A 54,773-nucleotide genomic window follows, 5' to 3' on the forward strand; every position below is an offset into this window, starting at 1 on the left:
GTCGACAAGGCGATCGCCCGGTACGAGAAGGAAGTCCGCGGCAAGAAGATCGAGCCTGTCGTGCTCGAGACTGCGAATGCGGCGAAGGATGCGCTGGAGCGCGGCGTGCTGCTCTCGGTCGCCGGCATCGACCTGACGCCCATCCGCGAGCTGGGTCTGCTCACCGCGAAGCCCGTCATCTTCGTCTTCAACGTCGACGAGGCCGTGCTGACCGACGACGCGCGCAAGGCGGAGCTCGCCGCTCTCGTCGCCCCGGCGAAGGCCATCTTCCTCGACGCGAAGATCGAGTCGGAACTGATCGACCTCGACCCGGAGGATGCGGCGGAACTGCTGGCTTCGACCGGCCAGGACGAGTCCGGACTCGACCAGCTCGCCCGCATCGGGTTCGACACGCTCGGCCTGCAGACGTACCTCACGGCCGGTCCGAAGGAAGCTCGCGCCTGGACGATCCCCAAGGGGTCGAAGGCGCCTCAGGCGGCCGGTGTCATCCACACCGACTTCGAGAAGGGCTTCATCAAGGCCGAGATCGTCTCGTTCGAAGACCTGGTCGAGAACGGATCCGTCGTCGAGGCCCGCGCCAAGGGCAAGGCCCGCCTCGAAGGCAAGGACTACGTCATGCAGGATGGCGACGTGGTGGAGTTCCGCTTCAACAACTGAGTGAGGTCTGAGGACCCATGGTGATCGATGAGCCCCGGCTGACCGCGAGTCTCGGCGATGCCGGTATGTCGATCGCGTTCAGCGATCCGCAGTTCGATGCGGCGGGCACGCTCCGATACCTGCAGGTGAGATTGCACGGGAATCAGCTCGACGCTCGGCTGACCTTCTACGTCTACGACGTCGCGGAGATCGTGCGCTACTTCCAGGGGCTCGATGAGGAGTGGCGCGGGTGGCCAGGCGAGCGTCGGTTCGAGTCCGTCGAGAGCGAGCTGCAGCTGAGCGCGCGCCATGCCGGGCGCATCGAGCTGTCCGCCAGGTTGACGGGGGAGGCTGCCCGCGAAATCTCGAGCCACGTCGGCTGGACCGCCCAGGCGATCGTCGGTGTCGAGCCGGGGGAGGAGCTGTCGCGTTTCGTCCGCGACTTGGACGCCCTGACCACCCGGGTGACCGCATAGGCTCTCTTCGCTTCGATGTGAGGGCCGGAGGCCGCGATGGAATTTGAGACACCGGAGTCGCACCTGGCCGCGCTCGCCCGACGCCGCACGTTCCTCATCCGCACCTGCCTGACCATCGTCATCGTCGGGCTCGTGGTGAGCGGGGTCACCGCCTTCCCGCTCCGCGAGGAGTTGATGCTCGGACGCGACGTCCTGAACAACACAGGACTTAGCGCGGTCTTCCCAGATCTCGCATTCTGGGTGCAACGGGTCGCTGAGGGGCTCGACGTCACGGGCACCGACTACCCGTTCCTGGCCTACGGAACGGACTGGCTGGCGTTCGCCCACCTGGCGATCGCGGTCGCTTTCGTCGGGCCGCTCATCGATCCGGTCCGCAACGTCTGGGTGACCATCTGGGGACTCATCATGTGCGCGGGCATCGTTCCGCTGGCACTCATCGCCGGGGCGATCAGGGGTCTTCCGTTCGGCTGGCAGCTCATCGACATCTCCTTCGGCGTCGTCGCGGCCGTGCCGCTGACGATCGCGCTCGTGCTGACCCGCCGACTCGAGAGATCTCGTATCGGCGCTCGCGGAGAACCCGCGTCCGCGGCCCACCCGCACGGGTGACAGGATTGACGGATGACCGCAACACTCGTGGCCCAAGGGCTGGCCGGCGGGTATGGCCACCGCACCCTGTTCGATTCCCTCGACCTGACCGTCACCGCGGGTGACGTCGTCGGCCTCGTCGGGGCGAACGGGGCGGGGAAGTCGACCCTTCTGAAGCTGCTGGCCGGTGTCGACGAGCCCCAGGCCGGCACGATCCGGCTCTCACCGGCGGATGCCTTCGTCGGCTGGCTGCCGCAGGAGCACGAACGCATCGTCGGGGAGAGCGTCATCGACTACATCGGCCGTCGTACCGGTTGCGCGGCCGCGACCGAAGCCATGGATGCTGCCGCAGCGGCCCTGGGGGACCCGTCTCTCGCCGCTCCTGGCACCGATCCTGCCGACACCTACTCCGTCGCGCTGGACCGCTGGCTGGCGAGCGGTGCCGCCGACCTCGACGAGCGACTTCCGGTGGTGCTCGCCGACCTCGGACTCGACCTGGGCGACGACCTGGCCGCAGCGATGATGACCTCGCTGTCGGGCGGACAGGCCGCCCGCGTGGGGCTCGCCGCGCTGCTGCTCTCGCGCTTCGACATCGCGCTGCTGGATGAGCCGACCAACGACCTCGACCTCGACGGGATCGAGCGGCTGGAGGCCTTCGTGCGCGGACTCCGCGGCGGTGTCGTCGTGGTCAGCCACGACCGCGAGTTCCTCGCGCGCTGCGTGACCCGCGTGCTGGAACTCGATCTCGCGCAGAACAGCAACCGGGTGTTCGGCGGTGGCTACGACGCGTACCTGGAGGAGCGGGCCACGGTCCGGCGGCACCAGCGTGAGAAGTACGACGAGTTCGCCGACAAGAAGGCCGACCTCGTCGCTCGTGCCCGGACCCAGCGCGAGTGGTCGAGCCAGGGTGTGCGCAACGCGATGAAGAAGGCTCCGGACAACGACAAGATCAAACGCAAGGCGTCGGCCGAGTCGAGTGAGAAGCAGGCGCAGAAGGTGCGTCAGATGGAGAGCAGGATCGCCCGGCTCGAAGAGGTCGAAGAGCCGCGCAAGGAGTGGCAGCTCGAGTTCACCATCGGCTCGGCGCCGCGTTCCAGCTCCGTCGTGTCGACACTGAGCTCGGCCGTGTTCCGGCAGGGAAGCTTTCAGCTCGGGCCCGTGTCGCTCCAGGTGAACGCGGGGGAGCGGATCGGCATCACCGGCCCCAATGGCGCGGGGAAGTCGACGCTGCTGCGCGGGCTGCTCGGGCGGCAGCTTCCGGACGAGGGCACGGCGAGTCTCGGTGCGAGTGTACAGATCGGGGAGATCGACCAGGCCCGCGCCCAGCTCGTCGGCACGCAGCCGCTCGCGGTCGCCTTCGAGGGGCTCGTGCCGGAGATGGCGTCCGGCGAGGTCCGTACTCTCCTCGCGAAGTTCGGACTCAAGGTCGATCACGTGATGCGCGCTGTCGACGAACTGTCGCCGGGGGAGCGCACCCGCGCCGGACTGGCGTTGCTGCAGGCGCGGGGCGTCAACCTGCTCGTGCTCGACGAGCCGACGAACCACCTCGACCTGCCCGCGATCGAGCAGCTCGAACAGGCGCTCGAGTCCTACGAGGGAACCCTGCTGCTGGTCACCCATGACCGGCGGATGCTCGCGACCGTGCAGACCGACCGGCAGTGGCGGGTGGAGGCCGGGCAGGTCGTCGAGGCATGACGAGCGTCGTCATCGACAGCGTCCCGCACGATCGGCTGACCACGAACGACCTGGCAGGGCTGCGGGAGCTTTTCCACGCCGAGTACTCCGCGGAACTCGGGGTGTGGAATCCTGATCAGCCCTACGGTTACGCGCCGCACGACCTCCATGTCATCGCCCGACTCGATGATGCCGTGGTGGGACACGTCGGCTGGGCGCGGCGCACCATCAGCGTCGGTGCAGCCGAGGTCGTGATCGCCGGAGTCGGTGGGGTTCTGATCGCCCCGCAGGCACGAGGAGAGCGGGTCGGCGCCCAGCTCATGGAGTGCGCAGCCGCATCGATGACGGAGGCCGGGGGCATCGCGTTCGGGTACCTCGGATGCCGTGAAGAGGTCGTCGCCTTCTACGAATCCTGCGGATGGCACCGCGTCTCTGCAGCGGAGCACTCGATCGATCGCGCCGGTCAGCCCACCACGCAGCCTCCGGGGCCACCGATTCTGACACTCCCGCTCGGCTCCCCACCGCGCAGGTGGCCCGAGGGCACGATCGATCTTCGCGGGCGGGCCTGGTAGCGGCCGACTCTGCTGATCCGCTGCCGGAACGTCTTGCTGACCGCCGGGTCGGGATACGCTGGAACATGGCGGCTTCGGCCGCGGTTCGGTCGCTGGCGTCCACCGTGGACGTTCCGCCGGAGTTCCTGACCCTGACGGCACGAGGAGATTGACGCCGATGACCGACACCCAGATCTTCGAGCCCGACGGCCGCGCGATCCCCTTCGTCGACGAGGGCGACGGTCCCGTCAAGCTCGTCCTGATCCAGGAGCGCGATCTGGCGGCGGATGTTCTCGGCGTCGTCGCGCACTACCTCGCCGAGGAGGCGGGCTTCCACGTGCTGCGCATCGGTCATCGCGCCGAGGTCAAGCATGAAGAGGTCTCGCTGGAGGATCGGGTCGAAGACGTACTCGCCGTGATCGATCACGTCGGTCTGGGCGACACCTGGATCGGCGGCCATGGCTTCGGCGGTACCGTCGCACGGGCCTTCGCTCTGGCCCACGCCGATCGCGTGAACGGCCTGGCCCTGCTGGCTGTCGAAGAGAATGACATTCCGCTCGCGCCGGTGATGCCGATCCTCATCATCCAGGGCACGAAGGACATCGACGCTCCGTTCGCAAACGGAGAGCAGCTGCAGTCGACGGCGCCGGAGCGCGCGAGCGTGAAGAGCATCGACGGGGCCGATCACATGTTCCCGATGACGCACCCGATCGAGACCGCCGTGGTCATCGAGGAGTACCTCGACTGGGACTGAGCACCTCGCCCAGAGGCCCTCGCCGAGCGACTTGACCCGCTATCGACCCTGACGCTTCTTGTACGGCTTCGGCTGCCCCTTCACGGCGGGCGTGCGGCCCTTGCCCTTCGATGCTTTGGCCTTTCCTCCGGCCGGGGCGGGTGCATTGCGCACCGGCTCCGGAGCCGCGGCGACCTCTGCCTTCGCTTCGACGAGGAGGAGTTCGCCGACAGGGGTGAGCCGGGTCGGGCCTTCGCGATGGACGATCGGATGACCGACCTCGGCTTCGAGCTTGTCGATCGACGTGTAGAGGGAAGCCAGCGGGATGCCGAGCTTTTCCGCCGCACGCGGGAAATGCAGTTCCTCCGCGAGGACGACGAAGCGGCGGAGCAGAGAGATCTTCACGGTGGCCTTTCCAGAGTTCGCACGGGTGTGCGAGCTTCTTCCAGGTTACGCGGTGCAGGCAGACGGATGCCGCGACCCCATCGGCCGCGGCATCCGGAATCCTTCGGTCAGGCGACCTGAGGGGTGACGGCGAAGGACACGGAGCCTTCGTCGTCGACGCCGGCATCGAGGATCTTGTCGTCGAGTGCAGCGGCCGCCGACTCATCGAGGAACAGCCGGGTGCCGGCGACCTCCACGACCTGGTCCTGCGGCTCGGGGTCCGCGGCGACGAGCACGGCGAGGCGTGCACCGCCCTCGGGTCCCTGGGCCTCGGTGGAGTGGATGCGGAGCCCGGCATCCGGTGCGTCGGTCTGACGGCTGACAAGGGTCGTCACGATGGCGGAGGCGTTGTCGGTGAGGGTGAGCACGAGACTCTCCTTCCGGTTGGGGCATGCCACGGTCGCGGCATGTCCGGGCCACGATGCCGGACCTCGGAGATCGTCTCAACCCCCTTGCGCGGATTCGGAGGAGGCTCTTACCCTGCTCGCAGGTTCTTGCGCAGAAACACCTGCGCGGTGCCGTCGCCGTCGGGCACCCGCTCATGCTCCTCATAGCCGCACGACTCGTACAGGCGGATGTTCGCCTCGCTCAGGCTTCCGGTGAACAGCTCGGCGACGTCTGCGCCCGAGGCCTTCTCGGCGCTCTCGAGCAGCAGCCTCCCGATTCCCTCGCCCTGCATATCGGGGGCGATCGCGATCCTGCCGATCAGGAGCAGACCGTCCTTCTCGACGTAGCGGATGGCACCGACGAGGCGCCCGTCGATGCGCGCCGTCAGCCCGGACTCGGACCGCAGCTCCGCCTCCAGCTCGGAGAGCGTCTGCGTCAGCGGCGGCATGTCGACGCTCCCGTAGATCGCGGCCTCCGAGACGAAGGCGGCGCGCTGCACGGTCAGCACCTCGCCGGCATCCGCGTCGCCGATCGGGGAGATCACGATCGCCGGCCGGGTTCTGCTCGGATCTTCGTTCACGGAGTCTTCGTTCACGGAGTCTGCTTTCACGTTGTCTGCGTCATTCACCCGAGCCACATTCCGGGTCGCCTCCCCACGGTGTCAACCCCCTCGCCGCGCGTCGCCGCCCCGGCTAGCGTCACCGGTAGGAGGTCACACCATGGCTGAAAGCAAGACCACGAAGACCGGCGGCTCGACGAAGGGCGCGGCGAAGACGACCAGGCAGCAGAACGCGGAGAAGGGGTTCACCGCCTCGACGACGCTCGCGAACAACCTGCAGGCGGTGCTCGTCGACCTGCTCGATCTCGCGATCCAAGGAAAGCAGGCTCACTGGAACGTCGTCGGACGCAACTTCCGCGACACGCATCGCCAGCTCGACGAGATCATCGACGATGCACGGACCTTCAGCGACACGATCGCGGAGCGCATGCGTGCGCTGCACGCCGTCCCCGACGGGCGCAGCGCGACCATCGCGAAGACGACGTCGCTTCCCGAGTTCCCTGCGGGGGAAGTGTCGACGACGGAGACCATCGACCTGATCACCGAGCGCCTCGAGGCCGCGGTGGGAACGGTGCGCGACGTGCACGACGCCGTCGACGAAGAGGACCCGACCTCGGCCGACCTCCTGCACGCCATCATCGAGCGGCTCGAGCAGTTCGCGTGGATGGTCAGTGCGGAGAACCGGAGTCCGGCGGGTCGCTGAGCCCTCTCGCGTCCGCGGAATCGCCGTCACTCGTCGGCGGCTCCGCGGACGAGAGGACGGCCACGCATGACCCGGGGCAGCGCCACCCACAGGGATACCACCAGGACGACCGCTGCGACGAGAGCGATGATCCCCGCCGTACGGTCCACCGTGAAATCGACGATCAGGGTCGTCACGCCGATGGTCAGGGCACCGATGACGACCAGGTCGATACGGACGATCCGGGCGGCGATGCGGACGAGGTCGGGCTTGCGACGGCGGCCGAAAAGTGCACGATGCATCCCCACCGGCGCGAGTGCGAGGATGGTCGCCACCGCAGCGAGAGCGACGAGGACGACGTACAGATCTCGCTGGAGCTCGTCCATGTCGGTGAAACGCGGTTGGAAGGCGACGGCGAGGAGGAATCCGGTGAGGATCTGCGTACCGGTCTGCATGACGCGCAACTCCTGCAACAGCTCGTCCCAGTTGCGATCCGCGCGTTCATTCGCGGTCTCGTCGCGTCCGTCGGCACGGTCGTCGAGACCGTCCCCACGACCAGATGGTTCTGATGTCATGGTCTCAGTGTGGATTCCGCACTCCGGTGCTGTCCAGACGCGTGCACCCGCAGAACGAAAGAAGGCACGATGACGCTCCCGCCGATCCGCGACTGGTGGTCCGAACTCTCGGAAGACGGGCGCCGGGCGGTGCTCGACAGCAAGACCCCGCACCTGGAAGAGGAGGTGCGCGAGGAGATCCGCGTCATCACCGGCGCCGTGGTCGGGATGGTGGAATCGCTGAGCGACGACGACCTCGAGTACGCCCGCTCGCACGCCGAGCACGAGGAATGACCTCCTGCGTGCACGGCTCGGTTGCTTACGCGTCGTCGGTCTCGGTCGTAGCCGCATCCTCTTCACGCAGCCGTGGTTCGGTGCGTCGTTCCGGGCGCACGCCGGCCTTGTCGGCGTAGAACGCGCGGATCCGGTCCATGTCCGACGCGACATCGCCGGTCAGGTCGATCGTCGGCCCGAGTCCCGTGGTCATGGTCGTCCGATCGACGAACCCGAGCGTCACCGGCATGCCTGTTTCTCGGGCGATCCGGTAGAAGCCCGATTTCCAGTACTCGTTGCCGCCGCGGGTGCCATCCGGGGTGACCACCAGGCCGAAGACCGTGCCGTCGTGGACTTGGCTCACGACGTCTTTCACCACGCGTGCCGGATCGGCGCGGTCGACGGGGATGCCGCCGAGGCGACGCATGACCGGTCCTCTCCAGCCGTGGAAGAGGCTCTTCTTCCCCAGCCAGTGCACGTCGATATCGAGCTTCCAGGCGATGGCGAGCATCAGGACGAAATCCCAGTTCGACGTGTGGGGCGCGCCCACGAGCACGGTCGGGCGCGTCGGCGCGGCCTCGCTCACGAGCGTCCATCTGCTGAACGCCCAGAAGATGCGGGCGAGGAGTCGTGTGAGCATGGATCAACCGTAGGGGAGAACAGCTGTCCGCCCGCTGTCGACGCCTCCCGGGCAGGTTCGGCGCCACCGCCTCCGGGCGGGCGTACGATCGAGGGATGAAGAAAACGCAGCAGGACTCCGTGCAGCAGGAAGCGCCCGTCGGGCTGCAGCCGCTCCTGGACTCTCTGAATCTGCTCGAGGGCGATGCTGTCGGCTATTGCAGCAATGGCGTCTGCCAGTTCCCCGCCCCGAAGAGCGAGTAAGCGGCAGACGCCATCGCAGGCCCTCTACGGAGGGTCAATGACCGCCGTGGAAACCCTCGCCGGCATCGTCCGCGGGCTTGCGGACGAACGGGCTGAGCGCCACTGCCGCGAGCGAGATGATCGCCGCGATGAGGAACGCCATGCGGGCGCCGGGAGCGCCGGCGCCCGCGGTCGACAGCCCCTCCTGCTCGCCCGCGTGCAGGATCGACGAGTACGTCACCAGCAGCAGCGCGACACCGGCCGCGCCGCCGACCTGCTGCAGCGTGTTCAGCACCGCAGAACCGTGCGAGTACAGCGATCGCTGGAGCGACCCGAGCGAGGCGGAGAACAGCGGCGTGAAAGACATCGCCAGGCCGACCGACATCGCCGCCTGCACGATGATGAGAACCCACCACACGGTGTGCTCGCCCACCGTCGAGTAGAAGAAGAGCGACGCCGAGACCAGGATCGTGCCGGGGATGAGCAGCGGACGCGTGCCGCGCGCATCGTAGACACGGCCCATGACGGGCCCGAGCAGCCCCATGAGCAGCAAGCCCGGAAGCAGGATCAGGCCGGACTGCAGCGGGTTGAGACCGGCGACGTTCTGCAGATACTGCGGAAGCAGCGTCAGCGTGCCGAACATCGACAGCGCCAGGATCGACATGATGATCACCGACAGCGTGAAGTTGCTGGAGCGGAACACGCGCAGATCGAGCAGCGCGTCGTCGACGCGCTGCAACACGAGCTGACGCCAGACGAACAGGCCGAGCGACACCGCGCCGACCACCAGCGAGATGATGCCGGCGGTCTCGCCCGATCCGCCCTCGCCGCCGAACTGGCTGAGTCCGAACACGATGCCGCCGAAGCCGAGCGCCGCGAGCGGGATCGACAGCACGTCGAGCGGCACGGCGCGGGTCTCACCCAGGTTCGTCATCCACTTGACGCCCATGAACAGGGCGATGAGGGAGATCGGGAGGATGATTCCGAAGAGCGCGCGCCAGCTGGCGAGTTCGAGCACCGCACCCGCGAGGGTCGGGCCGATGGCGGGAGCGAGCGAGATCACGAGGCCGACACGGCCCATCATGCGACCGCGGGACTGCGGCGGCACGACGTTCATGATCGTCGTCATGAGCAGCGGCATCATGATGCCGGTACCGGCCGCCTGGATCACACGGCCGACGAGCAGCACGGCGAAGCCGGGGGCGACGAGCGCGACGAGCGTGCCGAGCGAGAACGCGATCATCGCGGCGATGAAGACCTGACGCGTCGTGAACCGCTGCAGGATGAACCCGGTGGTCGGGATGACCACGGCCATGGTGAGCATGAAGGCACGCGCGTTACTAGAAATCTTACCGATGTCTGCGGATTTCGCTAGCGGAGCGGGCGATACGCCCCGCGCCGCTCGGGGTGGATTTCCCAGGCGCGGCAGATCGATCCGCAACTAGCAATGTACGGGAGGAACGTGCGCGCAACCTTCAGACCTCGTATGGGCGATTATCGCTCCGGGAGGACCGTTCGAATGGTCAGGCCGCGATCCGTGCCCGCAAGCGCTGAGCGCGATTGTTCAGGCCGTCTCGGAGCGCTCGCCGATGCGTAAGACGAAGGTGGGCGGAGACTCAATCGCCAACTCGACACCACCGTTTGGTCACAGCGATTTGCCGCGTCCGAAGGCTTCTCGACGTTGCTTGCCTGAAGGGGCGCGAGGGATCGACATACTCACGCGGGCGCATGCAACCGTGGCATCGCGTTCGACGCGAGTTGGTCGAACGAGGATTCTGGCAGCGCGGCCGGATCCTCATGAACTCGTTCCGCGCGTTACAGGAGGGTGCGGATCTCCTAGGTAATGACTTCGTTGTCGTTCGACCTACGGTTCCGAGTCACCTAACCGGCAAGCCCGGATCATGATCCATGCTCGGGATGTGGGCGCGCGCCCGGGGTGCATTCACCGTCGGACACGCGCCCATCGGCAATCAGTGCACGCGGTTGCAACGAGGGTCGTGGCCGGCGCACAGCGCGTCGTGCATCAGAGCGAGCGCGGTCTCCCGAACCCGCTGGATGGTTGCCCGCGAGGGCGTCCACCGTGCGCCGTTCGCGTCGGGGTTGTCGAGTGCGGCCCGCTTCAGTTCCTTAGCGATGACCGCGTCGGCGGCGCTGTCGTCGCCGTTGAGACCGAATGCTCGATTGATGATGAGAAGGGGGCCGGTCTTCCCGTCGCTGCCGGCGGTCAACGCGGCGAGTGCGCGCGCCACGTCGAGGACGCAGTCGATGTCGTCATAGGGGTCGAGCGCGATGCTCGAGTGCGCGGTGTCTTCGTCGATGCTGGAGTGTCCGCCCAGCGCGCTGTGCAGGGCGCGCATCGACGCTTCCGCGAGGACGCCGCGTGCCTGCGCGATGGCGGAATCGAGGTTGCCGCCCGCCTCAGTCATCGCGGTGCGATACTCGCGGCGTCGCTGGGCCGGGATGGTCATGGCGCCCTGCATGTTCGTTTCGTCTGCGGCACGGAGGATGGAACGCTCGAGCGTCTGGATGAGTCGCACCCCCGCCTTGTTCGTGAACACCGCCTCCGTGAAGCCGGCGAGGACGTTGGAGCGGACTTCGTCGATGTCGACCGAGCCGCCCATGCGGCGGTACTCAGAGGCAGCCCGTCCGCGCAGAGCGGGGATGTACTGCCACAGCAGCTGCTCGAAGTGCGGGCGGCGGCGCTGATTGACCTCCCGACGCGCCTCTGCGATGAGGTGGGCTTCCTGCTCGGCGGTCAGCTGCTCCCGCGTCTCGTTGTCGGGCGTGATGAAGATGTCGTTGAAGTTCATGAGGGTCTTTCGGAAGTCACGCGAAATGATTTGCGTGGTTCGGATGTGGTTCGGTCAAGGTGTTCAGTTGTGGGGTTAGCGCTTGCCGCGGTTACCCTGCGGCAAGCTCCGAAGCGGCCCGGCGCGCCTGCGGGAACGTGCCTCAGCACGCCCGCTCAGGTGACCCGAATCGGTTGCTTCCGTAGTCCCCCTATGCGGTCCGCCTCGAAATGAGCGCACTGCCTGTCGGTTGCTGGTTGCAGGTCGGGTTCGCGAGCAGGCGAACACGCTGGTCAAGCCGAAAATCGCGCCAACTGGCGAGAGTGTTCGGGTCGGGTCGGAACGAAGGGGTGGTCGACGCAATATCGCTTGAGGGCTACATGACGCTGGGAGGCAGCTGCTGTGCCGCGTCAAAGGCCCGCCCGAACTCGACAGCGGAAACGACGAAGCCGTCATGCGGATCGTTGATCTGCATGACGGCTTCGCTATCTGAGGCTCGGGATCGAGGCGGTCGGCGAGCTCTTCATGCCGCTCGGGGTTCACCGCTGCGCGCGACGAGCGTCTACGCGGTTGCGCCGTAACCGTGGCCCCAGGACGGGCCGTAGACCTCTGCATCAGCGAGGATGGGCACACCCATGAAGTCCGTCTCCATCACTTCCTTCATCCGGAGTACCGTCTTCTCGGCCTCGGCGACCGGAGCCTGTCCCACGACCTCATCGTGTACCGGCAGCAACAGGTTGTTGCCGTAGCCGGAGTCGTAGAGGCGGATCAAGGAGTCCGCGAGAATGTCACGCGCAACGGACTGAACGGCGTAGTTGGTCGCGGTGAACGCGCGTGATCCATCTAGGGGCAGAAGTCGACCGTGAACGTTCACGACCTCGAAACGCTCGCGCCGACGCGCATCGGCGATGAGTCGCTTCCCGTATTGCTTGATGCCGGGGAACAGCTCGTCGTACTTGCGCATCGCCGGCTCCACCTGCGCCTCGGGGATACCGGTTTGGAGGGACACTGTAGAAGCGCTCCCGCCGTACACTTTCCCGAGACCGATCTGCTTGCTCAGATCCCGTTGTCGCGACGTGAAGTTCCGCCCGAAGACGAGGCTCGCCGTGAAGTTATGGAGGTCTTGTCCGCCTAGGATCGCGTCGAGCATCCTTTGGTCTCCGCACAGTGCGGCAAGCACTCGCATCTCGATCTGCTTGAAGTCGAGCGAGATGATGACCTGGCCAGGATCCGCGATGATGCACCTCCGCACTGACCAGCCCTTGGAGGGCAGCTGCTGGAGTGCTGGGCGGGAGAGCGACATGCGTCCCGTGCGCGCGGCAAGCGTCGTGATGGACGGATGGATACGACCCTCGACATCGGTCTGGAAGAGGAAGGGGCGAGTGTACGACTCCTTCCACCCCTGCGCTCGTCGCGCGTGAATGACCGCCTCTGCGAGCGAGTTCGGATTCCTTCTTCCTCTCCGCTCACCGTCTTCGGTGAGGTCGGCGAGAGGCAGAAGGACGGTCTTGTCGACCTTGAACACTCCGCTCTTGGTGCGCTCAGTCAAGTGCTCACCCATGGCGAGAAGTGCCGAAGCGACCTGCGAAGGGTTCTGGACGCTGGTCACGCCGTATCGAGCTGCTTGAAGGGTCCAGCGAGTTGCGTCGTTACCGAGAACGTCGTTCAGCGACTTTGTGTACTCGCGGTCGACGCGGACACCTCGCCGCGCCATCGTCGACGTGAGTGCCTGGAGCCGATGCTCCTTTGTGGCCAAGGCTGTCAGGTCGAGCTCATGGATCATCGGGGCGATCCTTCTGAACAGGCTGAGGATCAGGTGTGCGCGTACGCCCAGTAGTTCGGGATCGGCCACGTTCTCGGTGCTCGGCGCTTCCGGCGCGAGGTACTGTCGTACTGCTTCTGTGAGAGAGTGCCCGGAACCGCCGTCCTTGCGGGGTCGCGGGTCCAAGAGGTGTGTGAGCACCCGCGTGTCGAAGGTCGCTCCGGCGAGTTGCTCGATGGTGACTCCGAGGTGTCGGTCGAGCGCCTCCATGGTGTGGGCCGCGTCGTGCATCACGAGCCGGTGGCCACCGCCCAGAGAGTCCCTGATGACTTGGCGCCACAGGTCAACCCGCAGGACCCAGGCGCCTGTGTCGGCGGCCAACGCCACGTGGGTCAGTCTCGCGTTCGGCTGGTAGATGTCCACAGGCGGGATCGTGACGGCGATGATGTTCGTTGAGGCGAATGCCTCGCGCATCGCTGCGAGGTCAGCCGAGAACTCTGGGGAATCGATGATGATCTGCATGATGGACGTGCCTCAGACGGGGATGGGGTCGGGCGTGGGCGCCTCGGCGAGCCAGTCGTCGAGAGAAGGGACGTCGCGGACCGACGCGGTCACCGCGGTCACCGCGGTCTCTGGCGAGGGCAACGCGACGGAGTTCGCCTTGTCCTCCTCTGCTGCCTTCGCACGATCCGCGTCGTTGGCGGGACGGATCCCGTCGAAGGCTTGACCCTTGTTGGTCTTGCGCTGAACGAGGCCGCGTTCTGTGAGCGCTCCATAGAACGCGCGCCGCGTCCACACCTCCTTGAGGGGAAGTCCTTCGGCCTTGGTCCACGCGGTGTACGACTCGTAGAGCGTTGCCCCATTGGGCTGACCCCGTTTCGTAGGTCCAGTCGTTATGAGAGTCGTCCTGTTGTCCGCGGTCGCGGGCAGGGAGACTGGTCAGATCATGACGAACAGCAGGAAGCGTCACACCCCGGAGCAGGTCGTCCGTAAGCTCGGGCAGGCCGACAGGATGCTCGCCGACGGTCAGGACGTCGCGGCGGTGTGCCGGGAGCTCGTGGTGTCCGAGCAGACGTACTACCGGTGGCGGAACCAGTACGGCGGCCTCAAGGCCGACGACGCAAAGCGCCTGAAGGAGCTGGAGAAGCAGAATGCGACCCTGAAGCGTCTGCTCGCGGAAGCGGAGCTGGAGAAGGCCGCGCTCAAGGAGCTGGCTGAGGGAAACTTCTAAGCCCGGACAGGCGCCGCGCCGCCGTCGATCACCTCAAGCGCAAGCTGCGGGTGAGCGAACGGATGGCGTGCCGTCTGGTCGGGCTGAGCCGCTCCGCGTATCGGCGACCGCTCAAGGGCGACACGGTCGCGGACCCGGATCGGGCGTTCAGGGAGTGGCTGCGCGCCTGGGCGAAGGACCATCCCCGCTACGGGTACCGGCGGGCGTATCACGACGCCCGCGCCGAGGGGTGGGTGGTGAACCACAAGAAGATCCAACGCCTGTGGCGTGACGAAGGGCTCCGGGTCCCGCAGCGGCGTCGACGCAAGCGCGTCGGGTCCTCGACCGTCGACGCGCCGACGGCGGACGCGCCGAACGTGGTGTGGGCGGTGGACTTTCAGTTCGACGCCGACGAGCACGGCCGACCGATCAAGATCTGCTCGATCGTCGACGAACACACCCGGGAGTGCATCGGCGGCCTCGTGGAGCGCTCGATTACCGCCGACCGACTCACCGCCCACCTCGAGGACCTCGTCGCCGCCCGGGGCGCCCCGGCGGTGCTCAGGTCGGACAACGGGCCGGAGTTCATCAGCGAGGCGATGGCCGACTGGGCCGGCACCCGCACCGGCCTGTCCTACATCCCTCCGGGCTCGCCGTGGCGCAACGGGTACGTCGAGTCGTTCAACAGCCGGATCCGCGACGAGTGCCTCAACATCAACAGCTTCTACTCGCTGCTGCACGCGCAGGTCATCATCGGCGACTGGAAGGACGAGTACAACCACCACCGCCGGCACTCCTCGCTCGGCTACCTACCCCCAGCCGAGTACGCTCGACAGTGCACCCATCAATTGGAAACCGACGACTCACAGAACGTCCGGACCGAATGAAGGGGGCGGCTCACCATCGCAGCGCGAGCTCGCGTCGGCGACGAAATTGCCGGGGAAGAACCCTGCGAGAGCGTCGCTCGTGGCCTTGTAGGTCTTCGTCGCGTCTTTGATCCACTGTGGGTCACGAAGTCCTTCGCGATGCCAGCGCACGGCACCCTGAACCAACCAGGTGGCGATTCCCTGTGCCTCGCTACGCAGCGTGGCCCCGAGGTTCGGATCGGCGGTCCCGGCCTCGGTGAAGGAGTGGTTCCAGTGGATCATCTTGACGCGCCGCCAGAGACCACCGTCCTGTCCCTTGAAGGCTGGCTTGTTGTTCGAGGCCAGCAGCAGCAGGAAGTTCGGCTTGAACGTGAAGTTTTCCTTGTGGAGGAACCGCGCGGTAACGCGGTCACCGCCAGTCACGCTCTTGAGCTTGGCCTCGTCCATCGCCTTGCCCGCGTTGCCCTCGGATGCGAGAGCGAACCGGGCGCCCTTGAGAGCCGCGGTGTCGTTCGAGATCCCTCCGGCGGGCTTCTCCTCGAACACCGAGAATGCGGTCGTGACGGTGAAGTCGTCGCAGACGTCTGCAATCGCTTCGTGCATCGTGCTCTTGCCGTTGCCGCCCTTGACGCCGTAGTTGACGATGAAGCACGCCTCGGACGTGTGGCCGGTGATCCCGTAGCCGAGCAGCACCTGGAAGTACTCGACGACGCCCTCTTTCTCCGGGTGGGCCTCTTCGATGAAGCGCACCCATCGGGGCGCCGTGGCTTCAGGGTCGTAGTCGAATCGGAATGACTTGGTGAGCAGTAACGAGGGATCGTGCGGGCCGAGGTCACCGGTGCGCAGATCCACCACCCCGTTGGTAAACGCGGCCAGGTGGTTGTGCTGGTCGAACGCGGTGAAGCTGACGCCGACGCCGGGGAGAGCTTGGAGCTCGCGGACCATCGCGGAGAGGCCTCTCGAGGACTGCACCGCCGCGGCGAATCGAGACCAGCGCGTCGCTCGCTCCTGTTCGTCGCTGTCACGGGCCTTCCCCTCCGCGTTCTGGACCTCTACCGCAGCATGAGCGCGGACGATGTCGGCGACCTGTTGAGCCCAGGTACGGACCTGCTGAACTCCATCAGGACGCCAGACGCCCTTGTCGACGGTCATGAAGCCTGTCTCCGGTGTGTACCGGAGATCAGCGCCGAGCCCTTTGATGTAGGCGAGCAGGTAGCGAGCCGCCCCGAGGTCGGTGAGCGAGTAGAGCTTCTCGTTCCAGGAGCGACGGGAGACTTCGACCAAAGCGAGCGGCTTCTTCTCGGCGATGGCATGCATGAGGAGTGGTCGGAAGGCTTCGCCCTCCTGCGCGCGCCAGTCGGAGAGGTCGAGGCCCTCGGGCACGTCAAGAACTCGCACGGAGACTTCGCGCTCGACGAGGAGCTTGGCGAGGTTGGAGTTGAAGTTGCTGCCGGCGGTGTCGCCATCTCCGCAGATCACCACAGGCCGACCGTCTACCCACGAGGCGATCTCGTCGGCGTTGCTAGCGTTCACTCCCGCGGCACCGGCGATGGCAATGGCGTCGTACCCGATGGCGGCGGCAGTCAGCCCGTCGCCGGGGCCCTCGACGATGAGGACCTCGTTCCAGTCCGTGGAGCCCGGGAGCCACGCCATCCGGCTCCATGCCGATCCCCTCGGGTTCTTCGGTCCGAGCCACTTCACGGCGTGCGTTCCGTCTATATCTCGTCCTTGGTAGCCGCGGGGGACGCCCTGCGGCGTCAGGAACGGGACGACGAGTCGACGGACGCCGCCCTGGGTCACCGAGCCAAGCTGCAGTCGTTCGGCATCTGCGCTCGTGATCCCGAACCGACGCTGGGCATAGTTGCGGCCGTCGTCGTCGAGGTTGGCCGACCACGTGTCCAACTGCGTCGCGAGGGCAGCGATCTCCGCGACCCCCGCGGGGGTCTTCGACGTTGAGGAGCGGAGCGGCGGCGCGTCAGAGATGTCGATGGTCGCGATGTCGCGGAGCGTCATATCGAGTGCCTTGAGCACGGTCTTGTTGGAGCATCCGACCCGGCAGTGAATGAGGACCTTGCCGTGCTCGGTGATGGTGATCCGCAGATGCGGGTTCTCGGGACGGTCCTCGTGCGCTGGACAGACAGCAAGGATGCCGTCGCTCGTGCGGCCAGTCACGTTCAGGCGGGAGATGAGTTCGGAGTAGAGCATGAGGGTCGGTTCTTGTCTGGGTCAGTCGTTGAGAAGAAGGTGTGCGGTCGCGTGCGAGAGGGTGGCGCGTCCGGTCGGGGTCTTTGAGATGCGAAGCGTCGCCGGAACATCGCGACCAGCGGCTTCGAGCCGTTGAGGGATGTCCGCTCGGCGGAGGCGTTCAGCGAGGTCCCATGAAGTGGACCGGAACAGGAGCGTCCCCAGGTCCGGTGCTGCGGCGAGCTGGCAGTACAGGCTGGTGACAGGCCGTTCTCCGGTGTCGCGCGCCCGCCGCCGTCGCTGCAGCAGGCTGAGTTCGCGGTCCGGGTCGGGAACTCGGGAGCTGTCCGGGAGGATGAGCTCGTCTCCGGTGCTCGTGTAGTCGGGGTCCGTGTTCTTGCGGAAGAACCGGGTCTGGAACGACATGGAGGAGGTGATGATGACGTTCAGCTCGGACGCGGCGGTCAGGACCTCGAGCGTGTCCTGCGACGGCCCCGGCCAAGGGCGTGGAGCCGTTCCGCCGAGAACCCGGTGCAGCGAGTTGGCGACCGTCGAGTCGTCGGTGGTGACACGCCAGGAGTCCAGTGACTCGGGGACTCCCTGCAGCTGGTGGGCGAATCGGAGGCGACCTACGACGGGAGTGCGGGGGGAGGGGTTGACCATGAAGATTCCTGACGTGCTGAGATGCGGACGCCAGGTACCTCGCCGGGTTGCTTCAGCACTGCTCAGAAAACTTCTGCGGGCACGAGAAAGCCCCCGTGCTGACGAGCACGGGGGCTTTTGGGAATGTCTAGAAGTAGATCTCTTCGGTGTTCTCCGGACCTGACGCGGAGATCCGGCTCAGCGCATCTCCCAGCCGGCTTAGCGCCGACTCGACATCGGCGTCGCGTGTGTCGTAGTGGATACGACCTAAGGCAACGGTGACGGTCTCGAGGAGCTTGACGATCTCCTTCGGATCATCGAGTGGCGGCAACCTCCGTGAAGAGCGAAGGTCAGCTTGCAGCCGCTCACTTCGACGGCGTAGTCGGGTCCGAGTCGCGGCATCGACAGGTGCGACCCCGTGAATCTGAAGCACTTCCGGTGAGAGGCGAGCGCGCATCTCGGTGGAGACATGATGGCGGAGAGCGGAAAGGAATCCCGACTGACGTTGACGGGGAAGGCCAGTTGCAGCGAGCGCACTTGCCAACCAAGCCCGGTAGCCGGGGCTGCGGCCGAGGATGTCCTTCGTTCCGTCGGCGAGTTCGAAATGCTGACGCGCTTGGAACACTGCCGCACCCGCCGCTTTCATCGGGCCGGTCTTCTCGTGAGGCGGTCCATTCAGATAGGCACGCACGGCATCAGAGAGCGCGATGCGACCAACTTCAAGTGGATCCATGAAGTCATCTTCTCACGCGTACCGACTTGCGTGGCGCGTGCGTTGATCTTCGCAGTGTCAATGAGCGAACGTACCTTCATGCTTCATGCCCAGTGCAAGTGAATGTCCTTATCAGTTGCCGTCGAACCGTGACGGTGTAGCGACTGCGTTCTATCATCGTCGTATGGCGATGATAGAACGCGACTTGCTTAAGTTGGACGCGGAGGCGACTTACGCGTACGCACACCTTTTCCAGGCGTTCGCTGACCCCACGCGACTGGCTATCGTTCAGCATCTCTCGTCCGGAGAGCATCGAGTGCGCGACCTCGTTGAGCACATGGGGTTCGCGCAGTCGACCGTGAGCAAGCACCTTGGATTCCTCATTGAATGTCGCCTTGCTGTCGCTCGACCAGACGGCCCCGCGACGTGGTACGGCCTCGCGCATCCTGAGGCTCTGCGGGTCGTGATGGTTGCCGCGGAAGCGCTGCTAGGCGCCACTGGAAAGGACTTGGTGCTGTGTGAGCACTTACGAAGCGACAGAGAAAGGGCAGTGTAATGGGTGCGGGACATGACCACGGGCCAACCATGACCGAAGAAGGCATGCCAGGAGACTTCCGCCGCCGTCTCTGGATCGCTTTCGCCATCACCGTCGCCATCGTGGCGGCGCAGGCGGTTGGCTCCGTCATCACCGGCAGCCTCGCTCTGCTCACGGACACCGCGCACGTCATCACCGACGCGTCAGGACTTCTCGTCGCGCTCATCGCGGCAACGTTGATGCTGCGCCCGCCGAGCTCGAAGCGCACCTGGGGCTTTCGACGGATTGAAGTGATAGCAGCACTCGCCCAAGCGGCGCTGCTCCTGGCGGTCGGAACCTACGCGGCAATCGAAGGTATCCGTCGCCTGTTCGAGCCGCCAGAAGTACCAGCGGGGGAGTTGCTCGTCTTCGGCATCATCGGGCTCACCGCCAACATCGTTGCAATCGCGGTGCTCGCATCGAGTCGTGGCGCGAACTTCAACATGAGGGCCGCTTTCCTCGAAGTTCTCAACGATGCTCTTGGTTCACTCGGTGTCATCGTCGCGGCCATCGTCATCGCGACGACAGGGTTTCAGCAGGCAGATGCTCTCGCAGGAATACTCATCGCCGCTCTCATCGTCCCCCGCGCGTTCATATTGATGCGTGAGACCGGCAGTGTTCTCATGGAGTTCACTCCCAAAGGCCTGGACCTCGAGGACGTGCGGGCACACATTCTCAAGCTCGAGCATGTAGTCGATGTGCATGACGTTCACGCATCCACCGTGGCCACTGGGTTGCCCACGCTGAGCGCGCACGTCATAGTTCGCGACGAGTGTTTCCAGGACGGACACGCCATGACGGTGTTGGGTGACATTCGGGAATGTGTGGCTGAACACTTCGAAGTTTCGGTCGCGCACTCGACCTTTCAACTCGAGACCGAGACGGTCGCCGACCACGAGTCAACGTCTGTCCGGCATGCATAGGTGGACGCGGCTTACCGCGCTGCCTCAAGGTGATGCTGCTCCGATACGCGCCGAACGCTCGCTCTGACACTCGCTGAAGCACAACTTCAGTGGTGATGCGTCCAAACCCCGAACTTCCGTAACGAAGTCCGTCGACGCGGAAACCGAAGTCGTCACCGCGAGAATCCGATCCCGCGGCGTCGGGCGGCACGGACGCCATTGAGGATGACGACCACTTCGGCGACCTCGTGGACAAGGACGACACCAGCGAGGCCGAGAACGCCGAACAAGGCGAGGGGGAACAGAACGACGATGATGGCCAGGGCGAGTGCGATGTTGATGGTCATGATGCGCCGTCCGCGGCGGGCGTGGGCGAGGGCTGCGGGGATGAGGCGAAGGTCGTTACCGGTGAAGGCGATGTCGGCGGATTCGATGGCCGCAGCTGAGCCTTTCACACCCATCGCGATCCCGACGGTCGCGGTGGCAAGGGCGGGGGCGTCGTTGATGCCGTCGCCGACCATGGCCGTCGGACTCTCCGTGACGAGGGCCGTGATGGCGGCGGCCTTGTCGGCGGGGAGTTGCTCGGCGCGTACGTCGCTGATGCCGGCGCGGGCGGCGAGGGCATAGGCGGTTCGCTGGTTGTCGCCGGTGAGCATGACGGTGCGTATGCCCTGCGCGTTCAGCATGGAGATGGTCTCGGCGGATTCGGGGCGCAGTTCGTCCCGCACGCCGATGAGGCCCGAGACCTGACCGTCGGTCTCGACGACGACGACGGTCATACCGTCTCCGGCCATCTCGTCGGCGGACTTGGTGAGCTCACCCAGTTCCGAGAGCCAGCGTGCGTTCCCGACCCGCACGCGGGTGGAGCCGACGAGGCCGGTGAGGCCGTGGCCGGCATCTTCGACGACATCTGTCGCTGCGGGGATGTCGGACGCGGCGCGAATGATGGCGGCGGCAAGCGGGTGAGTGCTCGTGGTCTCGAGGGCGGCGGCGAGGGAGATGATCTCCTCGCGGGAGCGACCGTGAGCAGGCACGACGGCGACGATCTCCGGCTCGTTGCGCGTGAGGGTGCCGGTCTTGTCGAGCGCGACGGTGCGGATGGTGCCGAACTGTTCGAAGGCCTCGCCGGACTTGATGACCACACCGAACTTCGAGGCCGAACCGATGGCGCTGATGACCGTCACCGGAACGGCGATGGCCAAAGCGCACGGGGACGCGGCGACGAGCACGACGAGCGCCCTCTCGATCCACAGGCCGGGATCCCCGACGATGAACCCGAACACGGCCACGAGGGCTGCGATGATGAGCACGGCCGGCACGAGTGGGCGGGCGATCCGGTCCGCCAGGCGGGCCCGCTCGCCCTTGCGGGCGTGCGCCTGCTCGACCAGCTCGACGATCTGGGTGAGGGAATTGTCGCGGCCGTCGGCGGTTGCTTCGATCCGCAACGTCGCAGCCCCGTTCACCGATCCCGCGGGGACGGCGTGTCCCGGTCCGACCTCCACCGGGATCGACTCGCCCGTCACGGCAGACGTGTCGATGCCGGAGCGGCCCTCGACCACCACGCCATCCGTCGCGATCCGTTCTCCCGCACCGACGACGAGGATGTCGAGCTCGCGGACCTCCGCGGCGGGGATCGTCACGTCACCGTTCAGGCGCGAGACACGCACGGTCTCCGGGATCAGCGACAGCAGCGCGCGTAGTCCCTCCTTCGCCCGATCCATAGCCCGATCCTCGAGAGCTTCGGCAAGCGAGAACAGGAACGCCAGCGCTGCAGCTTCGCCCACGTGGCCGAGAGCTACGGCGCCGATGGCGGCGATGGTCATCAGAAGGCCGACGCCGAGTCGGCCCCGCACCAGGCGGCGGATCGCCCCGGGGACGAACGTGTACGCACCCGCGAGGAGTGCGACCGTCTGGAGGACAAGCGCCGGAACCGGCAGTCCGGACCACTCGAAGACATAACCTGCCAGCAGCATCACGCCGGCAACCGCGGACGGCAGGAGCGCGGTGTCGCGCCAGAGCGGTGGCCGTTCTTCGTGCTCAGCGTCCCCGCGCGAATGATCCGCGTCGCGGGGGGAAGCCGGTCCGCAGCAGGCGTCGTCCTCCAGGAGCGGCGTTCGCCTCGATGATGAATCGGACGTGATGGGGTCGGGTCCGCAGCAGGCGTCTGCGGCGGCAGAGGGCTGGCGTAGCTCGAGCCGACGGACAGTTCTCGTCTGGCGTGGCTCGACCGGGCCGCAGCATTCCTCGCTCATCGGATCTCCTCCATCGACCTGTCGGTAGGCGAGCAGCATAGAGGCACGTCACAGTTCTCGTCCGTGCACGCCTCTCCGTCGTCGACCGCGAGGACCGTGTTCACCAGCAGAGTGATGGCTCGAGTCACATGCGGATCCGCGATCTCGTACCGCGTCTGACGTCCCTCCGGTGTCGCGACCACGATGCCGCACCCTCGAAGACACGCGAGATGGTTCGACACGTTGGTGCGAGACAGATCCAGTGCCTCGGACAAGCGCGCCGGGTATCCCGGCCCGGAAAGCAGTTCCAGCAGAATCCGAGAACGAGTGGGGTCAGCCATGGCGCGCCCCAATCGGTTCATCACGTCGAGACGAGAAGCAATGGTCAGCATGCAATGACTATACAGTGCTTGCTGACTTATCCTTCAACAGAGCGGTGCGCTCGAGCTCTGGATGCGGGTGTGGAGTTTCGCCGGGCGACCGCAACGTAGACTGGAGAGGATGATGCGGCGCACGAACACCGGACGCTCAGCGCACGTCCCCCGCGGGCCGCTTGCGATGAGGGTGCTCTTCGGGATCATTATTGCTCTGCTTCTCACGCTCGGTATCGCGAGCACTGTCCACGCTGAGACTGCGACGTCAGCCACAGCGTCACCGGAAAGCTTCTCGTTGTCGAGTGAGCACGACGAACGAGACCAGTCCGCGGTGTCCTCTGCTGGATCATCTGATGTCGCCGCCGCTGTGTGCATAGTCGGCGCGCTTCTCGGCGTGCTGGTATTCGCCCGACTCTCCCGCGCGCGACTCCGCATCCCGATGCAAGCCCCTTCACGAGACTCCGCGCACCGCGCATCGATTCCGCGCATTCAGGGACCACATCTGCTGCGCCCTGACCTCGCGCGGCTGCAGATCTCCCGAACCTGACTCTCCGGCTCAGTGCCGCCTTCATCCGTGCCATCGCGCGGATGCGGATCGACGCACGTCGTCGACAGCTTGGAGAGATGACTTGGAGAACACGCCCCTCACCCCGACCCCCGCCGAGGTCTCAGTCAATCGGCGCGCCGTTTCGCGGAACCTAATCCTCGGAGCCGGCGCACTCATCGGCCTGCTCGCGACATTTTCGGGATGCGCGTCCACTGTCGCATTGAAACCTGCGACGAATGCGAACGCCCCCGAATGCGCCGACGTGACGGTTCGGCTTCCCGCAGCCGTCGGAGAGTTCACCGGTCGCACGACCGATGCCCAAGCGACCGCCGCATGGGGAGACCCGACCATCGTCGTCTTTACCTGCGGGCTCGAGCCGCCAGCACCGACGACGCTGCAATGCGTGACCATCAACTCCGTCGATTGGATCGTCGACGAACAAGATTCCCCCTACCTGCGCTTGACGACCTACGGCCGAACGCCCGCAGCCCAGGCCTACGTCGATACGACGAAGCTCTCCGCGGATGCCGCGTTGCAAGCCCTCGCACCCGCGGTCCAGATGCTGCCGAAAACGTCCGCCTGCTCCGCGCCGGACACCGCGTCATCCGACGACGAGGACGCGCCGACCACGGGCGGCTCCGGAGACCTCCCGTGAACGCCAGGGGGCTCCGACTGGTCGGACCCGCACTCCTGCTCACCTCGGCGCTGGTCGCGCTCCTTCTGGGATTGGTGATAGGTGGCGGGGCTGATCCACGGGTCACCAGCGACCCCGGCGCGGTCGTCCGGTGGGGACTGCCGGTCGCGAAGCTCATCGTCAACCTCGGGGCGGCGGTCATGGTGGGATCGGCCGTCCTTGCTGCGTACGCTCTCACACAGGGCGAGAAGGAGTTCGATACCGCCCTGGATGTCGCCTCCATCGGTGCCGCAGTGCTCACCATCGGCGCAGGAGTCACTGGTTATCTCACCTTCCTGTCATCGTTCAATCCTGAGGTGTCACTCGGCCCGGGATTCGGTCAGCAGTTCGGCAGATTCCTCCTCGAGACGGAGCTGGGTCGCGTCTGGCTCATCACAACAGTGATGGCCGCGATACTCACGGTGATCTCGTATGCGTTCCGGGGATGGGCGGCCGCGCTGTTGCTGACGTTCCTTTCGCTGGCGTCGCTGGTCCCGATGGCCACGCAAGGTCATTCCGGAAGCCTCGCCAATCATGATGCTGCGGTCATGTCGCTCGTGCTGCACATCACCAGCGCGGCGGTATGGCTCGGCGGTCTTCTCGCGCTGGTGTTCCTCAGGCCGTCTGCGCGCGAGCACCGTCTGCGGGCAATCGTCGAGCGATACTCGACCATCGCACTCGTCGCTTTCGTGGTCGTCTCCGTGTCCGGAGTCGCCCGCGCGATGACGTCTGTCAGCGGCTGGCGAGAACTTCTCAGCGCGTACGGAGCTGTGCTCTTGGTGAAGGTGGTGGCGCTCACGCTCCTCGGCGTCGTGGGTGTCGCGCACCGTCGGTGGTACATCCGCCGTGGGGTCGGAGAGCGGGCACCGTTCTGGACGTTCGTCACCGTCGAGTTCGCGGTCATGGGCATCGCGAGTGGTGCCGCAGCGGCGCTCGCCCGCACGCCAGCGCCGGCAGACACCTCAGCTCCGGCGCTGACGACACCGGCTGAGATCCTCACCGAAGCACCGCTTCCACCCGAACTCACACTCGTCGGTTGGCTGAGCGGGAACGACGTGAATCTCTTGTGGGCGGTGGTCGCAGGTTTCGGAGTCTTCTTCTATCTGATGGGTGTCCGTCGCCTGCGGCAACGCGGCGAGGGGTGGAGCGGCCTGCGCACGTTCGCCTGGATCAGCGGGATGGTGCTGCTGGCTTGGGTGAACGGTGGGGCGGTCGCTGTCTACTCCGACTACCTCCACAGCGTCGACGCGGCGGGACGGATGCTCATGCTCCTCGTGGTTCCCTCCCTCCTCGTGTTTGGCGCGCCATATCGCCTGGCATTGGAGGGAATCACCAACCGCACCGATGGGAGTCGTGGAATCCGCGAGTGGCTGCAAGCAGGGGAGCGCTCGCGGATCGTCCTCTTCCTGCGCCACCCCATAGTCGCGATGTGCACGTTCGCTTTTATCGTGTGGGGCGTATCCGCCACTGGCCTCTTGCGCGATTCCCTCGCCGATCCCTTGGTGCATGAATTGCGCGTCGTCGCGCTGCTCGTAGCGGGAAGCTTGGTGACCGCTGCGATCCTCCGTCCTGCCGGCACATATCCCCGGCGGATGCGTGTGGTTGTCGTGTTCGGATCGGCTGCCGCGCTGGCGAGTGTAGGCAGTTGGGTGCTGCTTCAGAGCGGCCTGATTGCTGCGAGCTGGTTCGGGGCGATGGGTCGTCAATGGGGCCTGGAGCCGATGGCGGACCAACAAGCAGCCGGCATGGTGATCCTGCTCTCGGCGCCGATGCTGCTCCTCTTCGGCCTCAGCGTCGACTACATACTCAGCGGGCACTCCACTCGCTCACCACAGGAGGTCGACCGACCCCTCCACTCCACTCGAAAGGCCATCTCATGACATCCGTCTCCACCCGAATCCGCCGCGTGAGCGGTGCCGTATGCGCCGCCGCTGTCGCAATCGTGCTGCTGACCGCAACCCCAGCCTCCGCACATGACAATCTCACCGACGCTGTGCCATCGGCGGGCGAGACAGTCACCAACCTCGACACAGTCGCACTGACTTTCAGCGGGGAGCTCATCGACTTCAGCCAGACGAGCTTCGCCCAGGTGCAGGGCCCCGACGGGCTCTTCTACGAGTCGTCGTGCTCCACCATCGAACTCAACGTGCTCACCACCCCCGTCGCCCTCGGAGCGTCGGGCACCTACACGGTGCTCTGGAACGCTGTGTCCAGCGACGGGCACCCCATCTCCGAGTCATACCAGTTCGACTACGCAGCGGATCCGACGGCGACCGTCGCACTCGGTTGGGACGCACCGGCGTGCGGGAACGAAGGCACCCGTACTCAACCAGGAGCAGCGCTGACCAGTACCCCGATGCCGACCGACGCCACCAACTCGGCGGCGCCCACACAAGATACCGACCGAGAGCCGCGCGCTGACGGGGCAGATGAGAGCGTCGTGGCCCTGGCGGTCGTCGGAGGCGTCGTCGTGCTGGGAGTTCTGGCGATGGCGACCGTGCTCGTGGTGCACCGTCGACGCAAGCGCGGGGAGTGACCGAGTGATTACGGCTCATTCAAAGGAAGAAGTAGGAGCGACGATTACAATCGAATCGTGTTCCATTCGATCCGGGTCGCCTGCCACGGGCGGCCGGATCGCAGCCAGATGATAATGCGGCTCATTAGCATCATCGGGCTCACACTCCTCCTGATCTTCGCCGTCGGCGCAGCCGAGCACGGAAGTGCCGATGTCACCACGGCGTCAACTACCGCCAGCACGTCGCTCGACGCCGATGAATCAGGCGCTGACGCAGCCGCTGCGGCACCCGCAGGCGTCGTGATACAGCTCGCCACGGGCGCTGCACAAGTAGACCCGGTCACGGGCGCTGTGCTGTGCGTCCTCGGTCTTCTCTGCGGACTCGTCGCAGCGGTCATGCTCTATCGGCTGCTCTGGCGCACGACAGCCGTGGTCGTGGAGACCCACGCGGCTCAGCCGCGAACGAGCGCCGCTCCGAATAGCATCCCCCTGAGGCGGACGTCGCTGACTCTGGCGACGCTCGGAATCTCCCGGACCTGACCCGTCGAAGCGTCGCGCTTCGCGCGTGCGCATCCCATCGAGCAACCGCTCGACCTTCGACCGTGTCGACAGTCCTTGGAGTACCTGATGAAACCCGCCGTCAAAGCCGGCCTCGCTGCCCTTGCCGTAACCATCGTCCTGATTATCGTCGCGGTAATCGTCGTCATCGTTAACCAGCAGAACACTGCGCCGCCAGAATCCGAGAACGGAAGCTCTACGGCGCAGGTGCTCCGCGAGAACTCGCACGTTCTCGACGACGGGGGAGACGGGTCAGTCACCGTCGTTGAATTCCTCGACTTCGAATGCGAAGCGTGCGGAGCCTTCTACCCCGTGGTCGAAGACCTTCGCGAGCGCTACGACGGCGAGATCACCTATGTCATCCGCTACTTCCCGCTACCGGGTCACTTGAACTCCAGGAATGCCGCGTTCGCGGCCGAAGCGGCTGCGCAGCAGGGACGCCTTGAGGAGATGTACCGCAAGCTCTTCGAGACGCAGGCTCAATGGGGTGAAGCTCAGGAATCGCGGGCGAGCTTGTTCCGAGGCTTCGCTGAGGAGATCGGCCTGGACATGGCCGCTTACGATACCGCGATCTCTGACCCCGCGACGGTCGCACGAGTCGATCTCGACTACAACGACGGTCAGGCACTGGGAGTAAGCGGAACTCCGACGTTCTTCGTGAACGGCGATGCCATCACACTCGAGCGCTACGACGACCTCGAGAACGCGATCCTCTCAGCGGGCAAGGGAACATGACACTCCTAGGCCTCTCTCATCGTCGAGTCATCATCGTCGGCTCCGGCCACGCCGGTCTCTCCGTCGCCGCCGAACTCTCGCGTTCGGGCCTGAAGCCGCAACGGGACTTCGCCGTCATCGACAGCAATCCTGACGGGCGTCGTTCGTGGGCGTTCCGCTGGTCGTCGATGACACTCCTGACAGAGGCCGGGCGGAGCACGGTCGCCGGCCGGCATCTCACAGGCGACCCCTATCGACGCCCGTCACCGCGAGAGCTTGAACAGCATCTTCTCGACGTCGAGGCCGCCTTAGGCCTCACGACGCTGTGGGGCAGCAGAGCGACAGGCGTGGACCGTCTGGGGGACGGATCCACTCTGCTTCTGTCAACGAACGAAGGGCCGGTACAGACGCGCAACATCGTCTGCGCCACCGGGTCCGCGGCTCGACCTCGGATCCCGAACTGGGCGGTAGACGCCGCGGTAACGGGGATCATGGTTCATAGCGCCGACTATCGCGGACCGAGCCAGATTCCCAGCGGTGACGTGCTGGTCGTCGGAGCCGGCCACAGCGGCCAAGAGATCGCGCGCGAGCTCAGTCGCACGCACCGCGTCACGCTGTCGTCCCAGCCGTCGGCGGTCTCCGCAGTTCGACCGGCACGACGCGGCGTCGGGCGGCGTCGGGCAAAAGCGCGAGGTGGGGCAGCTCTCGCACTGGATCCGGAATGGGAACAACTCGGCATCGAGGTGCTGCCTGCGGCCATCGCCGCAGACGGAGCACACATCGTCTTCGACGATGGTCGTCGTATCGTTCCGCAGTCCATCATCTACGCGACCGGATACCTGCCCGCGGACGGCTGGCTTCCCCGTCCGGTACTCGATGCCACGTCCAGTCGCCGGAAGCGCGGGACTACGAGCGTCCCAGGTCTGTTCGTCGTCGGCATGCCGAGCCACGGTAGCCAGGATTCAGACACCTTCGACGGGGCACGCCGTGACGCGATCTCGATTGCACGCCACATCATGAAGCGCCCCTGAATACGTTCGTCCGAAATGCACCGACCGAAACGAGGATCACACATGAGACATCCGATGGCCACGACGAAACATGCGTGGGGTGCCGTCGCGTGTGCGTTGCTGATCCTCGCGACGGTCCTGCTGGTTTCGCCTTCGGTTTCAGCGTCCGCAGTTGGGGACGTCGCACCAGTTACCGCGTCCCCCACTCCGGAACAGAGTTCAACGCCGTCGCCTTCGCCGTCGCCCGAAGAGACAGAGTCGGACAAGGACCGTCATCAAAGGCAGAACGGAGAGCGGCCGGTGGAACGAGACGATCTCGGGTTCCTCGGCATCCTGTTCGTCATCGGCATGGGGTTCGTTCTCGTAGCGGGCGCTGTCGGTGTCGCGTTCGCCGGGTGGAAGCGCCGCCGGCGCGACCGAGCAGCGGCCGACACGGAAGGAGGCGCGTGATCATGAGTGCGCGCGTGCCGAAGCTCGCCATCGCGTTCGCCGTCGCCGGTGCGACCGTCATCATCGACCAAGTGTCGAAGGCGGTCGCCTTGGCGCAACTGAGTACCACGGAGCGCATTCCGCTACTGGGAGACCTCTTCGGGCTGCAACTGGCGTTCAACCCGGGTGCCATCCTGTCGTTCGGTTCCAGCGCGACTCCGCTGCTGACCGCAGTCGGAATCGCAGCGACGGTCGTGCTCATCAGGAGCGCAATCCGATCCCGTACCACGTGGTGGGCGGTCGGTATCGGGTTCATTCTCGGGGGAGCCATCGGCAACGTCCTGGACCGTCTCTTCGCACCCCCTGCGTTCGGCCGCGGGTACGTCACCGACTTCCTCGCCTACTCGGACCTCTTCATCGGCAATCTGGCGGACGTGGCGCTGGGGGTCGGTGCCGTCGTGCTGGTCGTCGGGCTACTTCGGCGCCGCCGTGGTCCAGAGGACGACGTCGTCACGCCTCCCGCTTCGATGCCACAGGACATGAGCGAAGGATGGGGACGCTCATGACACAGAAGAAGCGGACCCCTTCCACCTATCAGCGGAACGCTCTTGCTCCGAGTCTGCTCGCAGCCGCGGTGCTGTTCCTCGCCCCCGTGCTGCTGGCGAGTGACTGGGCCTCGGTCATCCTCTACGTCACGTCGATCCTCGCGGTCATCGTCGGATGGTTCGCCGTGCAAGCGCGCCACTGGTGGTGGATCCCGGTGTTCATCGCCATCGCCGTCCTGTGGAATCCCGTCATGCCCTTCCCGTTCGCCGGACCGGTCTGGACCGGAATCCAGCCCGCGGCAGCAGTCGTCTTCCTGGTAGCGGGAAGCCTTATCAAGTTCCCCCGACCCTGATGTCGGCACTCATCGCTCAGCTCATCGACAGGCCGGAGGGGGCCCGTCGATGACTCCGTGGATCCCCGACGTCGCGCCCACCTTCCCTGACTACTTCGCCGTGGTTCCGGGGGCGCTTCCGGTGCTGCCGGTGGTCGCTGGGCTGCTTGCACTTCTCTACATGGTCGGGGCCGTTCGCATGTGGACGCACGGTCGACGCTGGTCCATCTGGCGTACGTTCAGCTTCCTCAGCGGCTGCGCGCTCCTGGCTGGGACGACCGGTCTCGCCGTGGAGAATTACGGCTACGCGTTGATGTCGGTGTTCATGTTCCAGCAGCTCACTCTGATGATGGCGATTCCGCCGCTACTCATCCTGGGATCTCCGGGCACCTTGCTGCTCCGCGCCACCCCGCACGTAGGGCTGGGGCGTAGGGCACTCGCCGTCGCCCACGCGGGGCTGCGCAGCAGACTCGCGCGCTGGGCTCTGAGCCCATGGGCGGCGCTCCCTCTCTATCTGGCCGCGTTCTACGGCCTGTACCTCGCGGGGTTCGCAGACTCCCTCCTGAGCTCGACCGCGGGACACATCGCCCTCGAGGTGGCGTTCCTCGGCGCGGGCATCATCTTCACAATCCCCATCCTGAGCTCCGACCCGCTACCCGTTCGCCTCAGTCACGGCGGCCGCGCCCTCGATGTGTTCGCCGAAGCCGCGCTGCACGCCTTCTTCGGAGTGTTCCTCATGATGGCCACCACCATGCTCATCACCCACTTCGTCGCGCCCACGCAGGCCATGGGACTCGACCCCATCGAAGACCAGCGGCTCGCCGGCGGACTCGCCTGGTCGTACGGCGAGGCCCCCACGCTCCTGATGCTGATCTACGTCATGCACCGATGGTTCCGGGAGGACACCGCACGATCCAAGGCACAGGACCGGTACGTAGACATGTACGGATCATCCGAGCTGGATGAGTACAACGCGTACCTCCAGAAACTCCGCGAGCGGGACGCCTGAGCAATGCCGACGACACTCCACTCCACGCCGACGTCTGAGGCCCGAACGACGCACACTGATCTCACGCGACCACTCGTCGGTGTATGGGTCGCCGTTCCACTGTCGGCGGTCGGTGGACTCGCCATGGACCTCGCGACCCCCGAGGTCAGTTGGTGGCCCCTCGCGTTCGTCAGCGTCGTCCTCACCTTGGTTGCGACCGTCGGACGTAGCGTCGGCGGAGCGCTGCTCGTCGGTCTCGCGTTCGGTGTCACGTTCTACGCGCTTCACCTCGATTGGGTTGGTCAGTTCCTCGGGCCGTTGCCACGCATCGCGTTGTCGGGGCTGCAGGCTCTCCTGTTCGGGCTCGGTGCGGTTCCCATAGCGCTGGCATACCGATGGACGAGCCGCTTCCGTGGCCGTCGTGTCTGGCAAATCGTCGCCGTACCCGCACTGGTCGGCGGGTTGTGGGTTGCCCGCGAGATCGTGCTCGGATCGTGGCCGTACGGCGGGTTCCCCTGGGTGCGACTCGGGATGACGCAGGTAGAGAGCCCGTTCCCGGAAGCTACGTCGTGGATCGGTGTGACCGGGCTCTCGCTCACCATCGCGGTCATCGCTGCGAGCATCGTGCAGTGGCTTCGTATCGGGTTGCGCGCAGTGTCCGTTCTGACGCCCGCTGTCGTCCTGGTTTTCGGACTCAGTGTGACACCGCAATATGCGACGACAGGCGCGGGCACATTCGCGGTTGGGTGGGTCCAAGGCAACGGTCCCTCAGGCTACTTCGACGGTAGAGCCTCGGGTGACCTGCTCAAAGCACAGGTCGAGGCATCGGAACCGATTCTCGACCGGAACATGGACGTGCTCGTTTGGCCCGAAGGATCGGCGGAGTTCGACCCGTTCCGCAACCGACAGGCCGCCTCTGAACTGAATCGGATCGTGTCCCGGACGGGGGCGCCGCTTCTGGCGAACGCGGCGACGGCACGAGGCGATGAGACGTTCAACACCTCCTTCCTGTGGACGGCAAACCCCGGCAGCTCTCAAGTCCACGACAAGGTCAATCCCGTCCCATTCGGCGAGTACGTCCCCGACCGATGGTTGTACGAGCGCCTTGCCCCCGACCTCGTCGGGCTGATCCAGCGCGAGTACACTGCCGGCACGAACCCACCCGTCGTGACCGTCGGCGAGACCGACATCGGTCTCGCGATCTGCTTCGACGTGATCTTCGACGACGTGATCCGTGCCGCTGCTGAGCAGGATGTGAAGCTCTACATCTTCCAAACCAACAACGCGGACTTCCGCGGCTCCGACGAGAACCTTCAGCAACTGGCCTTTGCCCGGATGCGTGCCATCCAGACCGGTAAGAGCGTGGTGAACGTTTCCACTGTGGGCACCAGTCAAGTCATAGCCCCGGACGGCGCGATCCTCGACACAGCAGGCGTCGACACGGTCGCTGCCGCAATCACGGATGTGCCGCTCCGCTCAGGCATCGCACCAGGCATCCTCGCGGAGAAGTGGCTCGCGTTGAGCGCGCCATTGCTCGCGTTCGGAAGCCTCGCAACACTTGCCCTCATCGTTCGACGTGCATCGTCGAACGGCCCAGACTCGACCCCCGAACCCGAATCCGGAGGCCCGAACCGTGACCACACATGACCCTCTCGAGCCGAACATTCGACCGGAGCCGCTTCTCACGCGGTCGGAGCTTCGACGCCGAGAGACCGCGTCGACAGCCCCGACTCCGCCAGTCACCCGCTCCGAACTTCGGCGCAGGCGCGAGGCCCTGTCCCATCCGCCGATTCCACCAATCAGTGCATCCGACCATCGACCTCGTGACGAGGGCATTCCGAGCCGAGAGCACGACGTGCGGACTCCGGCGAAGACGGTGAACACGACTCCATCCACCACCCCCACGGAGCAGGACGCTCGACGCGTTGCAAAGCCTGCTCCTGCGAGGTCCATCGGGCGGCGAATCGGGAGAACGCTCATCGTGGTGGGCACATTGACCGTCGCTTCCTCGTTCATGGTCGGCATGACGATCCCGGCCGAGACCGTCGCGGCGGCCAGGACGGATACCACGGCGCGGTTCGCGCCCTCCGAGAGCGACGGATCCGCCGCCGATAGTGACATTCAGGCGTTTGTCGTGCCGGAGGATGCTGCGGCGGAGGACCTTGGTCGGTCGAACGGCTTCAGCGTGACGTCTGTCCCGCAGCTCGCGGCGGCAGCAGGAATCCGTTACTTCAGCGGATCCCTGCTGCTCGATCCCGATGCTGAGGTGCAGTGGCCGTTCCCGGTCAGCGTGCCCACGTCGTCGAGTTTCGGGCCCAGGTGGGGGCGAATGCATGAAGGCGCCGACTTCACACCAGGTGAGGGAGCTCAGATCCGCGCCGTGGCCGGCGGAACGGTCCGCATCGCGACCGAGAACGGCGGGGCGTTCGGGGTCACGGTCTACATTGAGAGCAAGATCGACGGGCAGACGGTATTCAGCCGCTACGCGCACATGTTGCGCGGCTCCCTCGGAGTTCGTGAGGGGGAGAGTGTCTCCGTCGGCGAAGTCGTCGGACGAGTCGGCAACACCGGACGCAGTTTTGGTGCGCACTTGCACCTTGAAGTGTCGACAGGAGACGGAACGGTCGATCCTGTCGCTTGGCTGCGGGAGCAGACCGGTGAATGAGCTCCGGCGCGTCCCGCTTGATGACCTCGACCTGAGAGGCGGGGCGATGAACCCTCGTCTAGGGCGAAAGGCGGCGACATCGCCGTTTGCCGTCGGTGTGATTGTCGTGGTCATGGCGTCACTGTTGCTCGTGTTGGGCGTCGCCTGCGCTCCATATCAGGCGACACCTGATGCATCGACGTCCGTCGGCGTCGACGATCCCTCGGCGCTCGATGCACGAAACGCTGCGCCGGACGCGCCCTCGGTTGCGTCGGCGGGGGAGCCCTCTGCATCGAGTATCGGCATGGGCCCCGTTGCGTGCGCTCTCGGACTGTTCTGCGGAGTACTTCTCCTGCTCCTCAGCGCTCTGCGTCGGCCAATGCCTCTAATGAACCCGGGACGTATCAGGTCTCACCTGATACGTCGACTTCTTCCGAGCATCGCGATGAGGGCCACCGCCCCCTCTCTCACGAAACTCCGCGTGTCGCGGACCTGAGCTTCCTCGATTCACGCCGTCGTCATGCTCGTCACTCGGGAGCGAGACGCGACGTCGCCCCGGGACCCGCTCCTCGTCGAGCACTGATGGCCCGGGCGCGAGGCATGAGCCCGATAACCACCGGCTCTGCCCTGCCAAACGAGATTCAGATCCGAAGAGGAACCTATGCTCAGCGAGCCCGTCCCCCGACCACCCGCCACCGGCGTCCCCAGCGCGCAGGATCACGGCCGACGACGACGTATTCGTCACGCCGTGCTCGCCTCCATACCCGTCCTTCTCCTGCTCGCAGGGTGCGCGTCCAACGACTCCCTTTCCCAGCAGTACAGGGATGGCAACGAGAAAGGCTTCATCGCGGGAGACTTCCAAGTCGTCGAGATCCCGCAAGACGAGCGCGGAGAGCCGGTGACATTCGAAGGGGTCACGGAGACCGAAGAGGAAGTCGCGAGTGACGACTACCGCGGCGACGTCCTCGTCGTGAACTTCTGGTACGCCGCATGCGGCCCCTGCATCGTCGAGGCGCCATACCTCGAACAGGTGTGGCAGGACTATCGCGACGACGGCGTGGCCTTTCTTGGGGTGAACACCTACGACCAACCCGCCACCGCGCTCTCGTTCGCCAAAGACAACGGCGTCACGTATCCGAGCGTGATCGACGTCAACGACGGTAAGGTCAAGCTGGCCTTCGCTCAGGTGACGCCGATCCAAGCCACGCCGACCACCCTGGTCATCGACCGCTCCGGCAGAGTCGCCGCCCGCGTCATCGGTCAGCTCGACAGTGCCTCAATCCTCGCGACGCTCGTCGAGGACGTTCTCGAGGAGAGCGTCCCATGAACCCTGGAACGCTTATCGTCGACGGAGTTCTGTGGATCGCCATCCCCGTGGCGATCCTCGCCGGGCTCGTCTCCTTCGTCTCACCGTGCGTCCTCCCTTTGGTGCCCGGGTACCTGGGGTACCTCGGCGGAACTGTGCGGCCAGAACAGGGCAAGAGCGGAAGCCGAGAGTCGCACCGCGGTCGACTGATGCTGGGGGTGGCGCTGTTCATCGCAGGTTTCACGACCGTCTTCGTCGCCGTGACCATCCTCGGCGGTGCGTTCGGCTTCGTGCTGCTGCAGTACGCGAACATTCTCACCAGGGTGTTCGGCGTCGTCATCATCGTGATGGGCTTCGTCTTCATCGGACTCTTCGGCGTCGCGCAGCGAACGATGCGCCCACGGATCGGCAGTCGTGCAGGTCTGGTCGGCGCCCCGCTGCTGGGGTTCGCACTCGGAGTGGGGTGGACACCCTGCATCGGCCCGACACTCGCCGCAATCATCTCGATGTCATGGAACTTGGGTGACCCCGCTCGAGCCGGCCTGCTCGGGCTGGCGTACTCCCTCGGCCTCGGTATCCCCTTCATCGTCCTCGCCGCCGGGTGGGGATGGGCGTCCTCCTCGCTCGCCTTCCTCCGACGCCATGTCCGCACGCTCAACCTCATCGGCGGAGCGATGCTCGTCGCTCTCGGGATCCTGATGGTCTCCGGCCTCTGGACCGCTCTCATGTCCCAACTTCAGCAGGTGATTATCAATGTCCCGCTCCCTCTCTGACCCCGACACCAAGGGCGATCCGCTCCGGCCAGCCGACCACGCCGATACCGGCGCAACATCTGAGGTGACGAGCCCGGCGCTCAGCGTGACCGGCTGGCTGCGATGGGGGTGGACACAACTGACGAGCATGCGCACCGCCTTGTTGCTGCTTCTGCTCCTCGCTGTCGCAGCGATCCCCGGTTCACTGTTCCCGCAACGCAGCGCAGACCCCAACGGCGTCGTGCAATGGCGAAGGAACAACCCCGATGCGTTCCCGCTCGCGGACGGCCTTGGACTGTTCGACGTCTACATCTCACCGTGGTTCTCCGCCATCCATCTTCTGCTGTTCGTCTCGCTCATCGGGTGTGTGATCCCGCGTGCGAAGCACCACTATGTCGCGCTGCGGTCACGACCTCCGCGCACTCCGTCCCGACTGTCGAGGTTGCCCGCTCATCGCGAGAGGTTCATCGCTGGGAAGGGTGGCGATGCTGAGGGGGCTGTCTCCGCGGCTTCCGACATGCTGCGCAGATCCGGTTACCGCGTCGAGCGTTACGACCAGGGAGGCACCTACTCGGTATCAGCAGAGCGCGGCTACCTCCGTGAGACCGGCAACCTCGTCTTCCATGTCGCGCTCGTCGGGGTGCTCCTCTCGGTCGCAGTAGGCGGATCCTTCGCGTACACCGGACAACGAGTCGTGGTGGAGGGGACGACGTTCGTGAATGCCTTGAGCGACTACTCGTCCTTCAACCCGGGACGATTCGTCGACGGCGCGGGACTTGTTCCGTACTCGCTCACGCTCGACGACTTCCGCGTCGCCTATCGACTGCCGGGCACACCGGGCGCGGGACAGGCAGAGAACTTCGATGCGCAGATCACGGTCCGCCAGCCGGGCGAGCAGGACAGTGAGCGCAGCGTTCGAGTGAACTACCCGACCACGATTGCGAATGACCGGATCTACCTCCTGGGGAACGGGTACGCCCCGACGCTGACCGTGAGGAACGGCGACGGCGACGTCGTGTTCAGTGAGTCGCAGCCGTTCCTGCCGCAGGACTCGAACATGACCTCCCTGGGCATCATCAAAATCCCGGACGGGCTACCGAAGCAAGTCGGGCTCGTCGGGTTCTTCTACCCCACGCAGGGCACTCTCCCGTCAGGTGCGTTCACGTCCATCTACCCCGACGTCGTCGATCCCGTGCTCACCTTCAACGTCTTCAGCGGGGACCTCGGCATCGACGACGGCACGCCGCGCTCCGTCTACACGCTCGACGTGAGCGGACTCGACCAGGAGACGGGCGGCGACAGCGGCACCGACTCGTTGGAACTCCGACCCGGTGACACAGCTGACCTCCCGAATGGCTGGGGGTCCGTCACATGGGAGATCGCAGAGGAACAACAACCAGTGAAGCGATTCGCCTCGCTGCAGATCCAACAAGATCCGAGCAGTGGGGGAGTGCTCCTCTTCTCGGTGATTGCCATGGTGGGTCTCTTCGCAGGCCTGTTCGTACCCCGGCGTCGCGTGTGGGTGAAAGCCCGCGACGGGATCGACGGCATCCACATCGAGTACGCCGGCCTCGCGCGCGGCGACGACCCCACGCTGCAACGAGCGGTCGACGATCTCGCACATCGTCACTCGACTTCGCTCGGCGCGGAGCCTGTGAAGCCCGCCGGCCACTTCTGACAACGACCAGCAGCACGACACGACCGAAAGGAACCCGTCATGAATCAGCTCAGCCTCGACGGCATCTCCCTCCTCCTCGTCTGGACCGCGATTGCCACCTACCTCCTCGCGTTCACCGCGTACACCATCGACCTCGCGCAGCGCAGCGCCGCACCGGTTGCCGTTCCCGTGCGGAAATTGGCGACCGTCGGCGGGCGTGGGCCGGCATCCTCATCCGAAGAGGTCGCCGAGGATGTCCCCGGCGCCGACACCGCTCTACAGCGGCCACCCCGACGCTTGTGGGCGCGAATCGGAACGTCGCTCACGGTTCTGGCGTTCCTCTTCCAGCTAGGAGGAACTCTCGGCAGAGGCATTGCGGCCGAGCGGGTCCCGTGGGCCAACATGTACGAATTCGCGCTCACCGGGACGCTCCTCATCGTCGCCGTGTACCTCGTGGTGCTGCGGCTGTACGATCTTCGATTCTTGGGCGCGTTCCTGCTCGGAATGACCGTGCTGCTTCTCGGAGGTGCGACTCTCGGCTTCTATGTCGAGGTTGTGCCGCTGATGGATCCGCTGAAGAGCGTGTGGCTGGTGATCCACGTGTTCGTGGCTTCGCTCGCCACCGCTCTGTTCGCTCTCGCCTGCGGCGTGTCAATCACCCAACTGATGCAGGGTAGGCGCGAGCGTCTCCTCAGTGACGCTCCGGACGCGCGAAAGCAGAAGCGCGGTCCTCGCTTCCTTCGCACGATCCCGTCCGCGGACGCGCTGGAGACCCTGGCGTACCGCTTCACTATCGTCGGCTTCATGTTCTGGAGCTTCACCCTCATCGCGGGAGCGATCTGGGCGAACGACTCGTGGGGTCGCTACTGGGGATTCGACGTCAAAGAGGTGTGGACCTTCGTGATCTGGGTCCTTTACGCGGGGTACATCCACGCGCGCGCCACCCGGGGGTGGCGTGGTTCCCGGTCTGCGTGGCTGTCGATTGTTGGGTTCGCAGCAGTGCTGTTCAACTTCACCGTCGTGAACATCTACTTCCCGGGGCTCCATTCCTACTCCGGGCTGACGTGATCCGGTAGGGCCGCGGCGCTATCTCACACGTAGACGCCGCGGTCCTCCATGAAACGCACCGGGTTGGTGTAGCCACCGTTGAGGTACACCTCGAAGTGCAGATGGCACCCGAAGGATCGCCCGGTGTTGCCCGCGTATGCGATGACCTGTCCCGACTCGACCCACTGACCGCGACGAACGGCGATTCCGCCCGGCTTGATGTGTGCATAGCCCGAGCTCACGCCGCCACCGTGCTGAATACGGACGTAGTTGCCGTAGTTCCCGTTGGCTCCGGCATAGTCGACTGTTCCCGAGTTCGCGGCGTAGATCGCCGCACCGCATCCGTTCGCCAGGTCTGCGCCGTAGTGGTAGCTCGATGAGCAGCCCTGGGGCCCGCAGATCGGGGTCCGTGGACCGTAGCTCGAGCTGCGTGCGCCACCGTGCGGTCGAACCCACCCTCCGCTACCGGCCTGGCCCCCTCCGCCCCCGTTGCCGCCGCTGTTCGCCGCGGCTTCGGCGGCTTCTCTCTCCCGACGAGCCTTCTCCTCCGCGGCACGCGCTGCGACGCCGGCCTGGTAAGCGGCAACCGTTTGCGCGGTCGTGTCCTGAAGCGCCGCGAGCTGTGCCTTCAGCGTCTCGAGGTAGGTGGTCTGCTCGTCGAGCGCAGCCTGTGCGGCGTCTGCGGCTTCCTGCGCTGCTGTCATCTTCTGCTCCGCGACCTGCTGCAGTCGGTCGCGCTCGTCTCGAGCGACGACCGCCTGATCTGTGAGCGACTGTGCCGCGTTCTTCGACGAGATTGCTTCGTCGTAGACCGCGCGGTTGTGCTGCATGAACTTGTCGAGCGTTCCCAATCGCGACAGCAGCTCATCCGATTCGGCTGCAGAGCCTGCGAAGAACAGCTGCAGCGTGGTGTCGTCGCCACCGTTGCGATAGAGCTGCGCCGCCAGCTGTCCGGCTTTCCTCGACGCCTCCTCAGCGATGAGGGTCTGTTCGTCGGCTTGCGCCTGCAGGTCGTCTGCGACCCGGATCGCCTCGAAGTACTGTTGCTGCGCTGCGTAGAACTCGTCGGATGCGAGCAGTGCTGCGGCCTCGGTGTCAGCGACCTTCTGCGTCAGCGACTGAATGAGGCCTTGGATGCGTTGAACTTCGACACCCTTCGCTGCCTCGTTGCCCTTGGCGCGCTGAACGTCGTCCCACGACGGGTACGTTGCGGCATGTGCGATGGAAACGCCGGATCCGACCCCGAACGCTGCGAGCGCCACCACGCTCAAGGCGCCGAGCTCGAAGACGCCGCGGCGATTGATTGGGCGCTTCCACAGTCGATCCCTCTCGGCGGGTTTCGGGGCACAGCCGCAGTCATCAGCAGCCGACGCGGAAGCGAGATCAGCGGCTGTCGGGCGTATCGGACTCACGCGTTTGGCTCCTCATCGCTGGGATATCGCCTTCAAGTTACATCACGAATTCGTGATGTATCGTCAATTCGGAGAGAGTGTCGTCGTCGTAGACTCACTATGGTGACGCGAGACATGCACTTCGATGCGGCGACGATGTTGCCGTCGAGCGCAGCCGTTCGGCTGGCGGAAGTCATGCACGGCCTCTCCTCTCCGGTGCGGCTGCGGATCCTCACCGCGCTGCGACAATCGTCGCTGACCGTCACCCAGCTCTGCGAAGCTGTGGGAGCTGGTCAGACAGCCGTGTCGAACCACCTACGGCTGATGCGCGAGCTCGGCCTCGTGTCAGGAAATCGCGACGGGCGCAACGTCCGCTACGACTTGTACGACGACCACGTCATGGCTCTGCTTGATGGCGTGCTTGGCCACGTGGCGTACCTCCCGACCGGTGTCGAGACCAGTCCACAGGACAAGTAGCCGGCTCGCTCTCTGGTTAGGGACGTGCCGTCTCGAGAGACGACAGCTCCAGTTCTATGAGCTCTCGTACGAACTCGCCGAGAGCGCCTAGCACGAGCGCGACCTCCGAGCTTGAAGGAGGGACGTCGCCATGCACGAGACGACTTCGGACGTCGTACGCATAGCTGAAGAAATCACGCGCCGTTCGATCCAAGAAGGTGCGCGGGTTCAAACGGTCTGCGAGTCGGGCGCTCGCAGAGCTGATGCTCTCCTTGTGCAACGATCCGATCCGATTCTCCAACGACTTCTTACTGATAGGTGACAGCGTCTGATCGGCTCGGACTACGGCGGCAAGTCGGCGAAGAGCGATTCGTTCCTCACTAGAGACCTTCTTGCGGACGACCATGGCTTCGGCGGCGGACGTGAGCATGAGAAGACGGGCGTCATCCGTGGGCATTCGCCAACTGGCAACATATAGGTCGAATGCCAGAGAACCGTGCGGTGAGGCGGTCGCGGAGCGCATCGCGCGCTGGAACGTCGCGCCCACGGTCTGCGCGGGCGTATGAGCGCGAACTGTTGCGCTCAGTCGAGGCACGACGATGTCCTCCGATGTCAGGTGCACCGTGACCCCCGGGCGAAAGCGGGCAGCGCGAACTCCTGTCGGGAGAGCCTCATTGAGGTCGCGCAGCGCGGTCTCAGACATCCCAGCGGATGCCTCGCGGGACAAGAAGTCGAAGTAGATTCCTGTGCGTAAAGAAGTGAGCCGCAGCGCCGGAAGAAGTTCATTGGCCCGTTGCTCCGCTATTTCAGCGGTCGGGTAGCCGGATCCGCAAAACGCCGCTCTCTCGGCGTCCGCGAGCGGCCCATTCGACTGGAGCCAGATGCTCTCGCTGTTCGACTCTGATAGCGAGAGTCGACTCTCGGCGGTGTCCGGATTGCTGTTTCCTACATGCAGCGGTACGCGGAACGAATACATGGAGCGAGCGTATCGAGACTGCGGCCGGCGCGGCCCGCTTCAGCCGGGCTATGGTTCGCGTTGCCGGCGACGCCTTGAGGCGGGGCAGTGCAACTTCGGGCTGGCGAGCAGGGTGCATCGCTACTCTGGTCGCAGGTGGCGGAGGAGGCAGACGGTGAATACGAACGACACACCTGTCGAGATCTCGGAGATCAGCGAACAGCGATTCAACGCTTTCGTGGTCTGGGCCCGGGGGGCGGGCCCACTTGCGCCGACCAAGGAAGTTGCGTGGCTGGAGATCCGACCCGCTAAGGTGCTCGGCGTATTATTCGTTGACTTGACCGACCGCGAGCTCCACAGTTGCGTGCTCGCTCCCGACCTCTCTGGACGCTATCGGGGAGTCAGGTTGCTAGGCCCACACGCAGATGTACGTGCCGCGGTGAATGCGACTGCGGAAGCTATGGCGAATGTTCACGCGGACTACGACAACTCACGCACTCAAGGCGATGAGAGGCCTTCCGAGAACTTCTTCAGAGTGGCTTCGAACGAGGATCGCTTGCACGTTCGATTCAAGTACCTACGAGATCAGACGAGTGCCGTCGCTGCGCGTCGCCTCATAGAGGTCGCCATGCGTTGGTACGAGAACCAAGATGGAACTTTCGTCGAGCAGTTTCAGACCACTGCCTTCGATGCCAGGGTGTGGGAACTATATGTATGGGCGCTGATGCGTGAGGCGGGTCTACGAGTCGAACAGCCCAAGCCCGCGCCAGACTTCCTTGCACGAGGTGTGTTCGGAGATTTCTACGTCGAGGCAACGACCGCGAACCCGCCGCCAGTGCACAACGTGCCCGTTCCGCCGGAGACGGCTGACGAGCTTTTTGACTATGCGCACAACTACCTGCCGACTCGCTTCTCCGGCCCGCTTGTTGCAAAGCTCAGAAAGCGCTACTGGGAGCGAACCGGAGCGCGGAAGATACCCTTCGTGATTGCTGTGCAAGACTTCCATCAGGACCTGTCGATGACGTGGAGCCAGCCCGCGCTGTACGAATACCTCTACGGTGTGCGCATCGAAGATGTGGAGCGGGATGGAGTCGTCCGCCAGGTCGAGGTCCCCGTCGGAACACTTAAATGGGGCACGAAGGAGCTTGAGTCCGGTTTCTTTAAGTTGCCTGATTCGGAGCGGATCAGTGCCGTGATCTTCAATGCAGCAGGGACACTCAGCAAGTTCAATCGCATGGGCATCGCGGCGGGGATGGGGGAGTCATCGCTGTTGGCGTTCCATCGCGGTTCTCGTTACGCGGAAGACAACTCGGGCGAGGTTGTGCCATTCAGTCAGCAGGTGGGTGAGGGATATGAGGAACGCTGGATTGATGGCACCACTGTCTTCCACAACCCCGGGGCGCTCTACCCGCTTCCGCCCGAGGCCTTACCGGGTGCGGCGCACGTTAGCGAGCGAGCCGGCATGCGGGAGCAATCTTCTCCTGCCGGACATCTCGTCACCAGCACCACGAGCTTGGTGCTCCCGCAAGGATGATCTCGGATCAGTTACTCCATGACCAAGCGTCGTGTCGCGCGTCCCGTAGCGCTTCATCAAGGCGCCCCTCGATAAGCCGCGTGATGTTGCGGGGCGGATCCGCTTCGGGCAACGAGACGTTCAACCACTGCGCCCATGTCCAGGAGTCGCTTACGCCGGTCTGGAGGGTGAGAAGAACCTCCCGCAGACCTGGAACCACCTCGCCGTCGTGCAGTTGAAAGACGGGGAAGAGGTAGACGCCGTCTTCGGTGCGCAACATGAGGAGGCTGAGATCGTTCCCAGCCTCCATGACCTCAGCCTCCGTCCGTCCGAGGGTGCGGGCCATGCTGGTCACCGTGTAGCACGGACCGACGATCTCAGCCCAGGGGTTCGGTTCCTCCTCGGTCACGGCTCCTTCTCGGGTTTCCGGGTGTGGCGGCGACGAACGTCTTCGATGATCTCGTCGAGGGTGCGGCGGCCCTCGATGTAGTTCCAGGCGTCGCGGATCGCATCACGTGTCGGAGCGAGGCCGTCGAGGCGGCAGGAGTGGAACGCTTCGAGGACTCCGTTCAGCCGCTCCTCTCGCGTACGGACGTGGTCATCGTTACCCAACGGGGAATGCCGCCTCTCTCATCTGCTGGACCGTGGGGACCTCTAGGCGCAGCGTCCGCAGGTCGAGGAACGCGAGGCTGCCCTGCATCGTGTCTCGTCCGAAGCTCGCCACGCGGCGCCCGTCGTCGGTCGCGCCGCCGCCAGCAACATGCATATGACCATGCATCAGCAGTCCTGGTCGGATGGCGTCCCAGACTTTGGCAACCCGCTCGCGTGACTGTGCGGACTCTGCGAGCGTTTCGTCAGGGAATCCCATCGGGTTGGACCGCAGCACCTCTTGTACGGCGCGAACGGGCGTGCGGGCAGGGGACTCGTGCGTCAGCATCAGATCAGCGGGACCACCAGCGATGGCCGCGGCCACATGAGAGTCATCGATGCGCTCATCGGGCCACCATCCGGCGCCTTCTCGTCGCCAAAGCCTGTCGACGGAGGCTGCACCGCCGAGCGACAGCACCGACCGTCCGCCAATGGTGAGCCTGGCGGGCCTTGCCAGGAGCCAGGTGAGCTTCGAGACTCGGACGGCTGAACTAGGCTGCTCGTCGAGGAGCGGCGTGACGTCCGACCACGGTTCGTGGTTGCCGAGCGTCACATAGATGCGGTCGATGTTCGTGTCAGCGAGTGCCTCATCGACGGCATCGGGATCGATCCACCAGTCACCGAGCTGCAGGATCGTCGTCACGTCCGGTGCCAGCGCCGGCAGGATACGAGAGAGCGTCCTGACCCAGCCGACGTTGCCGTGCCAGTCCCCGCACACCGCCACGCGCTGATCCGGGAGATCGATGGTCGACGCGCGTTCAAGTGCTCTCACTGAGTCCTCGCAGCCTGGTGGGCACGAGCGCGCTCGCGGAATGTCGGGCCAACCCGGAGACTGCGCTCAACATCTTTGTCCCAGCTGATCCATCCGCCCCGTTTCCACTGAATCGCTACGTGGAGGCGAAACGCGTGAAGAATCGCGGTGCGAGTGACATAGTTCAGGCCAGCGGGCCACTCAGGGTGCAGAGGCTTGTCGTTGAAGAGAGCAGCGAACAGCTCCTTGAACGTGGGTCCGCCGCCGGTTCTTCGCCGCACAGTGGCGACGAAGATGCCCGCGGCAAGACCGAGATGGTCTGCGCGCTTCTCCTCGGTGAGCGCTTCGAATGCGTCCTGCCACTCGCGGGGCGCCTCGACATCGGTGGCGATCCACCAGGTTGGTGTCAGATCTGTCACATTCACTCCAGACTCGGGGCTGAAGGGCATGCATCGAGCCGCCCCGGGGTCTATGCACAGCGCCGCACATGCAGATCGTCAAACGCGAGGCGTCGGCCGTCGGTTGATGCGTCGTGGTGACCGATTCTGCCACATAGACATATCCATGGGTCAGCGCCTTCATCGGATCGTTGGAGAGTGATGAGGACGGACGTGAGTGCTGACGACGAGTGGCAGAAGTTCGCCGCAGAGCTTGGTCTTCAGATCCGTCGTCTGCGCGTCTCGAAAGGCTTGTCGCAAGAAGCGGTCGCCTTTCGTGCGGGTCTAGCTAGATTCACGTATCAGCGCTACGAGCGTGGCGAAGCGCAGTCCGGTGCGCCCTCAAACCCCACGTTGCGAACGCTCCTAGCCTTGGCGCAGATCTTTGAGGTGTCGCTTCAGGAGTTGGTGCCGGCGAACCACCCGGACGTGACGGCTCGCTGAGGAAGCGAGTCGCTACCGGTCTTGGTCGCGTCCGTCTTCGTTCTCGATAAGGCCATATGGCGGGTAGTCAGGATTCTGCGAGTACCGCACGACGGTGTGTTGAGAAGCGACCGACGGCGGCTGGTTGTCGACAAGAATGATCTGAGCGCCGGGGTGCTTCAAAACCCAGTCCGAGACATGCATGTAGATGTTCTCGACGATGTGTCTGCTTCGCGTCGTGATGAGGCGTCCGAGCTCTTCGCCCTCACTGTCGGAGCTACTGGGCGTCTCAGGCGCGGTGGTGACGACTGACCCTGGGACCAGATTTTTCTGCGGGCTGTCGATAATGAGAAAGCCGGGATGTCCCATTCCCTGCTCGAACGCGAGCTCGAAGAGTGCGAGCTCCCACGCAAGGGCGATGAGAGTCATCGCCCCAGATGAGCCGACTCGGTCATAGCGTCGGCCACGCACATAGGGGACGAGGTTCCTGTCAACCCGAACGAGATCGACCTTCGGATAGTCAAAGTCTCGAAGGATCTCATGAATCCGGTCACCGACCCTAGCCAGAATCGTATCCCGCGGGGTGGCTCGCTTTAGGTACTCAGCCTTCCTCGACCGTGCTTCCTTGAGAGCTGCTGAAGTCTTCAGCAGCTCCACTTCCTTCTGCTGTAGCTGGAGCAGCATCTGGCGTGCCCGAAGCGCAGTCTTGAGGTCTACCCGAGCATCGCCGAGCGTTTTCTGTATCTCGTCACGTTGTGCGAGGAACGGGGACACGACTTGGCGCGAGACGCTGTCTAGAGCAGACTGAGCCTCCTGGACCTCATCATTTGCCGCACTCAGCTTGCGACGAAGCTCGTCACCTTCTGCCCTCACCTCCTGCGAGAATGCGAGTAGCTGATTCAGCCGGCGGACGAGGTTGCGTCGTTCGGTCGAAAGGTCGGGAGCTTCATCTTGCGGGGTGTCATCCGAGGTCAAGTCCGAGTGGCACAGCGAGCATCGGTCACCGACGACGGTCGGTGACGTTTTCAAGTGGCTTTGGCACGCGGGACATGTAACGACGGTCAGGGAGTCAAAGAGGCTGACAGACTCCGCAACAAGGTCGAGTCGGCGGATCTCGTCCGCATACTGAGCACGGAGCGGTTCGAGCCGCAGCGTCAGAGTCTCTCGATCACGCAGCTCAGTCTGGATTCTCCGAGCGTGATTCGTGCTCCGCGCGAACGCCGCGCGAAGCTCGGTCGTGAAGTCGCCGCGGGCGGAGATGTCGGCGTCGATGCTCCGCCTCTTGGCGTTGAGCTCAGCGACCCGTGTCCCTAGCCGGTCCGACTCGGCAGTGATTTCCTCGAGCGTCGTGAAGCCCGCGTCCGTCATGAAGGTGCGAAGGGTCTGGACGGCGCGCGACAGTTCGCGTTCCTCAGCTCCGAGCTCTTCTACCGCACGCGACAACGAGGACTGCTGGTTATCGGATACTCCGAAGAAGAAGTTAACGACCTGATTCAGCTTGATGGAGCGCGCGGTTTGGTTGTGGTAAGTGAGGTCACCGTTGTCAAGCCGTCGGTTCGACAGGAACCACAGGGGTTGTAGATCCCGGAAGCTCAGCACGCTTGTCTTCGAATCCGTTTGCGTTGGTGCTTCGTCCAAGCGCAAACCGGCGAGGCCGCACAACTGAAGTAGGTAGTGCGACAGAGAGTCGGTATCCGCGGGGTCTGAAGTGAACGACCTCACCGGGGTTCCAGACATGCTGTCCAAATCGCCGGTGTAGAGGTAAGCGGCCGTCTTCTTCGACCCGAGAGCTCGCTCGATAACGTATCGACTCGCGGTGTCTCCGGTAGATCGCGCGTCTGCCACGTCGATGGCGAGCTGAGCCGAGCGTACGTTCGCCATGATCTCGTCGTGTTCAGGGTGCTCCTTCGCACCGAGACACCAGTCGATGAACTCGAGCACCGAAGTCTTTCCAGTGCTGATCTCGCCGGCGATTATCGAAAGCTGACGGATCACGTCGGCATCATTCCGGTCGGTGAAGTTGACTCGATATGAGTGGTTTGGCCCGACCAGACGGAGGCCGCGGACGTTGAATGCAGGGCGAGTGGCAGTCATTGGTAGTGGTCCTAGAAGAGCATGTCGCGTGATGCGAGGCCGGAAGTCTCCGCCTCGAACTCGTGGTATGTGGGGGCGTCGATGAGGTCGAAAAGCATCGGGTCGACCCGGAGCCAGGTCTCGAGGCGTTGGCGCATCCGTTGAGCCGAGAGCCGCATCACCAAGGGGCCCACAGTGGCCACGCTAAGCCGATACGCATCCGCATAGACCGAGCAGAGTCGCTCGGCTGACTGTTCGCCAAGCTCAGTGAGGGAGAAAACTCGTTGCCTGTCAGCGACGAAAAGTCGAACAAGTCCAAGGGAGACCAACTGAGCGACATCAGACGCTACTCGCTCGCGACGGGAGACAAACCGCTGACTAGGGGAGGCGTATGTGATGGAGTGGCGCCCAAACCCTTGAAGGCGAAGTTCGTTTGCTTCCGGCGAGTCGTCGCCCACCACAAGGAACGGATTGGCCGAGAGAAATTCGATGATGGAAAGGCGCTCGAGGTCGACTCGATTCAGTGGAGGCTGAACGCCATCGAGGACGAGAAGGAGCTGCGCCATGCGGAAGGCCGGGACGGATTCAGCCCTGAGCGTGGATGCGGCGTTATCCATGAACGCGGTCGAACTAGTCATCAGTGTTCTCCGTCTCATCATCGACTTCGCGCCCGGTCGCTGGCTTCGACAGGGAGGGGCGAGATCGGTGGTCCTGCGCGACTTCTCGCCAATCCCGAACCCATCCAGCGCGTCCGTTGTCCACAGCCTGATGAAGCAGGCCAACGCCGTGAATCACATGTGCGCGCAGGCTCGCCGCTTCGCGCACATGACTGGCTTCGATCCCGGCAAGCACTTCTCCATACAGCCGAGGAAACCGTCGCTCGGGCGACGTCTGACATGCAGTGTTGAATGCGACCGACCACGTCGACGACACGGCAACTCGCCACGTCGATAGGGCGGAGACTTCGGTCGAAAGACCCTTGTCTGTGACCTCGCGTTCGAGGATTTCAGCGTTGAAGAACGCTTCCCTCGCTGAGCGGGTTTCAGGTAGCCCGGCTTCATCCAACTGGCGCACGAAGAGGGCGCCGTCATACTTCGACTCATCGACAAGTTCCTCGAGCCCGCGTTCCACTTCGTCCTCGGAGCGTTCGGGCACCGCAAAGACAGGAGAGAAGTAGAACCGGCGCACGTCCTCACCAGCAGTGGCCTGGAGTCGCCGCCGGAGGCGCCCGCCCGACTCCAGTTCGATGGTTAGGTCATCCACTTTCGCCGTGCGCTTCTTCCACCCGTTCCACCACTTGAGCATTGGACCGTCGAGTTCGCACGGGACGCACAGAGTCCACGACGCAATCCTGTAGCCATGCTCGTGTGCTGCCTTTTGCGCGGACTTGTACGACTCCCGCACTTCACTCTGCTGCGATGGTCCGAAACCGTTGATGAAGTACTTCGACTGCCAGACGTGAACTTCACCAGCCTCGCCCAAGTCCCCTACGAAGGCGTCGATGCCCCAGTCGCCCGGATTCGCCTGGATCTCTTGAACGTCGGGATGAACGATGCCCACGATGTCCGCAACGAGTCGTTCGAACGCGTCGCGAGCGCCGGCCGGGCCCGAGAACCGAACCTCAAGGAACCGGAAATCGACGTCGCCGGCTCCGAGCACCGCAATCTGACTTGACACTCGCCCCCCCCGCCTGTCTGTAGCGTCAGCATATCCATAACCCATTCCCGCGCATGTTCCGACGGCAGGTGGTCATGTTCCGCCCCGATCCGTGACCGCTCGCGGCGCCGCTATTGTGTGGTGCGCCAATTCGTTGCGTCCCGCTGTGTGGAATGAGCCTGGCGGAGATCTGGTAGGCGTGGACGGGGCGTCGTGGTACGAAACTCGGTCGTCGAAGATCACGGAGTGGACCGGAGTTCTGGACCGGACTGCCCGCGGGAATCCCGCGCCCATCGCGGACGGTACAGATGGCATGACTTTCCGACCTGCACCGCGCATGGTCTTGGTATGAGCTCCCTCACCTTCGCCTACGCCCGAATCTCCACAACTGGCCAGCGCCACGACTCTCAGCGCTCCGTCCTCGACACTGCAGGGTACGACCGCTTGTACGAAGACACATGCAGCGGCACCGTCGATCCGATGGAGCGTCCAGGGTTCACTCGACTCGTCGACGCTGCGAGGCCCGGCGACGAGCTTCTGATCTTTCGACTCGACCGTCTAGGACGTTCCGCCGCCAGCGTGCTGCGGACTGTCGAATTGCTAGACGAGCGAGGAATCACCCTTCGTTCTCTCTCCGACGGGATCTCCACGTCGGGCCCGTCCGGGAAGCTCGTGCTGACCATCATGGCTGGGGTGGCAAGCCTCGAGCGCTCCGTTATCGCGGAACGCTCGAGGGAAGGTATTGCCGCGGCGCGTGCTCGGGGTCAGCACCTCGGGCGTCCCAGCTCCCTTACTCCGGACCAGCAGGCACTCGCCAGACAACTCCGTGCCAGCGGGGAATCGTACAACGCCATCGCACGCGCGCTCGGCACGTCCAAGACAACGGTGATCCGAGTGACTCGAGGAGACTGAGCGCGCGGGAAGGCCCCTCCCCGCCCCAAGCGGGGAGGGGCCTTCGGCTCAGGCGGCTGCGGGAGCTCGCGGAAGGTTGCGGTCATCTGGGGGCAGCGCCAGCGCCTTGAGGCGGTACTCCTGGTAGAACTCCTCCTGCTCTCGCGTGCGCTCGATTGCTTCGAGAGCTTCGAGGCGGTCCCAGTAAGCGTCGCGGTACTTCGTCATGCTGTCTCGACTTTCGTTGGTGGTGAAGGCTCAGCCCATAAGCATGAGCCGCGCGAGGGACGGATCGTGCCGCTTGCGCAGCTTCACCTTCCCTCCTCCTGTGGGGAGTTCTGTGCCGTGGGGACGCAGCGATGCCGGGATGCCCCTCAAGGTGATGGTGTTCCGCAGCACCGCTTGGATGCTTTCAGGATCTTTCGGTTGGAAAGGAAACGTCGCCGGATCAAGCAGTCGCGACGTCTGCCACCGCGCGCTTGGTGGGCCGGTCGCTACCATCGTCGGCAGCGTTCCGAAGTCCTGGCGAGCAGTACCGTTTCGGGGGAAGAGCGCCCGCCACGTGACGACGCCGATCTTGGCCGCGGTCGGGTCACCGGCCATTCCGGGGAAAGAACGAACCGCGCGCTCAATAGCGCGGGTCACGACCCTGAGGTCGGCGCGTGTGCTGTCGGGCTTGTCGTGTCGCGGAACGATGACGAAGACCGCCGTCAGACCGGTCCAGGCCATTGGCCGCTGGTGAAGCAGTTTGGCGAGGCGTCGGACCTTCGCGTCCATGCCAGAGGTGGTGGCGGTGATCTCCACTAGCACTCGCAGCCCGTCAGGGCGGATGAGGGTGAGGTCGGCCGCTGACTGTCCGCCACGCGGAAGATCCGGCGCGCCCGGTACGGGCCTTACGAGCAGTTCCCAGGAGGAAAGCTTCTCTCCGAGCACCATACCTACCTGTCCGTGCTCGGCCATCCTCAGACCGAACTCCGTGGCGAGCACGTTGTGGCGCGCATACTGACGGGAGGCATCGAAACCGAGACCGGCGGTGACAGAGAACCAATCGGCCCACCCGAGCACGGACGCTAGATCCTGCACCGCTCCGGAGTCACCGGCAGGTCGCAGGAGGAGCTGTTCCCGCGGCGGGACTTGTCCCCAGGTGTGACCCCAGCGACCCACGTCGACCAGACCCGCATTCCACAGCGCGCTTACGAGGCTCGTGCGACCGCGAGATAGCCCTTCGACGTCAGCGAGCGCCTCCACCTGTTCGACGGTCGCAGTCCGCCACTGATCCAGAACCGCCATCACGCGGAGAATGCGCTCACGGTTGTGGGGAGCCAGCACGCGCTCGCGTGCCTCGTCTTTCCGCATCCGAAGCCACGAAGGCGCGTGCTCGCCCTCGGCGAGGGCCCAATGGCCGAGAGCGCGTCCGCGCCATAGTTCATAGGGATCTCCGCGGCGCGCAGTACGACGAGGATGCAGCGGTGTCCGAGACCGCAAGGCGGCGAGGTCAATCTCAGTCATGCTTGCTCGAAGACCGGCGTCCGACGATCCCATGTGTCGTGCAGCAGGGTGGCACCGGGTGAGGAGTCGCCGGCCGCAGGTAGCAGTCGTCGCCCAAGAGGATGTCGAGCGCGATGAGGAGGTCGTCACTGTCGCGCGATTCACGCACCAGATCTCGCACACGATCCCTGAAGCCGGTGCGTGCGTCATCGGGGTGGGTATCTCCGCTGGCGCCTGTCTTGAAGGGCGGGGTGAGGGCTGGTTCGTCGATCTTCCATGCACCGTCGGTGGACAGCGCCAGGCGAGCTGCCCAATACGCGCCCTCGTCGGGGGACGTGTACAGGTCGTAGAGACCGGGGGCGTCGGGTCGCCCGTGGAGTGGTGGGTTGGCTGTGTCCGCCGCCGTGCGAGTCTGCGTGCCTGCAGGGGTCTGGCGCTCGTTTCGGAACATTTCGGGGTAGAGCGCCAGCAGCGTCTGCTTCGCCGTTCGTCGGGTGTGGTCACACCCACGGAGGACTGCGTTGGGTGCGCTGTCGGTGGGAGATTCGGGATCGGTCACGTGTACCTACTCTCTTGAGTGCAGTGCAGACAGTGTCTGCGTTGCGGTAGTGGGTACTTCGCCGGGTAGCGCCCGAACTGCTCAGATTCGATGGATCTTTCTCTGACTCGGGTGACGGAGTGACGAAGTGACGATTTCCGAGCTTCATGGCATTACCTCTCTAGGGAGAGATCTCGCTTATAGAGAGGAATGGCTGAAACCTAAGAAACCGTCACTTCGTCACTTCGTCACCTCGGATGTCACGCCTGCCGTAAGAGACCGCGCATGAACACGGGGAAGGGAACGCGGGCCCCTTCAGGCCGGTGGGGAACCGGCTCGAACCCCGCCGCGTGGGAGCGGCGGGGGCTTATCTTGGAGGCCTCAAGTGCAATCCACGCTCGAAAGCATAGGGAAGCGGCCGTGCTGGGACCGTCACCGACCTCCGGCGCTAGCGTGGACTTCATGAGCACCCATGAACCGGAATCCGAGTCCGACGGTCTCGATGCGCTGGCCCCCACGGAGCTTCGCACCCCGCGGCGACCGGTGTACGTTCTCGGTGCGGGATTCTCGCGAGCAATCAGTGACCTGATGCCCCTCACCGACGACCTCGGGAATGCCCTCCGTGAGCGCCTCGGCCTCAACTGGTCGATGGGGCAGCAGGTCTCATTCGAGGAACGCCTCACGGTGCTGTCTACCGCGTTGCCCTTTCTTCAGGCCCACGAGAACACTCGCCGACGCGCGGAAGCTGAGGCACTGACGGCAGCAATCGCTGACGTTCTGGATGGATTTCTAGAGACGGTGACGGGCTCCGCCCCACCGCTCTGGCTTCTGCAGCTGGTCGCTATCTGGCATGCGGAGCAAGCGGTCGTTATCACCTTCAACTACGACACGCTCGTAGAAAGTGCGTTCGGTGCGCTAGGCGTCGTGAAGCCTCACTACGACAACGGTGTCTCTTACGAGTTGGACGGGAAGCAGATCGTCTACCCCGCGCCTAGGTCGAGCGGATCGGGCGGCTGGCAAGATGCGATAGCTGCCGACGACAGCTCATTCCAGCTGCTCAAGCTCCACGGATCACTTTCCTGGTACTGGTCTTCAGGCGACGGATCCACGGTCGTCCAGGATCGCGCCCTACCGACCTTCGGTCGGGCAACGAGCACCACTCCGGAATTGTCCGGCATCAAGACGTTGGATCGATTCCTGATTCCTCCGGTGCTCAGCAAAGACAGCTACTACAACGTGAACATCGCGCACATGCTGTGGCGGACCGCTCACGACGCGGTCGCCAATGCATCCCGATTGACGATCCTCGGGTATTCATTGCCGGCGGGAGACCGCATCACTGCGGAACTTCTCCGGATGACGCCGAAGGGCACTCCGGTTGACATCGTCAATCGAGACATAGGAGAGCCCCAGGCCGCAACTTCGCCCCTGGGCCGTGCGACAACGCTCGGGTTCCAGGTCAACAAGACCTGGAACGGAGATCGAGCCATTCCTGCTTACGTCCGGGACCGTTTGTTGCAGCGCTACCCGGGCGTTTTCGACGCCCTCGCCGACTATGAAGACGAACCCCTCATCGCGAGCGTCAGTCTTCGCGGAACGAGAGATGAGCCGGCCACGTTCATGCTGCGCTCTGTCGAGGAGGGGAACAACGGCGTGGACATCGATCTTGTCGCTGTGGGTAACGCCTCCACCCCTCCCCATGTCACTGTCGGAGCGCGAATGCCGTCCTTCGCCGGTGCTGACGACTTCCATACAGCGAAGACCCTGAAGAAGGTCGTCAGTAAGTCGCCGTTTCGCGTGAACCTCGCTGGCCGGATGTTCGTGGCCATCGGAGCCAAAGGTGTGCGGATCGGTAGATGGGAAGCGGTTGAGCTCCAACTGGCACCCGCCGAGTAATGCGTCGCGCGTCGCAAAGGTTTCTCGGGATCGAGCTTGCTGTTGCGCCGTCAGTAGTCTGGGGTAATGAACGACGGGGTGCGATGGGGACAGTCGACGGCTGGGGTCCTGGTGATCCAGGGACTGATTGGTCCAGTGATGGGGGCAGTCGTCGGCGCGGTGGTGGCCCTGTCGCTCACCAAGCCTGAGAGAGTCGACTGGGGCCTCATCTTCTTGGTCGCGTTCATCGTGGCGCTTGTTCTCTTCGTCGTGCTCTCCCTCGCGCTTGGGCGCCTCCGACGCGTTGTGTGGGGAGCTGTCCGCATGGCCCTGGCGTGGGTCGGTGGTCTGAGAATCAATACCCGCAAGGGCCGTAGTCGCCTCCGAGAGGCAGGGTATGCCGCGCGAAGCCGAGAGGTTGAGGACGAGCGGAAGCTATCACCACGCCCGCGCTGGCGCGTTACATACGAACCTGGCGAGGATTGGATTTACCTTCACAACTCGGGCTACTGGGTTAGCGACGTAGTAGTGCGCGCCGATCCGGACCTGTTCGAGTTCGCTGACGGTGCTAGGCAGGGTGGTATTCAGGGGCGTCTCGGGGGCGACGGAGCCGGCAATCCGACCGGCAGACCGATACAGGGCCGCCCCACCAAGCGTGGCGAGCGCGAGGGAGTCACGTTCACCGTGTCCTGGACTGACCAGAACGGGGACGCGCAACCCACAGGAGATCGCGACGACCTGCCCTCGACAGCAACGCTCCCGAGTAGGGCGCTCCAGCCGGTTGTGCAACCCACGTGGCAGATCGGTCTTCCGAGGCAGAGCCCTGGCAAAGATGTCCTCATGCTCGCCAACGGCGCTCAGGAATTTGAAGCGAAGAACCTGGTCATCGACGCGGACCCGATCTACTTCACCTTCGTCTTGAAGCGGGAGCTGGGTGACCTGGAGGGTATCGGTGGCATGCGCTTCGTCGGCCGCCCGACAGAGGCTGGCAGAACGTTCGGGGTGGTCTTCACGGTTACCTATCAAGATGTCAACGATGAAGAACGCACCGACTATGTCCCCGTTGAGCCAAGCATGAACTGGGGGTCTTGAGTCGAGGCCGCGTGTGTCCCGGGCTCTGAATGATTGTGCTGCTGGACGAAAGATCCGGCTCAGTCGTCCAGCTGTCCAGCGAGTTCGTCGGACACGACGATGCGCTCAGGGTTCCAATGCCCCTTAGCAGCCGCGGGGTAGACGGTCACGAACGCACCAGCACCCATCATGATCTTCCGACGTTCCGCGACGGAAGATCGCGCCCAGG

General features: G+C 64.8%; 60 protein-coding genes and 1 pseudogene (2 of these 61 running past the window's edge). 34 read left to right on the forward strand and 27 right to left on the reverse strand.

What is annotated here, in order from left to right; genetic code table 11:
* The 6 genes from ychF to ACLFA2_RS15255 all read left to right on the forward strand — a co-directional run.
* On the forward strand, window positions 1-657 hold the 3' portion of the coding sequence (gene ychF / locus ACLFA2_RS15230; RefSeq protein ID WP_426621581.1) for a redox-regulated ATPase YchF. 420 nt of this gene lie to the left of the window's left edge; 657 of the gene's 1,077 nt are visible here — the last part of the coding sequence; the start codon falls outside the window, past its left edge; it ends in the stop codon at window positions 655-657.
* A 17-nt stretch (window positions 658-674) separates the two neighbouring features.
* A complete protein-coding gene (locus ACLFA2_RS15235; RefSeq protein ID WP_167254575.1) occupies window positions 675-1,112 on the forward strand; it encodes a DUF6228 family protein in 438 nt (145 codons plus the stop codon).
* Between the two features lie 36 nt (window positions 1,113-1,148).
* On the forward strand, window positions 1,149-1,718 hold the full coding sequence (locus ACLFA2_RS15240) for a hypothetical protein (RefSeq protein WP_167254573.1): 570 nt from the start codon (window positions 1,149-1,151) through the stop codon (window positions 1,716-1,718).
* Between the two features lie 12 nt (window positions 1,719-1,730).
* Window positions 1,731-3,392: an ABC-F family ATP-binding cassette domain-containing protein gene (locus ACLFA2_RS15245; protein ID WP_167254571.1), complete on the forward strand. Its 1,662-nt coding sequence runs from the start codon at window positions 1,731-1,733 to the stop codon at window positions 3,390-3,392.
* The gene (locus ACLFA2_RS15250; protein ID WP_021199568.1) at window positions 3,389-3,943 is read left to right on the forward strand and encodes a GNAT family N-acetyltransferase; all 555 of its coding nucleotides are present in this window, start codon (window positions 3,389-3,391) and stop codon (window positions 3,941-3,943) included. The genes ACLFA2_RS15245 and ACLFA2_RS15250 overlap by 4 nt, the downstream gene beginning before the upstream one ends.
* A 157-nt stretch (window positions 3,944-4,100) precedes the next feature.
* Entirely contained in the window at window positions 4,101-4,676 is a 576-nt protein-coding gene (locus ACLFA2_RS15255; RefSeq protein WP_021199569.1) for an alpha/beta fold hydrolase, read from the forward strand.
* Window positions 4,677-4,715: 39 nt separating this feature from the next.
* Here ACLFA2_RS15255 and ACLFA2_RS15260 read toward each other — a convergent pair whose 3' ends face one another.
* The 3 genes from ACLFA2_RS15260 to ACLFA2_RS15270 all read right to left on the reverse strand — a co-directional run bounded on the left by ACLFA2_RS15260 (window position 4,716) and on the right by ACLFA2_RS15270 (window position 6,081).
* A complete protein-coding gene (locus ACLFA2_RS15260) occupies window positions 4,716-5,060 on the reverse strand; it encodes a helix-turn-helix domain-containing protein (RefSeq protein WP_021199570.1) in 345 nt (114 codons plus the stop codon).
* Window positions 5,061-5,167: 107 nt separating this feature from the next.
* Entirely contained in the window at window positions 5,168-5,467 is a 300-nt protein-coding gene (locus ACLFA2_RS15265; protein ID WP_017828684.1) for a hypothetical protein, read from the reverse strand.
* Between the two features lie 107 nt (window positions 5,468-5,574).
* Complete coding sequence (locus ACLFA2_RS15270) at window positions 5,575-6,081, reverse strand: GNAT family N-acetyltransferase (protein WP_426621582.1); 507 nt, start codon at window positions 6,079-6,081, stop codon at window positions 5,575-5,577.
* Between the two features lie 124 nt (window positions 6,082-6,205).
* On the opposite strand from ACLFA2_RS15270, the gene ACLFA2_RS15275 reads away from it, so the two are divergent.
* Window positions 6,206-6,748, forward strand: a complete 543-nt coding sequence (locus ACLFA2_RS15275) for a Dps family protein (RefSeq protein WP_167254567.1) — start codon at window positions 6,206-6,208, stop codon at window positions 6,746-6,748.
* 26 nt (window positions 6,749-6,774) lie between these two features.
* On the opposite strand, the gene ACLFA2_RS15280 is transcribed toward ACLFA2_RS15275, so the two are convergent.
* Complete coding sequence (locus tag ACLFA2_RS15280) at window positions 6,775-7,302, reverse strand: DUF6328 family protein (RefSeq protein ID WP_167254566.1); 528 nt, start codon at window positions 7,300-7,302, stop codon at window positions 6,775-6,777.
* Window positions 7,303-7,371: 69 nt separating this feature from the next.
* Between ACLFA2_RS15280 and ACLFA2_RS15285 the strand changes: the two genes are divergently transcribed.
* The gene (locus tag ACLFA2_RS15285) at window positions 7,372-7,575 is read left to right on the forward strand and encodes a hypothetical protein (protein WP_021199574.1); all 204 of its coding nucleotides are present in this window, start codon (window positions 7,372-7,374) and stop codon (window positions 7,573-7,575) included.
* 25 nt (window positions 7,576-7,600) lie between these two features.
* Here the strand turns inward: ACLFA2_RS15285 and ACLFA2_RS15290 are convergent, their stop codons facing one another.
* Complete coding sequence (locus ACLFA2_RS15290) at window positions 7,601-8,194, reverse strand: 1-acyl-sn-glycerol-3-phosphate acyltransferase (protein ID WP_021199575.1); 594 nt, start codon at window positions 8,192-8,194, stop codon at window positions 7,601-7,603.
* Between the two features lie 95 nt (window positions 8,195-8,289).
* Between ACLFA2_RS15290 and ACLFA2_RS15295 the strand changes: the two genes are divergently transcribed.
* Window positions 8,290-8,436 (forward strand): hypothetical protein, encoded by a 147-nt coding sequence (locus ACLFA2_RS15295; RefSeq protein WP_168441045.1) that lies wholly within the window; start codon window positions 8,290-8,292, stop codon window positions 8,434-8,436.
* A 34-nt stretch (window positions 8,437-8,470) separates the two neighbouring features.
* Here the strand turns inward: ACLFA2_RS15295 and ACLFA2_RS15300 are convergent.
* The 4 genes and pseudogenes from ACLFA2_RS15300 to ACLFA2_RS15315 form a co-directional block, all read right to left on the reverse strand.
* Window positions 8,471-9,745, reverse strand: a pseudogene (locus ACLFA2_RS15300) (DHA2 family efflux MFS transporter permease subunit); the annotation flags it as partial.
* A 640-nt stretch (window positions 9,746-10,385) separates the two neighbouring features.
* Window positions 10,386-11,225 (reverse strand): hypothetical protein, encoded by an 840-nt coding sequence (locus ACLFA2_RS15305; protein WP_149084818.1) that lies wholly within the window; start codon window positions 11,223-11,225, stop codon window positions 10,386-10,388.
* 541 nt (window positions 11,226-11,766) lie between these two features.
* Window positions 11,767-13,488 carry a DNA polymerase gene (locus tag ACLFA2_RS15310; RefSeq protein WP_149084819.1) on the reverse strand — a complete coding sequence of 574 codons (1,722 nt, stop codon included), beginning with the start codon at window positions 13,486-13,488 and terminating at the stop codon, window positions 11,767-11,769.
* A gap of 12 nt (window positions 13,489-13,500) precedes the next feature.
* On the reverse strand, window positions 13,501-13,764 hold the full coding sequence (locus tag ACLFA2_RS15315; protein WP_426621583.1) for a hypothetical protein: 264 nt from the start codon (window positions 13,762-13,764) through the stop codon (window positions 13,501-13,503).
* Between the two features lie 148 nt (window positions 13,765-13,912).
* On the opposite strand from ACLFA2_RS15315, the gene ACLFA2_RS15320 reads away from it, so the two are divergent.
* Window positions 13,913-15,063, forward strand: a protein-coding gene (locus ACLFA2_RS15320) for an IS3 family transposase (RefSeq protein WP_426621584.1) whose coding sequence is annotated in 2 segments (ribosomal slippage) — window positions 13,913-14,183 and window positions 14,183-15,063 — 1,152 coding nt in all. Because the reading frame shifts where the segments join, the coding sequence is not laid out codon by codon here.
* Here the strand turns inward: ACLFA2_RS15320 and ACLFA2_RS15325 are convergent.
* From ACLFA2_RS15325 to ACLFA2_RS15335, 3 genes are all read right to left on the reverse strand, one after another.
* Entirely contained in the window at window positions 15,040-17,247 is a 2,208-nt protein-coding gene (locus ACLFA2_RS15325; protein WP_426621585.1) for a phage/plasmid primase, P4 family, read from the reverse strand. The two genes, ACLFA2_RS15320 and ACLFA2_RS15325, sit on opposite strands and share 24 nt — an antisense overlap.
* Before the next feature lie 21 nt (window positions 17,248-17,268).
* The gene (locus ACLFA2_RS15330; RefSeq protein WP_101846739.1) at window positions 17,269-17,889 is read right to left on the reverse strand and encodes a hypothetical protein; all 621 of its coding nucleotides are present in this window, start codon (window positions 17,887-17,889) and stop codon (window positions 17,269-17,271) included.
* A gap of 127 nt (window positions 17,890-18,016) precedes the next feature.
* On the reverse strand, window positions 18,017-18,601 hold the full coding sequence (locus ACLFA2_RS15335; protein ID WP_149084821.1) for a hypothetical protein: 585 nt from the start codon (window positions 18,599-18,601) through the stop codon (window positions 18,017-18,019).
* 169 nt (window positions 18,602-18,770) lie between these two features.
* On the opposite strand from ACLFA2_RS15335, the gene ACLFA2_RS15340 reads away from it, so the two are divergent.
* Complete coding sequence (locus tag ACLFA2_RS15340) at window positions 18,771-19,136, forward strand: ArsR/SmtB family transcription factor (protein WP_200838708.1); 366 nt, start codon at window positions 18,771-18,773, stop codon at window positions 19,134-19,136.
* Complete coding sequence (locus ACLFA2_RS15345; protein WP_101846731.1) at window positions 19,136-20,077, forward strand: cation diffusion facilitator family transporter; 942 nt, start codon at window positions 19,136-19,138, stop codon at window positions 20,075-20,077. Before ACLFA2_RS15340 ends, ACLFA2_RS15345 begins: the two co-directional genes overlap by 1 nt.
* Window positions 20,078-20,229: 152 nt before the next feature.
* Here the strand turns inward: ACLFA2_RS15345 and ACLFA2_RS15350 are convergent, their stop codons facing one another.
* Window positions 20,230-22,029, reverse strand: a complete 1,800-nt coding sequence (locus ACLFA2_RS15350; RefSeq protein ID WP_149086071.1) for a heavy metal translocating P-type ATPase — start codon at window positions 22,027-22,029, stop codon at window positions 20,230-20,232.
* Window positions 22,030-22,304: 275 nt separating this feature from the next.
* The gene (gene cmtR, locus ACLFA2_RS15355) at window positions 22,305-22,679 is read right to left on the reverse strand and encodes a Cd(II)/Pb(II)-sensing metalloregulatory transcriptional regulator CmtR (RefSeq protein WP_101846729.1); all 375 of its coding nucleotides are present in this window, start codon (window positions 22,677-22,679) and stop codon (window positions 22,305-22,307) included.
* Window positions 22,680-23,428: 749 nt separating this feature from the next.
* On the opposite strand from cmtR, the gene ACLFA2_RS15360 reads away from it, so the two are divergent.
* The 16 genes from ACLFA2_RS15360 to ccsB all read left to right on the forward strand — a co-directional run bounded on the left by ACLFA2_RS15360 (window position 23,429) and on the right by ccsB (window position 38,399).
* On the forward strand, window positions 23,429-23,863 hold the full coding sequence (locus ACLFA2_RS15360; protein ID WP_282580674.1) for a DUF3515 family protein: 435 nt from the start codon (window positions 23,429-23,431) through the stop codon (window positions 23,861-23,863).
* Window positions 23,860-25,761, forward strand: coding sequence for a cytochrome c oxidase assembly protein (locus ACLFA2_RS15365; protein ID WP_149084822.1), 1,902 nt, complete (start codon window positions 23,860-23,862; stop codon window positions 25,759-25,761). Before ACLFA2_RS15360 ends, ACLFA2_RS15365 begins: the two co-directional genes overlap by 4 nt.
* Window positions 25,758-26,417, forward strand: a complete 660-nt coding sequence (locus tag ACLFA2_RS15370; protein ID WP_426621586.1) for a copper resistance CopC family protein — start codon at window positions 25,758-25,760, stop codon at window positions 26,415-26,417. The genes ACLFA2_RS15365 and ACLFA2_RS15370 overlap by 4 nt, the downstream gene beginning before the upstream one ends.
* A gap of 114 nt (window positions 26,418-26,531) precedes the next feature.
* The gene (locus tag ACLFA2_RS15375; protein WP_156149083.1) at window positions 26,532-26,936 is read left to right on the forward strand and encodes a hypothetical protein; all 405 of its coding nucleotides are present in this window, start codon (window positions 26,532-26,534) and stop codon (window positions 26,934-26,936) included.
* Between the two features lie 87 nt (window positions 26,937-27,023).
* Window positions 27,024-27,689 carry a DsbA family protein gene (locus ACLFA2_RS15380; protein WP_060921356.1) on the forward strand — a complete coding sequence of 222 codons (666 nt, stop codon included), beginning with the start codon at window positions 27,024-27,026 and terminating at the stop codon, window positions 27,687-27,689.
* Entirely contained in the window at window positions 27,686-28,699 is a 1,014-nt protein-coding gene (locus ACLFA2_RS15385; RefSeq protein WP_149084824.1) for an NAD(P)-binding domain-containing protein, read from the forward strand. Before ACLFA2_RS15380 ends, ACLFA2_RS15385 begins: the two co-directional genes overlap by 4 nt.
* A gap of 279 nt (window positions 28,700-28,978) precedes the next feature.
* Window positions 28,979-29,128 (forward strand): hypothetical protein, encoded by a 150-nt coding sequence (locus ACLFA2_RS15390; RefSeq protein ID WP_156149084.1) that lies wholly within the window; start codon window positions 28,979-28,981, stop codon window positions 29,126-29,128.
* Window positions 29,129-29,130: 2 nt separating this feature from the next.
* Window positions 29,131-29,673, forward strand: coding sequence for a signal peptidase II (locus ACLFA2_RS15395; protein WP_045262819.1), 543 nt, complete (start codon window positions 29,131-29,133; stop codon window positions 29,671-29,673).
* A complete protein-coding gene (locus tag ACLFA2_RS15400; RefSeq protein WP_045262820.1) occupies window positions 29,670-30,005 on the forward strand; it encodes a DUF6804 family protein in 336 nt (111 codons plus the stop codon). The genes ACLFA2_RS15395 and ACLFA2_RS15400 overlap by 4 nt, the downstream gene beginning before the upstream one ends.
* A 49-nt stretch (window positions 30,006-30,054) precedes the next feature.
* A complete protein-coding gene (locus tag ACLFA2_RS15405) occupies window positions 30,055-30,993 on the forward strand; it encodes a cytochrome c oxidase assembly protein (RefSeq protein ID WP_045262771.1) in 939 nt (312 codons plus the stop codon).
* A 123-nt stretch (window positions 30,994-31,116) separates the two neighbouring features.
* Entirely contained in the window at window positions 31,117-32,619 is a 1,503-nt protein-coding gene (gene lnt / locus ACLFA2_RS15410) for an apolipoprotein N-acyltransferase (RefSeq protein WP_200838704.1), read from the forward strand.
* 376 nt (window positions 32,620-32,995) lie between these two features.
* Window positions 32,996-33,637 (forward strand): M23 family metallopeptidase, encoded by a 642-nt coding sequence (locus ACLFA2_RS15415; protein WP_426621587.1) that lies wholly within the window; start codon window positions 32,996-32,998, stop codon window positions 33,635-33,637.
* A gap of 640 nt (window positions 33,638-34,277) precedes the next feature.
* A complete protein-coding gene (locus ACLFA2_RS15420) occupies window positions 34,278-34,943 on the forward strand; it encodes a TlpA family protein disulfide reductase (RefSeq protein ID WP_082066388.1) in 666 nt (221 codons plus the stop codon).
* Window positions 34,940-35,695, forward strand: a complete 756-nt coding sequence (locus tag ACLFA2_RS15425; RefSeq protein WP_126893206.1) for a cytochrome c biogenesis CcdA family protein — start codon at window positions 34,940-34,942, stop codon at window positions 35,693-35,695. The genes ACLFA2_RS15420 and ACLFA2_RS15425 overlap by 4 nt, the downstream gene beginning before the upstream one ends.
* On the forward strand, window positions 35,676-37,352 hold the full coding sequence (gene resB, locus ACLFA2_RS15430) for a cytochrome c biogenesis protein ResB (protein ID WP_101846722.1): 1,677 nt from the start codon (window positions 35,676-35,678) through the stop codon (window positions 37,350-37,352). The genes ACLFA2_RS15425 and resB overlap by 20 nt, the downstream gene beginning before the upstream one ends.
* Window positions 37,353-37,391: 39 nt before the next feature.
* On the forward strand, window positions 37,392-38,399 hold the full coding sequence (gene ccsB, locus ACLFA2_RS15435; RefSeq protein ID WP_101846719.1) for a c-type cytochrome biogenesis protein CcsB: 1,008 nt from the start codon (window positions 37,392-37,394) through the stop codon (window positions 38,397-38,399).
* A 23-nt stretch (window positions 38,400-38,422) separates the two neighbouring features.
* Here ccsB and ACLFA2_RS15440 read toward each other — a convergent pair whose 3' ends face one another.
* Complete coding sequence (locus ACLFA2_RS15440; RefSeq protein WP_101848709.1) at window positions 38,423-39,781, reverse strand: peptidoglycan DD-metalloendopeptidase family protein; 1,359 nt, start codon at window positions 39,779-39,781, stop codon at window positions 38,423-38,425.
* A 108-nt stretch (window positions 39,782-39,889) separates the two neighbouring features.
* Between ACLFA2_RS15440 and ACLFA2_RS15445 the strand changes: the two genes are divergently transcribed.
* Complete coding sequence (locus tag ACLFA2_RS15445) at window positions 39,890-40,246, forward strand: ArsR/SmtB family transcription factor (RefSeq protein ID WP_045262775.1); 357 nt, start codon at window positions 39,890-39,892, stop codon at window positions 40,244-40,246.
* 16 nt (window positions 40,247-40,262) lie between these two features.
* Here the strand turns inward: ACLFA2_RS15445 and ACLFA2_RS15450 are convergent, their stop codons facing one another.
* Complete coding sequence (locus ACLFA2_RS15450; protein ID WP_149084826.1) at window positions 40,263-41,201, reverse strand: hypothetical protein; 939 nt, start codon at window positions 41,199-41,201, stop codon at window positions 40,263-40,265.
* Window positions 41,202-41,355: 154 nt separating this feature from the next.
* On the opposite strand from ACLFA2_RS15450, the gene ACLFA2_RS15455 reads away from it, so the two are divergent.
* A complete protein-coding gene (locus tag ACLFA2_RS15455; protein WP_158297114.1) occupies window positions 41,356-42,714 on the forward strand; it encodes a hypothetical protein in 1,359 nt (452 codons plus the stop codon).
* 7 nt (window positions 42,715-42,721) lie between these two features.
* On the opposite strand, the gene ACLFA2_RS15460 is transcribed toward ACLFA2_RS15455, so the two are convergent.
* From ACLFA2_RS15460 to ACLFA2_RS15475, 4 genes are read right to left on the reverse strand one after another with little or no spacing between them, the layout of a single operon-like run.
* Window positions 42,722-43,102 carry a hypothetical protein gene (locus ACLFA2_RS15460; RefSeq protein ID WP_045262777.1) on the reverse strand — a complete coding sequence of 127 codons (381 nt, stop codon included), beginning with the start codon at window positions 43,100-43,102 and terminating at the stop codon, window positions 42,722-42,724.
* Window positions 43,099-43,305, reverse strand: coding sequence for an antitoxin VbhA family protein (locus ACLFA2_RS15465; RefSeq protein WP_045262778.1), 207 nt, complete (start codon window positions 43,303-43,305; stop codon window positions 43,099-43,101). The genes ACLFA2_RS15460 and ACLFA2_RS15465 overlap by 4 nt, the downstream gene beginning before the upstream one ends.
* On the reverse strand, window positions 43,298-44,065 hold the full coding sequence (locus ACLFA2_RS15470; protein ID WP_259980956.1) for a metallophosphoesterase family protein: 768 nt from the start codon (window positions 44,063-44,065) through the stop codon (window positions 43,298-43,300). The genes ACLFA2_RS15465 and ACLFA2_RS15470 overlap by 8 nt, the downstream gene beginning before the upstream one ends.
* Before the next feature lie 44 nt (window positions 44,066-44,109).
* Window positions 44,110-44,541 (reverse strand): hypothetical protein, encoded by a 432-nt coding sequence (locus tag ACLFA2_RS15475; RefSeq protein ID WP_045262780.1) that lies wholly within the window; start codon window positions 44,539-44,541, stop codon window positions 44,110-44,112.
* Window positions 44,542-44,703: 162 nt separating this feature from the next.
* Here ACLFA2_RS15475 and ACLFA2_RS15480 point away from each other — a divergent pair, with 162 nt between their 5' ends.
* On the forward strand, window positions 44,704-44,973 hold the full coding sequence (locus ACLFA2_RS15480) for a helix-turn-helix domain-containing protein (protein WP_200838701.1): 270 nt from the start codon (window positions 44,704-44,706) through the stop codon (window positions 44,971-44,973).
* Between the two features lie 12 nt (window positions 44,974-44,985).
* On the opposite strand, the gene ACLFA2_RS15485 is transcribed toward ACLFA2_RS15480, so the two are convergent.
* The 3 genes from ACLFA2_RS15485 to ACLFA2_RS15495 are packed head-to-tail and all read right to left on the reverse strand — an operon-like array spanning window position 44,986 to window position 48,702.
* Window positions 44,986-47,046, reverse strand: a complete 2,061-nt coding sequence (locus ACLFA2_RS15485) for a hypothetical protein (protein WP_159463192.1) — start codon at window positions 47,044-47,046, stop codon at window positions 44,986-44,988.
* Between the two features lie 11 nt (window positions 47,047-47,057).
* The gene (locus tag ACLFA2_RS15490) at window positions 47,058-47,663 is read right to left on the reverse strand and encodes a hypothetical protein (RefSeq protein ID WP_052674578.1); all 606 of its coding nucleotides are present in this window, start codon (window positions 47,661-47,663) and stop codon (window positions 47,058-47,060) included.
* Window positions 47,656-48,702, reverse strand: a complete 1,047-nt coding sequence (locus tag ACLFA2_RS15495) for a hypothetical protein (RefSeq protein WP_426621588.1) — start codon at window positions 48,700-48,702, stop codon at window positions 47,656-47,658. Before ACLFA2_RS15495 ends, ACLFA2_RS15490 begins: the two co-directional genes overlap by 8 nt.
* A gap of 327 nt (window positions 48,703-49,029) precedes the next feature.
* On the opposite strand from ACLFA2_RS15495, the gene ACLFA2_RS15500 reads away from it, so the two are divergent.
* Window positions 49,030-49,593 carry a recombinase family protein gene (locus ACLFA2_RS15500; protein WP_149084829.1) on the forward strand — a complete coding sequence of 188 codons (564 nt, stop codon included), beginning with the start codon at window positions 49,030-49,032 and terminating at the stop codon, window positions 49,591-49,593.
* A 48-nt stretch (window positions 49,594-49,641) separates the two neighbouring features.
* On the opposite strand, the gene ACLFA2_RS15505 is transcribed toward ACLFA2_RS15500, so the two are convergent.
* The 3 genes from ACLFA2_RS15505 to ACLFA2_RS15515 all read right to left on the reverse strand — a co-directional run bounded on the left by ACLFA2_RS15505 (window position 49,642) and on the right by ACLFA2_RS15515 (window position 51,619).
* The gene (locus ACLFA2_RS15505) at window positions 49,642-49,800 is read right to left on the reverse strand and encodes a hypothetical protein (RefSeq protein ID WP_158297113.1); all 159 of its coding nucleotides are present in this window, start codon (window positions 49,798-49,800) and stop codon (window positions 49,642-49,644) included.
* 30 nt (window positions 49,801-49,830) lie between these two features.
* Window positions 49,831-50,928 (reverse strand): hypothetical protein, encoded by a 1,098-nt coding sequence (locus ACLFA2_RS15510; RefSeq protein WP_101846705.1) that lies wholly within the window; start codon window positions 50,926-50,928, stop codon window positions 49,831-49,833.
* A 145-nt stretch (window positions 50,929-51,073) separates the two neighbouring features.
* Window positions 51,074-51,619 (reverse strand): hypothetical protein, encoded by a 546-nt coding sequence (locus ACLFA2_RS15515; protein WP_149084830.1) that lies wholly within the window; start codon window positions 51,617-51,619, stop codon window positions 51,074-51,076.
* A gap of 441 nt (window positions 51,620-52,060) precedes the next feature.
* On the opposite strand from ACLFA2_RS15515, the gene ACLFA2_RS15520 reads away from it, so the two are divergent.
* Together ACLFA2_RS15520 and ACLFA2_RS15525 are read left to right on the forward strand one after the other, a co-directional pair.
* Entirely contained in the window at window positions 52,061-53,494 is a 1,434-nt protein-coding gene (locus ACLFA2_RS15520; RefSeq protein ID WP_159463191.1) for an SIR2 family protein, read from the forward strand.
* 66 nt (window positions 53,495-53,560) lie between these two features.
* The gene (locus tag ACLFA2_RS15525; protein ID WP_248540034.1) at window positions 53,561-54,565 is read left to right on the forward strand and encodes a hypothetical protein; all 1,005 of its coding nucleotides are present in this window, start codon (window positions 53,561-53,563) and stop codon (window positions 54,563-54,565) included.
* A 59-nt stretch (window positions 54,566-54,624) separates the two neighbouring features.
* On the opposite strand, the gene ACLFA2_RS15530 is transcribed toward ACLFA2_RS15525, so the two are convergent.
* Window positions 54,625-54,773, reverse strand: the 3' end of a protein-coding gene (locus ACLFA2_RS15530) for a hypothetical protein (RefSeq protein ID WP_233486855.1). 280 nt of this gene lie beyond the right edge of the window; 149 of the gene's 429 nt are visible here — the last part of the coding sequence; the start codon falls outside the window, past its right edge — the gene reads right to left on this strand; the stop codon is at window positions 54,625-54,627.

This window comes from Microbacterium sp. As-52 (assembly GCF_049949185.1).
GTDB classification, from domain to species: Bacteria; Actinomycetota; Actinomycetes; order Actinomycetales; family Microbacteriaceae; genus Microbacterium; species Microbacterium maritypicum_A.

Bases quoted from the DNA above. Each gene is read 5' to 3' on its own strand.
- ACLFA2_RS15235 (WP_167254575.1), top strand. From the start codon at position 675: ATGGTGATCGATGAGCCCCGGCTGACCGCGAGTCTCGGCGATGCCGGT.
- ACLFA2_RS15240 (WP_167254573.1), top strand. From the start codon at position 1,149: ATGGAATTTGAGACACCGGAGTCGCACCTGGCCGCGCTCGCCCGACGC.
- ACLFA2_RS15245 (WP_167254571.1), top strand. From the start codon at position 1,731: ATGACCGCAACACTCGTGGCCCAAGGGCTGGCCGGCGGGTATGGCCAC.
- ACLFA2_RS15250 (WP_021199568.1), top strand. From the start codon at position 3,389: ATGACGAGCGTCGTCATCGACAGCGTCCCGCACGATCGGCTGACCACG.
- ACLFA2_RS15255 (WP_021199569.1), top strand. From the start codon at position 4,101: ATGACCGACACCCAGATCTTCGAGCCCGACGGCCGCGCGATCCCCTTC.
- ACLFA2_RS15275 (WP_167254567.1), top strand. From the start codon at position 6,206: ATGGCTGAAAGCAAGACCACGAAGACCGGCGGCTCGACGAAGGGCGCG.
- ACLFA2_RS15280 (WP_167254566.1), bottom strand. From the start codon at position 7,302: ATGACATCAGAACCATCTGGTCGTGGGGACGGTCTCGACGACCGTGCC.
- ACLFA2_RS15285 (WP_021199574.1), top strand. From the start codon at position 7,372: ATGACGCTCCCGCCGATCCGCGACTGGTGGTCCGAACTCTCGGAAGAC.
- ACLFA2_RS15290 (WP_021199575.1), bottom strand. From the start codon at position 8,194: ATGCTCACACGACTCCTCGCCCGCATCTTCTGGGCGTTCAGCAGATGG.
- ACLFA2_RS15295 (WP_168441045.1), top strand. From the start codon at position 8,290: ATGAAGAAAACGCAGCAGGACTCCGTGCAGCAGGAAGCGCCCGTCGGG.
- ACLFA2_RS15305 (WP_149084818.1), bottom strand. From the start codon at position 11,225: ATGAACTTCAACGACATCTTCATCACGCCCGACAACGAGACGCGGGAG.
- ACLFA2_RS15310 (WP_149084819.1), bottom strand. From the start codon at position 13,488: ATGCAGATCATCATCGATTCCCCAGAGTTCTCGGCTGACCTCGCAGCG.
- ACLFA2_RS15325 (WP_426621585.1), bottom strand. From the start codon at position 17,247: ATGCTCTACTCCGAACTCATCTCCCGCCTGAACGTGACTGGCCGCACG.
- ACLFA2_RS15330 (WP_101846739.1), bottom strand. From the start codon at position 17,889: ATGGTCAACCCCTCCCCCCGCACTCCCGTCGTAGGTCGCCTCCGATTC.
- ACLFA2_RS15335 (WP_149084821.1), bottom strand. From the start codon at position 18,601: ATGGATCCACTTGAAGTTGGTCGCATCGCGCTCTCTGATGCCGTGCGT.
- ACLFA2_RS15340 (WP_200838708.1), top strand. From the start codon at position 18,771: ATGATAGAACGCGACTTGCTTAAGTTGGACGCGGAGGCGACTTACGCG.
- ACLFA2_RS15345 (WP_101846731.1), top strand. From the start codon at position 19,136: ATGGGTGCGGGACATGACCACGGGCCAACCATGACCGAAGAAGGCATG.
- ACLFA2_RS15350 (WP_149086071.1), bottom strand. From the start codon at position 22,029: ATGCTGCTGGCAGGTTATGTCTTCGAGTGGTCCGGACTGCCGGTTCCG.
- cmtR (WP_101846729.1), bottom strand. From the start codon at position 22,679: ATGCTGACCATTGCTTCTCGTCTCGACGTGATGAACCGATTGGGGCGC.
- ACLFA2_RS15370 (WP_426621586.1), top strand. From the start codon at position 25,758: ATGACATCCGTCTCCACCCGAATCCGCCGCGTGAGCGGTGCCGTATGC.
- ACLFA2_RS15375 (WP_156149083.1), top strand. From the start codon at position 26,532: ATGCGGCTCATTAGCATCATCGGGCTCACACTCCTCCTGATCTTCGCC.
- ACLFA2_RS15380 (WP_060921356.1), top strand. From the start codon at position 27,024: ATGAAACCCGCCGTCAAAGCCGGCCTCGCTGCCCTTGCCGTAACCATC.
- ACLFA2_RS15385 (WP_149084824.1), top strand. From the start codon at position 27,686: ATGACACTCCTAGGCCTCTCTCATCGTCGAGTCATCATCGTCGGCTCC.
- ACLFA2_RS15395 (WP_045262819.1), top strand. From the start codon at position 29,131: ATGAGTGCGCGCGTGCCGAAGCTCGCCATCGCGTTCGCCGTCGCCGGT.
- ACLFA2_RS15400 (WP_045262820.1), top strand. From the start codon at position 29,670: ATGACACAGAAGAAGCGGACCCCTTCCACCTATCAGCGGAACGCTCTT.
- ACLFA2_RS15405 (WP_045262771.1), top strand. From the start codon at position 30,055: ATGACTCCGTGGATCCCCGACGTCGCGCCCACCTTCCCTGACTACTTC.
- lnt (WP_200838704.1), top strand. From the start codon at position 31,117: ATGGACCTCGCGACCCCCGAGGTCAGTTGGTGGCCCCTCGCGTTCGTC.
- ACLFA2_RS15415 (WP_426621587.1), top strand. From the start codon at position 32,996: ATGACGATCCCGGCCGAGACCGTCGCGGCGGCCAGGACGGATACCACG.
- ACLFA2_RS15420 (WP_082066388.1), top strand. From the start codon at position 34,278: ATGCTCAGCGAGCCCGTCCCCCGACCACCCGCCACCGGCGTCCCCAGC.
- ACLFA2_RS15425 (WP_126893206.1), top strand. From the start codon at position 34,940: ATGAACCCTGGAACGCTTATCGTCGACGGAGTTCTGTGGATCGCCATC.
- resB (WP_101846722.1), top strand. From the start codon at position 35,676: ATGTCCCGCTCCCTCTCTGACCCCGACACCAAGGGCGATCCGCTCCGG.
- ccsB (WP_101846719.1), top strand. From the start codon at position 37,392: ATGAATCAGCTCAGCCTCGACGGCATCTCCCTCCTCCTCGTCTGGACC.
- ACLFA2_RS15445 (WP_045262775.1), top strand. From the start codon at position 39,890: ATGGTGACGCGAGACATGCACTTCGATGCGGCGACGATGTTGCCGTCG.
- ACLFA2_RS15450 (WP_149084826.1), bottom strand. From the start codon at position 41,201: ATGTATTCGTTCCGCGTACCGCTGCATGTAGGAAACAGCAATCCGGAC.
- ACLFA2_RS15475 (WP_045262780.1), bottom strand. From the start codon at position 44,541: ATGCCCTTCAGCCCCGAGTCTGGAGTGAATGTGACAGATCTGACACCA.
- ACLFA2_RS15485 (WP_159463192.1), bottom strand. From the start codon at position 47,046: ATGACTGCCACTCGCCCTGCATTCAACGTCCGCGGCCTCCGTCTGGTC.
- ACLFA2_RS15490 (WP_052674578.1), bottom strand. From the start codon at position 47,663: ATGACTAGTTCGACCGCGTTCATGGATAACGCCGCATCCACGCTCAGG.
- ACLFA2_RS15500 (WP_149084829.1), top strand. From the start codon at position 49,030: ATGAGCTCCCTCACCTTCGCCTACGCCCGAATCTCCACAACTGGCCAG.
- ACLFA2_RS15505 (WP_158297113.1), bottom strand. From the start codon at position 49,800: ATGACGAAGTACCGCGACGCTTACTGGGACCGCCTCGAAGCTCTCGAA.
- ACLFA2_RS15510 (WP_101846705.1), bottom strand. From the start codon at position 50,928: ATGCGGAAAGACGAGGCACGCGAGCGCGTGCTGGCTCCCCACAACCGT.
- ACLFA2_RS15520 (WP_159463191.1), top strand. From the start codon at position 52,061: ATGAGCACCCATGAACCGGAATCCGAGTCCGACGGTCTCGATGCGCTG.
- ACLFA2_RS15525 (WP_248540034.1), top strand. From the start codon at position 53,561: ATGAACGACGGGGTGCGATGGGGACAGTCGACGGCTGGGGTCCTGGTG.